Origin of the sequence: Sorangium sp. So ce590 (assembly GCF_051521365.1) — a bacterium.
Lineage (GTDB): Bacteria > Myxococcota_A > Polyangia > Polyangiales > Polyangiaceae > Sorangium.
Map to the genome: position 1 here is coordinate 1,384,118 of NZ_CP150346.1, position 57,671 is coordinate 1,441,788.

The 57,671-nt window shown below is 72.1% G+C and carries 43 protein-coding genes (1 of these 43 cut by a window edge); 18 read left to right on the forward strand and 25 right to left on the reverse strand.

Annotation, left to right across the window (positions count from 1 at the left end; translation table 11 throughout):
• From WMF28_RS05070 to WMF28_RS05090, 5 genes are all read left to right on the forward strand, one after another.
• A protein-coding gene (locus WMF28_RS05070; protein ID WP_437600910.1) for a sodium-translocating pyrophosphatase crosses the window boundary here: on the forward strand, positions 1-2,154 show its 3' portion. Its footprint begins 297 nt before the window's first position; 2,154 of the gene's 2,451 nt are visible here — the last part of the coding sequence; its start codon lies off the left edge, out of view; it ends in the stop codon at positions 2,152-2,154.
• Positions 2,155-2,282: 128 nt separating this feature from the next.
• Positions 2,283-2,489, forward strand: coding sequence for a hypothetical protein (locus tag WMF28_RS05075; RefSeq protein ID WP_437600911.1), 207 nt, complete (start codon positions 2,283-2,285; stop codon positions 2,487-2,489).
• A gap of 219 nt (positions 2,490-2,708) precedes the next feature.
• Positions 2,709-5,033: an alkaline phosphatase PhoX gene (locus WMF28_RS05080; protein WP_437600912.1), complete on the forward strand. Its 2,325-nt coding sequence runs from the start codon at positions 2,709-2,711 to the stop codon at positions 5,031-5,033.
• 5 nt (positions 5,034-5,038) lie between these two features.
• Positions 5,039-6,691, forward strand: coding sequence for a hypothetical protein (locus WMF28_RS05085; RefSeq protein ID WP_437600914.1), 1,653 nt, complete (start codon positions 5,039-5,041; stop codon positions 6,689-6,691).
• 390 nt (positions 6,692-7,081) lie between these two features.
• Complete coding sequence (locus WMF28_RS05090) at positions 7,082-8,476, forward strand: MATE family efflux transporter (protein ID WP_437600915.1); 1,395 nt, start codon at positions 7,082-7,084, stop codon at positions 8,474-8,476.
• A gap of 9 nt (positions 8,477-8,485) precedes the next feature.
• Here the strand turns inward: WMF28_RS05090 and panD are convergent, their stop codons facing one another.
• The 12 genes from panD to WMF28_RS05150 form a co-directional block, all read right to left on the reverse strand.
• Positions 8,486-8,875 carry an aspartate 1-decarboxylase gene (gene panD, locus WMF28_RS05095; RefSeq protein WP_437600916.1) on the reverse strand — a complete coding sequence of 130 codons (390 nt, stop codon included), beginning with the start codon at positions 8,873-8,875 and terminating at the stop codon, positions 8,486-8,488.
• A 116-nt stretch (positions 8,876-8,991) separates the two neighbouring features.
• On the reverse strand, positions 8,992-10,131 hold the full coding sequence (locus WMF28_RS05100; RefSeq protein WP_437600918.1) for a hypothetical protein: 1,140 nt from the start codon (positions 10,129-10,131) through the stop codon (positions 8,992-8,994).
• The gene (locus tag WMF28_RS05105) at positions 10,131-10,307 is read right to left on the reverse strand and encodes a hypothetical protein (RefSeq protein WP_437600919.1); all 177 of its coding nucleotides are present in this window, start codon (positions 10,305-10,307) and stop codon (positions 10,131-10,133) included. The genes WMF28_RS05100 and WMF28_RS05105 overlap by 1 nt, the downstream gene beginning before the upstream one ends.
• A gap of 245 nt (positions 10,308-10,552) precedes the next feature.
• The gene (locus WMF28_RS05110) at positions 10,553-11,593 is read right to left on the reverse strand and encodes a metallophosphoesterase (protein WP_437600920.1); all 1,041 of its coding nucleotides are present in this window, start codon (positions 11,591-11,593) and stop codon (positions 10,553-10,555) included.
• A gap of 96 nt (positions 11,594-11,689) precedes the next feature.
• Entirely contained in the window at positions 11,690-12,235 is a 546-nt protein-coding gene (locus tag WMF28_RS05115) for a DUF1232 domain-containing protein (RefSeq protein ID WP_437600921.1), read from the reverse strand.
• Between the two features lie 389 nt (positions 12,236-12,624).
• Complete coding sequence (locus tag WMF28_RS05120) at positions 12,625-13,725, reverse strand: hypothetical protein (RefSeq protein WP_437600922.1); 1,101 nt, start codon at positions 13,723-13,725, stop codon at positions 12,625-12,627.
• A 69-nt stretch (positions 13,726-13,794) separates the two neighbouring features.
• Complete coding sequence (locus WMF28_RS05125; RefSeq protein WP_437600924.1) at positions 13,795-14,874, reverse strand: dipeptidase; 1,080 nt, start codon at positions 14,872-14,874, stop codon at positions 13,795-13,797.
• Entirely contained in the window at positions 14,871-16,238 is a 1,368-nt protein-coding gene (locus WMF28_RS05130; RefSeq protein WP_437600926.1) for a protein kinase domain-containing protein, read from the reverse strand. The genes WMF28_RS05125 and WMF28_RS05130 overlap by 4 nt, the downstream gene beginning before the upstream one ends.
• Before the next feature lie 98 nt (positions 16,239-16,336).
• Positions 16,337-18,940 carry a transglycosylase SLT domain-containing protein gene (locus tag WMF28_RS05135; protein ID WP_437600927.1) on the reverse strand — a complete coding sequence of 868 codons (2,604 nt, stop codon included), beginning with the start codon at positions 18,938-18,940 and terminating at the stop codon, positions 16,337-16,339.
• 330 nt (positions 18,941-19,270) lie between these two features.
• The gene (locus WMF28_RS05140; RefSeq protein WP_437600928.1) at positions 19,271-19,669 is read right to left on the reverse strand and encodes a c-type cytochrome; all 399 of its coding nucleotides are present in this window, start codon (positions 19,667-19,669) and stop codon (positions 19,271-19,273) included.
• Positions 19,670-20,000: 331 nt separating this feature from the next.
• Positions 20,001-20,465 carry an SRPBCC family protein gene (locus WMF28_RS05145; protein WP_437600929.1) on the reverse strand — a complete coding sequence of 155 codons (465 nt, stop codon included), beginning with the start codon at positions 20,463-20,465 and terminating at the stop codon, positions 20,001-20,003.
• 188 nt (positions 20,466-20,653) lie between these two features.
• Entirely contained in the window at positions 20,654-21,931 is a 1,278-nt protein-coding gene (locus WMF28_RS05150) for a SprT-like domain-containing protein (protein WP_437600930.1), read from the reverse strand.
• A 182-nt stretch (positions 21,932-22,113) separates the two neighbouring features.
• Between WMF28_RS05150 and WMF28_RS05155 the strand changes: the two genes are divergently transcribed.
• Genes WMF28_RS05155 through WMF28_RS05165 form a run of 3 tightly spaced genes read left to right on the forward strand, consistent with a single transcriptional unit; the run spans position 22,114 to position 26,997 of the window.
• Entirely contained in the window at positions 22,114-24,177 is a 2,064-nt protein-coding gene (locus WMF28_RS05155; protein ID WP_437600931.1) for a sulfatase-like hydrolase/transferase, read from the forward strand.
• 5 nt (positions 24,178-24,182) lie between these two features.
• The gene (locus tag WMF28_RS05160) at positions 24,183-26,156 is read left to right on the forward strand and encodes a sulfatase-like hydrolase/transferase (protein WP_437600932.1); all 1,974 of its coding nucleotides are present in this window, start codon (positions 24,183-24,185) and stop codon (positions 26,154-26,156) included.
• A gap of 43 nt (positions 26,157-26,199) precedes the next feature.
• Positions 26,200-26,997, forward strand: a complete 798-nt coding sequence (locus WMF28_RS05165) for a hypothetical protein (protein ID WP_437600933.1) — start codon at positions 26,200-26,202, stop codon at positions 26,995-26,997.
• 133 nt (positions 26,998-27,130) lie between these two features.
• On the opposite strand, the gene WMF28_RS05170 is transcribed toward WMF28_RS05165, so the two are convergent.
• Positions 27,131-27,643, reverse strand: a complete 513-nt coding sequence (locus WMF28_RS05170) for a DUF1993 domain-containing protein (RefSeq protein WP_437600934.1) — start codon at positions 27,641-27,643, stop codon at positions 27,131-27,133.
• 193 nt (positions 27,644-27,836) lie between these two features.
• Between WMF28_RS05170 and WMF28_RS05175 the strand changes: the two genes are divergently transcribed.
• Positions 27,837-28,433 (forward strand): Uma2 family endonuclease, encoded by a 597-nt coding sequence (locus WMF28_RS05175; RefSeq protein WP_437600936.1) that lies wholly within the window; start codon positions 27,837-27,839, stop codon positions 28,431-28,433.
• 66 nt (positions 28,434-28,499) lie between these two features.
• Here the strand turns inward: WMF28_RS05175 and WMF28_RS05180 are convergent, their stop codons facing one another.
• Positions 28,500-31,607, reverse strand: a complete 3,108-nt coding sequence (locus tag WMF28_RS05180) for a PEP/pyruvate-binding domain-containing protein (RefSeq protein WP_437600937.1) — start codon at positions 31,605-31,607, stop codon at positions 28,500-28,502.
• 245 nt (positions 31,608-31,852) lie between these two features.
• On the opposite strand from WMF28_RS05180, the gene WMF28_RS05185 reads away from it, so the two are divergent.
• Complete coding sequence (locus WMF28_RS05185) at positions 31,853-32,833, forward strand: YegS/Rv2252/BmrU family lipid kinase (protein WP_437600938.1); 981 nt, start codon at positions 31,853-31,855, stop codon at positions 32,831-32,833.
• A 125-nt stretch (positions 32,834-32,958) separates the two neighbouring features.
• Positions 32,959-34,092, forward strand: coding sequence for a formimidoylglutamate deiminase (locus WMF28_RS05190; protein ID WP_437600939.1), 1,134 nt, complete (start codon positions 32,959-32,961; stop codon positions 34,090-34,092).
• 160 nt (positions 34,093-34,252) lie between these two features.
• Here the strand turns inward: WMF28_RS05190 and WMF28_RS05195 are convergent, their stop codons facing one another.
• The 4 genes from WMF28_RS05195 to WMF28_RS05210 all read right to left on the reverse strand — a co-directional run bounded on the left by WMF28_RS05195 (position 34,253) and on the right by WMF28_RS05210 (position 41,039).
• On the reverse strand, positions 34,253-35,080 hold the full coding sequence (locus tag WMF28_RS05195; protein WP_437600940.1) for a hypothetical protein: 828 nt from the start codon (positions 35,078-35,080) through the stop codon (positions 34,253-34,255).
• A complete protein-coding gene (locus WMF28_RS05200; RefSeq protein ID WP_437600941.1) occupies positions 35,077-36,561 on the reverse strand; it encodes a DUF5924 family protein in 1,485 nt (494 codons plus the stop codon). Before WMF28_RS05200 ends, WMF28_RS05195 begins: the two co-directional genes overlap by 4 nt.
• A 219-nt stretch (positions 36,562-36,780) precedes the next feature.
• On the reverse strand, positions 36,781-38,115 hold the full coding sequence (locus WMF28_RS05205) for an SMP-30/gluconolactonase/LRE family protein (protein ID WP_437600942.1): 1,335 nt from the start codon (positions 38,113-38,115) through the stop codon (positions 36,781-36,783).
• A 188-nt stretch (positions 38,116-38,303) separates the two neighbouring features.
• Positions 38,304-41,039: an RCC1 domain-containing protein gene (locus WMF28_RS05210; RefSeq protein WP_437600943.1), complete on the reverse strand. Its 2,736-nt coding sequence runs from the start codon at positions 41,037-41,039 to the stop codon at positions 38,304-38,306.
• Positions 41,040-42,177: 1,138 nt separating this feature from the next.
• Between WMF28_RS05210 and WMF28_RS05215 the strand changes: the two genes are divergently transcribed.
• Positions 42,178-42,795, forward strand: coding sequence for a class I SAM-dependent methyltransferase (locus tag WMF28_RS05215; protein WP_437600945.1), 618 nt, complete (start codon positions 42,178-42,180; stop codon positions 42,793-42,795).
• A 269-nt stretch (positions 42,796-43,064) separates the two neighbouring features.
• On the opposite strand, the gene WMF28_RS05220 is transcribed toward WMF28_RS05215, so the two are convergent.
• From WMF28_RS05220 to WMF28_RS05235, 4 genes are all read right to left on the reverse strand, one after another.
• Positions 43,065-46,109, reverse strand: a complete 3,045-nt coding sequence (locus WMF28_RS05220; RefSeq protein ID WP_437600946.1) for an OTU domain-containing protein — start codon at positions 46,107-46,109, stop codon at positions 43,065-43,067.
• Positions 46,110-46,127: 18 nt separating this feature from the next.
• Positions 46,128-46,766: a peptidoglycan-binding domain-containing protein gene (locus WMF28_RS05225; RefSeq protein WP_437600947.1), complete on the reverse strand. Its 639-nt coding sequence runs from the start codon at positions 46,764-46,766 to the stop codon at positions 46,128-46,130.
• A 414-nt stretch (positions 46,767-47,180) separates the two neighbouring features.
• Complete coding sequence (locus tag WMF28_RS05230; protein WP_437600948.1) at positions 47,181-48,095, reverse strand: hypothetical protein; 915 nt, start codon at positions 48,093-48,095, stop codon at positions 47,181-47,183.
• Positions 48,068-48,928: a ferritin-like domain-containing protein gene (locus tag WMF28_RS05235; RefSeq protein WP_437600949.1), complete on the reverse strand. Its 861-nt coding sequence runs from the start codon at positions 48,926-48,928 to the stop codon at positions 48,068-48,070. The genes WMF28_RS05230 and WMF28_RS05235 overlap by 28 nt, the downstream gene beginning before the upstream one ends.
• 361 nt (positions 48,929-49,289) lie before the next feature.
• On the opposite strand from WMF28_RS05235, the gene WMF28_RS05240 reads away from it, so the two are divergent.
• Positions 49,290-49,619, forward strand: a complete 330-nt coding sequence (locus WMF28_RS05240; protein WP_437600951.1) for a DUF2325 domain-containing protein — start codon at positions 49,290-49,292, stop codon at positions 49,617-49,619.
• Positions 49,620-49,659: 40 nt separating this feature from the next.
• Here the strand turns inward: WMF28_RS05240 and WMF28_RS05245 are convergent, their stop codons facing one another.
• Positions 49,660-49,878, reverse strand: a complete 219-nt coding sequence (locus tag WMF28_RS05245; protein ID WP_437600952.1) for a hypothetical protein — start codon at positions 49,876-49,878, stop codon at positions 49,660-49,662.
• A gap of 105 nt (positions 49,879-49,983) precedes the next feature.
• Positions 49,984-50,571 (reverse strand): PH domain-containing protein, encoded by a 588-nt coding sequence (locus WMF28_RS05250; RefSeq protein WP_437600953.1) that lies wholly within the window; start codon positions 50,569-50,571, stop codon positions 49,984-49,986.
• A gap of 171 nt (positions 50,572-50,742) precedes the next feature.
• On the opposite strand from WMF28_RS05250, the gene WMF28_RS05255 reads away from it, so the two are divergent.
• Positions 50,743-51,315 (forward strand): hypothetical protein, encoded by a 573-nt coding sequence (locus WMF28_RS05255; RefSeq protein ID WP_437600954.1) that lies wholly within the window; start codon positions 50,743-50,745, stop codon positions 51,313-51,315.
• A 40-nt stretch (positions 51,316-51,355) separates the two neighbouring features.
• Here the strand turns inward: WMF28_RS05255 and WMF28_RS05260 are convergent, their stop codons facing one another.
• A complete protein-coding gene (locus WMF28_RS05260) occupies positions 51,356-52,861 on the reverse strand; it encodes a phytoene desaturase family protein (RefSeq protein ID WP_437600956.1) in 1,506 nt (501 codons plus the stop codon).
• Between the two features lie 715 nt (positions 52,862-53,576).
• On the opposite strand from WMF28_RS05260, the gene WMF28_RS05265 reads away from it, so the two are divergent.
• The 4 genes from WMF28_RS05265 to WMF28_RS05280 all read left to right on the forward strand — a co-directional run bounded on the left by WMF28_RS05265 (position 53,577) and on the right by WMF28_RS05280 (position 57,439).
• Entirely contained in the window at positions 53,577-54,446 is an 870-nt protein-coding gene (locus WMF28_RS05265; protein ID WP_437600958.1) for a DUF1566 domain-containing protein, read from the forward strand.
• A gap of 196 nt (positions 54,447-54,642) precedes the next feature.
• Entirely contained in the window at positions 54,643-56,136 is a 1,494-nt protein-coding gene (locus WMF28_RS05270) for a serine/threonine-protein kinase (RefSeq protein WP_437600959.1), read from the forward strand.
• Between the two features lie 102 nt (positions 56,137-56,238).
• On the forward strand, positions 56,239-57,201 hold the full coding sequence (locus WMF28_RS05275) for a hypothetical protein (protein ID WP_437600960.1): 963 nt from the start codon (positions 56,239-56,241) through the stop codon (positions 57,199-57,201).
• A 25-nt stretch (positions 57,202-57,226) separates the two neighbouring features.
• Entirely contained in the window at positions 57,227-57,439 is a 213-nt protein-coding gene (locus WMF28_RS05280; protein ID WP_437600961.1) for a DUF2169 domain-containing protein, read from the forward strand.
• Positions 57,440-57,671 lie beyond the last annotated feature (232 nt).

Here is a 57,671-nt window from a genome sequence, read left to right on the forward strand (position 1 = left end):
TACCTCGTCACGCAGTTCAAGTTCATCCTGCTCCTCGAGGTCCTGATCGGCGGGGTCATGGTCCTCTACTTCGGCGTGCTGCGCCACATGGAGGCCACGAAGGTCGTGGTCATCCTGCTGAGCAGCATGGTCGGCATCGCCGGCAGCTGCGGCGTCGCGTGGTTCGGCATGCGCATCAACACGTTCGCGAACTCGCGCGCCGCGTTCGCGAGCCTCAAGGGCAAGCCGTTCCCGACGTACGCCATCCCGCTCAAGGCGGGCATGAGCATCGGCGCGGTCCTCATCAGCACCGAGCTCATGCTCATGCTGATGATCCTGCTCTTCATCCCGGCCGACTACGCCGGCCCGTGCTTCATCGGCTTCGCGATCGGCGAGTCGCTCGGCGCCTCCGCGCTCCGCATCGCGGGCGGCATCTTCACGAAGATCGCCGACATCGGCTCCGATCTCATGAAGATCGTCTTCAACATCAAGGAAGACGACGCGCGCAACCCGGGCGTCATCGCCGACTGCACCGGCGACAACGCCGGCGACTCGGTCGGCCCGAGCGCCGACGGCTTCGAGACGTACGGCGTCACCGGCGTCGCGCTCATCTCGTTCATCCTCCTCGCCGTCCCCGACACGGGCGTCCAGGTCCAGCTCCTCGTCTGGATCTTCGTGATGCGCATCGTGATGGTCCTCGCGAGCATCGGCTCGTACCTGCTCAACGAGGCGATCGCCAAGGCGTCCTACGGCGACGCCGACAAGATGAACTTCGAGGCCCCGCTGACGCGCCTCGTCTGGCTGACCTCGATCGTGTCGGTCGTGCTCACGTACGCCGTCTCGGCGTTCATGATCCCGAACCTCGGCGGCGACCCGACGCTCTGGTGGAAGCTCTCGTCGATCATCACCTGCGGCACCCTGGCGGGCGCCATCATCCCGGAGATGATCAAGATCTTCACCTCGACCGAGTCGCGCCACGTCCGCGAGGTCGTGACGGCGTCGCGCGAGGGCGGCGCCTCGCTGAACGTGCTGGCGGGCCTGACCGCCGGCAACTTCAGCGCGTACTGGATGGGCATCGTCCTCGTCGTGCTGATGGGCATCTCGTACTTCTTCGCCATGATGGGCCTCGGGGCGCTCATGATCGCCGAGAGCGTCTTCGCCTTCGGCCTCGTGGCGTTCGGCTTCCTCGGCATGGGCCCGGTGACGATCGCCGTCGACTCCTACGGCCCGGTGACCGACAACGCGCAGTCGGTGTACGAGCTCTCGCTCATCGAGAGCGTCCCGAACATCGAGGCCGAGCTGAAGAAGGACTTCGGCTTCACCCCGAACTTCGAGAAGGCCAAGCACTTCCTCGAGGAGAACGACGGCGCGGGCAACACGTTCAAGGCGACGGCGAAGCCGGTGCTCATCGGGACGGCGGTCGTCGGCGCGACGACGCTGATCTTCTCGATCATCGTCGTGCTCACGAGCAAGCTGACGATCAACGTGGACAAGCTCTCGCTGCTCCACCCGCCGTTCCTGCTCGGCCTCGTGACGGGCGGCGCGGTCATCTACTGGTTCACCGGCGCGTCGACCCAGGCGGTCTCGACCGGCGCTTACCGCGCGGTCGAGTTCATCAAGGCGAACATCCGCCTCGAGGGCGTGGAGAAGGCCTCGATCGCCGACAGCAAGAAGGTGGTCGAGATCTGCACGCAGTACGCGCAGCGGGGGATGTTCAACATCTTCCTCGGCGTCTTCTTCTCGACGCTCGCCTTCGCCTGCCTCGAGCCGTTCTTCTTCATCGGCTACCTCATCAGCATCGCGCTCTTCGGGCTCTACCAGGCGATCTTCATGGCGAACGCCGGCGGCGCCTGGGACAACGCGAAGAAGCTCGTCGAGGTGGAGCTGAAGGAGAAGGGCACGCCGCTCCACGCGGCGACGGTCGTCGGCGACACCGTGGGCGACCCCTTCAAGGACACCTCGTCCGTCGCGATGAACCCCGTCATCAAGTTCACGACCCTGTTCGGCCTCCTCGCGGTCGAGCTGGCGATCGAGATCGACCGCACGACGAGCCTCGTGCTCGCGGCCATCTTCTTCGTGCTCTCGACGGTGTTCGTGTACCGCTCCTTCTACGGGATGCGCATCCACTCGGGCGACGAGAAGGCCGCCGCCGTCGGCGCCAAAGCCGCGGCCTGAGCCGGGCGACCCCCTCCTTCCGCGCTTCCCCTCCCTCGCGCGCTGACCTCCCCCGCCGCCGCTCGTCCACGGGCGCGCCGCCGGGGGAGGGCCTTGCACCCAGCGCGCCTGCACTCTAGTGACCCTTCATGCGAGCGCTCTGCCCCTCCTGCGGCTTCCATCATGAGGTGGTCCGGGTCCTCGAGGACGGACACGGTGAGGAGCGCAAGGACGTCTATCAGGTCGCGCCGCTCGTCAGCTGCGAGCGCACCTGGATCTCGGACAAGGAGTTGCTCGAGGCGCGCGCGCGCTTCGGTCAAGACGTCGTCGTGCCCGACGACGACGACGATGCGTAGCGCCGCGCCGGCGAGCTCCGCGGCGTCGGCGTGCCATGCGGCGCCTCCGCTGGTGATCTCGCGCGCTCTACCGCCCTGATCTCGCGCTTCAGCGACGAGCGGCGGATCGCGCGCCGCGCGATCCGCGTGGCGTCTGACAAGAATTTGTCGCACTCGTCGCACCGGGGCGTCACCGTCGGCGGGCATCGTCTCCGGCCAATCCCCAGCGAAGAGGATGCGATGATGACGAGGCGGACCCTGAGGACGGCGTTGCTCCTGGTGCTCGCGAGTGGCCTTGCCGCGATCGGGAGCGGTTGTGGCGAGGATGGCGCTCCCGGCGAGGACGGGGCGCCGGGCCGGGACGGGGCGCCGGGCCGGGACGGGGCGCCGGGCCGGGACGGGGCGGACGGCGCCGACGGCGGGCCGGTCCAGGACGGGCAGCCGGGGCCGAAGGGCGATCCCGGCGAGGACGCGCCGCCGCGGACCCACGCCGCGAGCCTCGCGGACTACGTGAAGGAGCGCGTGGAGATGTTCGCCGCCGGCGCCTTGCCCGCGGGCGAGCAGTTCCCGCTCGACGCGGCCGCGACCGACACCCTCCGGACGCTCGCCGGGGTGCGCTCGGACGTCGTGGTGACCTGGCTCGATCCGCTGACCTTCAGCACCGCGCCGGACGCGCCCCGGTTCGGCGCCAACAACGACTACACCGCCTTCTTCGGCCAGGGGTGGTCCGTCACCGCGGACAACGCGCCGCAGTGGAACGGCTCTGGCACCGCGGGCTGGCTCTGGGTCAACCACGAGTACGTCTCTGGAAGGAGCCCGACGGCCACCTCCGCGCCGACCGGGCAGCACCTCACGCTGGCGCGGCACTTGAAGAAGCTCGGCGTCCTCGCGAACGACGTCGAGGCGAGCGTCTGGTCGCAGGAGGACGTCGACACGTACATTCGCTGGGAGAAGAGGGAAGTCGGAGGCTCCTGGCTCCGGACCGTGCAGGATCCGGCGACCGGCGCGTGGTCGGTCGACCGGAGCGCGAAGGCCGTTCGCTACGACGCGACGAGCAAGACGCTGAGCCGGATCGCGGGGCACGAGCTCTCGAGCCCGGGCAAGGACGACACGACGGGCGAGCCGCTCCACGAAGGGATCGTGGCCGGCATCATGGGCGACTGCGCCGGCGGGCAGACGCCCTGGGGCACGGTGATCACCGCCGAGGAGAACGTGCAGGACTACTACGGCGATCTCGAGGCGAGCTGGTCGAGCGATCAGAGGTTCCTCACCGGTCGGGGCTTCGACCCGGGCGCGCGGGTGAGCCCGATCTTCGAGGCGAGCACCAGCGCGGAGTTCGGGCGCATCTCGGATCCGAACGGCCGGCAACCCCGCGACCACTACGGCTATCTCACCGAGATCGACCCCGGAAAGCCCGGTGGCGAGTACGACGGCAAGACGGAGGCAGGCACGGGCCACAAGAAATACGGCTTCATGGGCCGCGCCCGCTGGGAGGCAGCGACGTTCGCCGTCGACGGCGACTGGAAGCTCGTGCCGGGGCAGCCGATCGTGATCTACGGGACCGACGATCGCCGCGGCGGCCGCATCTACAAGTACGTGACGGCCGGCAACTACACGGCCGGGATGGCGCGGGCGGAGATCCGCGGGCTGCTCGACGAGGGCAAGCTCTATGCGGCGCACCTCGCGGGGCTCGACAACAGGACTGGCAACACCCTGCTCGCGACCGGCGCGGCCCCGACCGAGGCGGCCCCCGGCACGGGGCAGTGGATCGAGCTCTCGGTGGACAGCGCCGCCGTCGCGCCGAACGCGGCCGCGCTCGGCGAGGCGACCAGGACCGTCGGCGCCGCGCTGCGCGACGTCAACTGGAACGGGATCGGCGGCTTCGAGACGGACCGCGACGTCGCGCGCGCGCTGTTCACGGCGAGCAACAAGGTCGGGATCATGGAGCTGAACCGGCCCGAGGACATCGAGTGGAACCCGCGCGACCCGAGCGGCACGCCGCGGATCTACGTGGCGTTCACCAACCACACGGGGCAGACGGCGCTCGATCAGGAGGGCAAGCTCCACGATCCGGCGACGCACGCGACAACGTCCCCGAAGCGCGCGGACGCCGTGGGCTGGCTCCTCGCCTTGGAGGAGGCCGATCCGGCGAACCCGGGCGCGTCGATCGCGTTCCGGTACTTCGAGGTGTGGCACGGCTCGAAGGCGCAGGGCGACTTCGACGCCTCCTGCCCGGACAACCTGCTCCTCGACCGCGAGGGCGGCGTGTGGTTCGGCACCGACGGCAACGTCGGAGTCGCCGCGCACGCGGACGCGCTCTACTACCTCGATCTCGATCCCACCCACCGCGAGGGCCAGCCCGGCGTGGTCCAGCCGAGCTTCGGCAAGGCGTTCCGCGTGGTGGCCATGCCGAGCGACGCGGAGGCGACCGGCCCGTCCTTCACGCCCGACATGGGCTCGATCTTCATGTCCGTGCAGCACCCCGGCGAGAACGCCTACAGCACCTGGCCGAAGGGCGACGGCGCCCTTTCGAGCGTGATCGCGCTCACCTTCCTGCCCGAGTGAGCTCCATGCGTAGTCGCCGCGAACGCCTGCTGTCCGCGTCCCTGACCTTCGCGGCGATGTCCGCCGTCCTCGTCGCGGCCGCGCGCTGCGGAGGTGGCGACTACGATCCGCTCGCCACCGCGGTCGCGCGCGCGGGGCACGCGGGCAACCCCGAGGCGTCGATCCCGCCGATGTGTTACGCGGTGACGGCGGGCGGCGCGAACGGCTGCTGGACGTGCCACACGATCGGGATCGGCCCGAACACGCTCGCGGATCACGACCTCCAGCGCGCGTACAGCTTCTCGGACGCGGCGCGGAGGAACCCCTGGACCCACCTGCTCGAGGACCTCTCGGCCGCCGCCGCCCGGACGAGCGACGCCGAGATCCTCGATTACATCCGGGAGGACAACTACGCGCCGCTGCGCAAGGCGCTCGCCGCGCGCCCGGATTACCCGGGCTATGTGCCCGATCTCGACCTCGAGGCCGGCTTCGATGAAGAGGGCTTCGCGCGTGACGGGAGCGGCTTCCGGGCGGTGCGGTACAAACCGTTCCCGGGGAGCTTCTGGCCCACGAACGGCAGCGCCGGCGACGTGTTCGTCCGGCTGCCGGCCGTGTTCCGCGAGGACGCCTCCGGCGCGCCTTCGCGCGAGGTTTACAAGCTGAACCTCGCGCTGCTCGAGGCGGCGATCGCGTCCCCATCGCCCTTGCCCAGGGAGGGCGACGCGCCGCCCGCCGAGGCGGCTGCAGGGCGGGAGGTCGAGCCGGTGAGCGAGCTCCTCGCCGGCTTCGATCTCGACGGCGACGGCGCGATCGAGCCCGCGGTGACGCGCGTCCTTCGCCTGCCCGCGCGGTACGTCGGCGGGGCGGCCGGCGTCCCGGTTCGCGCGTGGATCTACCCGCGCGGGGCGGAGCTCCTTCACTCGGTGAGGTACCTCGATCCGGACCGCCCGACGCTGCTCTCGGCGCGGATGAAGGAGCTGCGTTACGCGCGGAAGGTCGACGAGCCGGACGACTGGGCGATCGCGCGCGCGTACGAGCGCGAGGCCGAGGAGAAGGAGGAGGGGCAGCCGCCGTTCCACCCTGGCGCGCCCGAGGTCGGCCTGCGGAACGCGTTCGGCTGGCAGATCCAGGCGTTCATCGAGGACGAGCGGGGCCGGCTGCGGCTGCAGACCGCGGAGGAGCACCGCGCGTGCATGGGCTGCCACGGCGCCGTGGGCGTCACGGTGGATCACACCTTCTCGCTGGCGCGCAAGGTGCCCGGCGCCGCCGGCTGGCGGCACCAGGACCTGCGCGGCATGCCCGACGTGCCGCAGGCCGGCCACGCGGAGCCGGAGGTCCTGACCTACCTGCGCCGCGCCCGCGCGGCCGACGACTACCGAGGGAACGAGGAGATGCTCGCGCGCTTCTTCCCTGGCGGCGCGCTCGACGAGGCGGAGGTGCGGCGCGGGGCGCGAGGAGGAGATCGCGATCTCGCGTACCTCGTGGCGCCGTCGCGCGAGCGGGCGCTCCTGCTCGACAAGGCTTATCGCGTCCTGGTCCGGGCGCAGCGCTTCGAGGCGGGGAGGGACGTCGCGCTCGGGCCCGTGAAGGGGATCCTGCGCGTGGTGGAGGTCGAGTCGACGGGGCTTGAGGAGGCGAAGCGGGTGTACGTCGACGGGCGGGCTCACCTCGCCTGGTGAGGTCTGGCGGAACGAAGAGACGAGGGCCGCCAAGGCGCCAAGAGAGAAAAAACGCCAAGGCGCCAAGGCGCCAAGGCGCAAGAGAGAGAGAGAGAGAGAGAGAGAGAGAGAGAGAGAGAGAGAGAGAGAGAGAAAATCTCTCGGCCTCCGAGCGTCGTCTTTTTCTTCCGCGACTGACCCTTTTCTTCCTTTTTGCGCCTTTGCGCCTTTGCGCCTTTGCGCCTTTGCGCTGTATTCTCCTCTCGATCTGACCCGTCGAGCTCACAGGAACCCCGGAAGATCGTTGATCTTTCCCCCATGCGCCTCACCTCCGGCGCCACCCCGGCGAGCGCGCTGCCCCCGGTGCGCTAGGGTGGCGCCCTTTCTCGGTTCTGCGATTCCGGTGCCCCTGTGAACCTCGCTTCTTCCCCTCTCGCCGCCGACGGCGCGCGGTCCGAGCTGCGCGCCCTCGCGCGCCTCGCGCTGCCGATCGCGGTGGCGCAGGCGGGGCTCGTCGCGATGGCGCTCGTCGACGTGGCGATCGTGGGGCGCGTCTCGGTCAACGAGCTCGCCTCCTGCGCGATGGGGAGGACGATCGTCCACACGTGCAACGCGCTCGGGATCGGCATCTCGGCCGCGCTCGATCCGCTCGCGTCGCAGGCGATCGGCGCCGGCCGCCCCGGCCAGGCGTGGGCGGCGCTGCGCGCGACCCTGCGCGCGAGCCTGCTCGTCAGCGTCGTTGCGCTCGGCGCCGCCCTCGCGGCGACCTCCGCGCTCGCGCCCATGGGCGTCGACCCGGCGCTCGTCCCCGGCGTCCGCCGGTACATCCTCGGCCACGCGCTGTGGATCTTCCTCTGGCCGGTCTTCCTCGCCGGAAAGAGCTTCCTCCAGGCCCACGGCGCGACGCGGCCCGCGCTCGTCGCCGTGATCGCCGCGAACGCCGTCAACCTCGTCGCCTGCAACCTGATGGTCCGCGGCGACGAGGCGCTGCGCTGGGTGGGCCTGCCGCCGCTCGGCCTGCCGCAGCTCGGCGCGCTCGGCGCAGGGCTCGCCGCGAGCCTCGCCAGCGTGGTACTCTCATCGATCGTGCTCCTCTCGGCGCAGCGCCGGCGCGCGGCGTCGCCCGGGAAGAAGGAGGACGACAGCGCGGTGCCGGTCGCGGTGATCTACCGGCTCGGCGTCCCGATCGGGCTGCAGCTCCTCGCCGAGGTCGGCGTGTTCGGGATGACGGCGCTGCTCGCCGGGCGGCTCGGCGCGACCGTGATCTCGGCGCACCAGATCGCGATCGGGCTCGCCGCCTTCGCGTTCATGGGCGCCATCGGCGTCGGCGGCGCCACCGCCGTCCGCGTGGGGCACGCGATCGGCGCGGGCCGGTCGCCGCTGCGCCCCGGCCTGCTCGGAGTCCTGCTCGGCGCCGGCATCATGTGCGTGAGCGCCTCGACGTACGCCGCGTTCCCCCGCGCCCTGATCGGCGCGTTCACCCCGGACGCCGACGTGCTCGCCATCGGCGTCCCGCTGCTCCGCATCGCCGCGCTCTTCCAGCTGTTCGACGGCGTCCAGGCGGTCGCCGCCGGCGCCCTGCGCGGGGCGGGCGACGTGCGGTTCCCCTTCTGGGCCAGCCTCGGAGCCCACTGGGGCCTCGGCCTGCCGCTGTCGATCGGGCTCGCCTTCGGGCTCGATCTCGGCGTCCGCGGCCTCTGGTTCGGGCTCACCGCCGGGCTCGTCGCCGCCGCGGGGGTCCTCTCGGCGCGCTTCGTCCGGCTCGCCCGCGCGCCGGTGGCGCGGGCGCTGCCGCACGCCGGGTGACGCGCGCGATCAGCTCGGCGCGAGCGGCCCCGGCGCCTCGGGCGGCTGAGCGGCCAGCGGCCGGTTCTGCCCGTCGACGCGGAGCACCCGCGGCTCGTGCCGCCGCGCCTCGGCCTCGTCCATGTCCGCGAACGTCGCGATGATCACGAGGTCGCCGGGCTGATTGAGGTGCGCCGCGGCGCCGTTGATGCAGATGACGCCCGACCCGCGCGCCCCCGCGAGCGCGTAGGTCGTCAGCCGGGAGCCGCGCGTCACGTTCCAGATGTCGACCGCCTCGTAGGGCAGGATGTCGGCGCCCTCCAGGAGGTCGGCGTCGATCGTGACGCTGCCCTCGTAGTGCAGATCCGCGTGGGTCACGGTCGCGCGGTGGATCTTGCTCTTGAACATCCGTCGGTTCATGCGTGCTGACCTCTGCTCCTCCCTGCTCGGGCCGTCGCCGCGCGCCGCCGGCCCGCGAGCGAGGCGCGCGCCGCCCACCGTTGAAGGACAGCCTTTCTCCTTAGTCCAGGTGGCGATCAGTCAAGGAACAATCGCTGCCGGAGGAGCCGGCCGCCCGCGAGCTGGACGGCGCCCTCGGCGGGCAGCGCCTCGGCGTCGATGGACGGCGAGCCGGGCTGGCCGAGCACGAAGACGACCTCGCACGGGCCCGCCGCGACGTCCCTGAAGAGCGCCTCGCGCGTGCCCGAGACGCGCGCGCCGCCGCCGCCGTCGAGCTCGATCTCCACGGGCCACGGGCGCGTGTTCCCGCCCTGCAAAAGGAACGCCCTCACGGCGACCGGCGCGTGCACGCGCGCGCCCGGCGACAGCGCGATCGTGAGCCGGGCGCCCCTGCCGACGTGGGGCGGGGCGCCCGGCTCACGATCGCGCTGCTGCGGGCCGCCGCCGAGGGTCGTCGCGATCGTGTAGTCGGGGAGCGGGGCAGCGCCCGGCGCGAACGGCGCAGGCCGCAGCGCGAGCAGCGACACGAGCGCCGCCGACACGACCCACCCGGCCACGCCCACGGCCGTGCGCACCCGCGCGCGCGCCCGCGGAGCGCTCCGCCGCTCGACGACCAGCTCGGGGCCCACCGGGCCCGGGCGCGGCGCCAGGGCGCCGGCGTCCATCCCGCCCGGCGCGCGCTGGGTCGGCTGCCCCGGGGCCCCGCTCGGGCGCGCCTCGCGGGGCGGCTCCGAGGCCCCGGGCGGCACCGATTCGCCGCCGAGCGCGCGACAGACGGGCGCATCCGTGGTCGACGGCGAGCTCGTCCCGCTGAGCGAGTCGGCGTCGGCGCCCAGCAGCGGCGCGTCGGCGACGTCGCCCGCCTCCTCCGCCTCGCAGTCCCACTCATGGGGGCTCCGGAAGCGGACCCCGGACTTCCGGTCGACCAGCGGCCGCGCCAGCGACGGCGGCGCGGGCGCTTCGCCGGGCGCATCCCGGAGCTGGGCGACCAGCTGGTCGGCGAGCCGCGCGCGGGTCTCGTCGTCGAGGGGCAGCCGCGCCTCGCGCTCCTCCCGTCCTGCGCTCGCGGAGGACGCCGCGGCGTCGCCGGCCTCCCGCGGAGCGCTCCGCGCGTCCTCCGGGCGGGCCTCCTCGGCGAGCCTCCGCCGGCTCGGATCGCCCGGCGGACCCTGCTGCGCGATGCGCGTCAAGGCGCGCAGCAGCTCGTCGTCGTCCATCAGCCGCTCCCCGCGTCGGGCCGCGCTGCAGAGCGCTCGGGCTGCCCGCACCGGCGCAGCAGCGCGGGTGCGACACGAGGAACCAGAAGGGAGAGGCGCTGCTCGCCGGGCGCCAGGGGGGCCTCCCCGTTGCTCCGATCCGCCTCGTGGATCAGCGCGAGCGGAAGCTCAGGCATCTGATTCCCTTCCCCTGGGGCTCGAAGAGCCCCAGTTTGCCATCGACGTTATCCGGTCCGCGCGGGGCCCGTCAATGGAGCAGACGGGCGCCGCTGTGTTGTTAGCGCTGTCCGCGCTGTTTGCGTCTCATCCGTCTCTCACGTCTCTCACGCCTCTCGCGCCTGCCTCGTTTCCGGCTGCGCTCGCTGCAGCTGCAGTGCGAGATCGTTTTGCAAACGGCTCTGATATTTTCTCACGAGGGCGCTTACTTTTTCTCGCGGCTCGCGCTGGTCGCATCGCCCGTCAAGGGCCGCACGGTGTCGCCGACGATCTCCAGCGCCGCCGGCTTTCCGCCGTAGTGCGTGGCCATGCCGACGTCGATCCGCCAGACCTTGTCGCCGCAGGCCGAGGTGATGCCGTTCCTCTGGACCGTGTGGCCCACGACCATGCGCTTCGCGGACATCGCCGCCAGGACCTTGTCGAGCGCCGCGCAGGGGCTCGACCCCGGCGTCGGCGGCGGATCGGTCGAGTAGAGGCGCGCCCACACCGGGCTGTCCTCGGCCGCGATCACGCCCGGCGTGGACGGGCCCTTGCCCTCCATCCACGCGCGCACCTCGCGGTTGATCCGCGCCACGCCGTAGCGCGTGTGCGACGGGAGCACACCGCCGTGCGCGAAGACGGTGTCGCCGACCGTGATGATCACGTCGCGCGCCGCGAGCTTCTTGGCGTAGACACCGCCGGGGACGAACGCGGCGGCGCGGGCGCGCGCGGGGGGCGGCACCGGCGTGAGGCGCGGGGACGAGGCGTCGAGCCCGGGCACGTCCTCGAAGTCCTTGAAGCCGCCCTCGGTGACGTAGCGGAAGTCCAGCTGGACGTTCATGACCTCGTGGTTGCCGTTGAGCGCGTACACGGCGCCGCCGGCCGCGCGCGCCTCGGCGGCGAGGCGATCGAAGAGGTCGACGATCTCCTGCTCGCCGTCGCCGCGGTCGAGCTCGTCGCCCGTCTGGACGAGCACGAGCTTGCCGCCGCTCCAGCGATCCGAGCCGTCGATCGCGCCCGCGAGCCGCAGGGCCGCGCGCGTGGCCGCGAGGTCGCCGTGGACGTCGCCGATGGCCACCACGCGGTCGGCGGCGGGGTAGGCGTAGGAGCGGTCCGCGTCGGGCGGCGGCGCGGGCGCGGCGCCGGCGGGAGCGGCCGAGGTGGCGGCGGGCGCGGGCCTCGGCGCCGTCGAGGCCGGGCGATCGGCGTCGCAGCCCGCGGCGAGCAGCGCGGCGAGCAGCGCGGAGAAGCAGGGAGCGGCTGACATCGGACGCGTTCCTCCGGGGGGATGGGCCTTATGTACTACGCGGCGGGTGGGCGCGCTGCGGCGAGCGGCGCGCGGGCGGCGCGCCGCAGCGCGCGGTCAGGCCGGGAGCTTGGCGGAGAGGAAGGATTTCAGCTTGATCAAGTTCTTCGCGTCGCGGCTGAACGTCGGTGCGGTGTAGCTCGACGCCCAGCCGGTGATCTCGTGCATGAACGAGGCGCGGACCTGCTCGTCGCCGAGGATGTCGTCGACCGTGCGGCCGCGCGCGGCGCCCCTCTCCAGCGAGCGCACGTAGCCCTTGAGCCGCGCGTGGTCGCCGCCGAGCAGCTCCGCGATGAGCTCCGCGTCGCGCGCGAGCCGCGCGAGGGCCGGCACCTGGTCGCGCAGCTCCGGGCTCTCCGCCGCGGCGAAGGACGCGGCGACGCGCAGGACGAAGGCGTCGTCGAGGAAGCCGAGATCCTCGATGCCGTCCGGGATGAGATCGAGCGACTTGAAGAGGTAGTTGAGGCCGGCCGCGAGCGAGCGGCGCGCGGGCTCCGGGCTGTCCGGCGAGGCGAGCAGGCCGGCCAGGTCGGTCGCGTCCGAGGCGAGGCTGCGCAGCCACTCGGGGAACGTGTCGAGACAGCGGTCGTCGAGATCGGTCATGGGATCCTCCCGGCGGGGAGCGGGAGGGTAGTCCGACCGGCGCGGCGCCGTCCACGCCGTCGATGCAAACGACGGCGCGCCGGCGGGCGGCGGGCGCGTGCGGCGGCGCCGGACCAGCGATGCGCGCCGCGCGCCTGGTCATGCTTGAGCCCCCCGCGCGTGCCGCAAGCTGGGCGGCGACGACCAGATCGAGCGCGGTGCCCTCCGGCAGGTCGGTGGGTTCGTTCACGACGATGCGACCGTTCTGAACGCGGGCCTTGAGCGCTTGGACGGAGAGAACTCTACCGCCGTCACGCTGCGCCGCACTCGCCGTGCTCCGCGGCGCCGTCGGTGTCCCTCGCACGTCCCGCTCGCCTGCGCCCCCGCCCCTCGCCGTTCCTGCCCCGCCGCTACCCGCCCGTCGCGCCGACGCGCCCGGTGACGCTCGCGCTGGCGCGGACGCTCACCTGGATCCGCACCGACGCGCTCGTCGACGCCTCGGCCGCCCCGGCGACGCACGCGAGCGCGCGCGTGCCCGCGCCGCCCACGATCCGCGGCAGCGCGGCGCCGACCTGGACCACCGTCTGGGCGTCGCCGAGGAGCCGGCGCCCGAGGGCCACCTCGGCGTGCAGCAGCGCCGGCAGGTTGACCTGCAGCGTCGCCGCGAGCCGCGCGGCCATCTCGGCGCCGTGCGACGCGCGCACCTGGACGAGCGCCGGCGTGCAGGCGGCGTGGACGTCGGCGTGCGCGCGGCAGCTCGCCTCGCACTCCGCGTCGGCGCTCGGGGGGCGCACCATCCCGGCGCACTGCGGCGCCTGCCAGGTGCCCTCGCAGCGCGCGTGGCACGTGGCGTCGCAGCCGCCGTCGCACTCGCCATGGCACTGGCCCACGCAGCGCCCCTGCGCGTCGTAGGCGGAGCACTGCCCCCGGCACTGCCCGGTGCAGCGCCCGTCGCACTGCCCCGTGCAGCGGCCCTGGCAATAGCCGGAGAGCCGCGCGGGCTCGCACTGCGCCACGATCTGCCCCGGATCGAGCTGCACGTCGCACGCGCCGCTGCAGCGCGCCCCGGCCTGGGCGTTCGCCTGGCACATCGGCGGCGTCACCGCGACCTGCACCGCGGCGCCCTGGCGCAGGATGGCGTCGATCGCCGCCGAGACCGGGCCGCAGGCGCCGCTCGCCTGGCCCCCCGCCTCGTCGCGCGGCGCCATCTGCGCGGGCGGGATCCCGAGGTCCGCGCCGATCCGGCGGCAGGCGTCGGCCACCTGCGCCTCGATCGCCGCGGACACGGCGGCCATGTCCTTGGCCGCTTGCACGAACGTCCGCACCTTGGCGTTGGCCCGCGCGTCGGCGGAGAACTGGGCGCCGAGGACGTCGCCCGGCCCGCGCAGCTCGGGGCAGACGGCTTCGCCCACGCCCTCCAGGTGACCGAGCTCCGCGCAGCTCAGGCCGGCGGACGACGCGACGACCGCGAGGGCAAGCAGCCCCCGGACTGACGACTGGGCAACGGCCATCGGCGTGCTCTTACCACAGCTGCCGAAGGTCGGAGACGAGGCAGGCGTCGCGCTCGTCCCGCGCGCCGGCTACCCGTGCGGCTGACCCCCGCTCCAGCCGCCCGCCGGCCGCCAGCCGAGGACGCGCAGCGCGTTCTGCGAGAAGATCTTCACCGCGTCCTCGCGCGACATCCCGCGCTGCCGGAGCCGCGCGGCGAGCGCCGGCAGCGCCGACGCGTCGCCGAGCCCCCTCGGCGTGACGATGCCGCCGTCGAAATCCGACCCGATCGCGACGTGATCGACGCCGGCCACGCGGACCATGTGGTCGAGCTGCGCGAGCACGTCGTCGAGGTCCGCCTCGTTCGCGCCGCTCACGAACGTCGCGTGGAAGTTGAGCCCCGCGACCCCGCCGCTCCGCCCGATGAGCCGCAGCTGCTCGTCGGTCAGGTTGCGCGGCTGGTTCGCCACCGCGCGCGCGTTCGAGTGGGTCGCGACGATCGGCGCGCCGTGCGCGGCCGCGATCGGGACGAGATCCGCGAACGCGGCGTCCGAGATGTGCGAGACGTCGATGAGCGCGCCCTGCGCGTAGACGCGCTCGCAGAACCGCTTGCCGAGCTCCGTCAGCCCGAACGCCACGCGCTCGCCGGTCGCCGACGACGAGAGCCGCGTGTTCTTCGCGTGGTTCGGGCTGATGAGCCGCACGCCGCGCGCGATGAAGCGGTCGATCTGCGCGATGTCCTCGGCGAACGCGCCGGCCCCCTCGATCGAGAGGAAGGTGCTGATCTTCCCCGGCTCGGCCCGCGCCGAGCCGAGCGGGAGGAGCACCGGGCTCGCGGCGATGATCGCCTCGATCGTCGCGAGGACCGCGCTGGCGTCCTCGATGCGCGGGCCCTCGGGCCGCACCCGGTCGGGCAGGTAGATCGGCAGCACGATGCCGAGATAGCTGCCGGCGACGAGCGCCTCGCTGCGGGCGTGGCCCTCGTCGAGGCGGGGGTCGCGCCCCTTGAAGTGGACCTGCCAGGGCACGTCGACGTGCAGGTCGACGACCTGCACGGGCGGCTCGCGCGCGCCGCCTCCGGGCGGGTCGCCGCGCGTGGGCCGCGGCGCGCCGAGGACGAAGGCGGCGCACGCGACGGCGAGCAGGGCGCGGAGGCGGCCTCCGGCGCTCATCCGCTCACCAGCACGCCCAGCGCGAAGCCGACGCCGAGGCACACGAGGCCGATGACCCCCACGAGCCACCACGCCGCGCCCCCCGGGGCCGCGCTCGCGGTGGCGAGGGGGACCTCGACGACCCGCACGTCGTAGTGGCCGCCCGTGAGCGTCGGCGTGCCCGTCGGCCGCTGCGCGCTGATGTGGGTCGGCCCGGGGGCCGCCGGGAAGCTCGCCGTGGGCGCCACCGACGGGTTCTTCTGGGGCGGCGGCGTGGTCAGGTGCCGGGGCGGTATCGTCTCTGGCCTCGGCCCGACCGGCGGTAGGCTCGGCGCCGGCTGCGGCGCGTACAGCTGCGACGTCGGCTGCGCCTGCGGCGCGTACGGCTGCGGCTGCGGCGCGTACAGCTGCGACTGCGGCGTGTGCAGCTGCGGGGGCGGCGGCAGCGACGGCAGGTGGTGCGGCGGCGGGAGCGACGCCTGCGGCTCGGACCAGGGCGTCGCGATGCCCGTGCGGTGCGCGACGGCGCTCAGCGTCTGCGCCATCTCCTCGGCGGTCTGGAAGCGCCCGGTCAGGTCCTTGGAGAGGGCGCGCTGGAAGAAGAGGCCCCAGGCGAAGAGGTGCGGCGCGACCTGCTCGAGCGGGCGCACCTCCTTGGCGAGCACGGCGGTGAGCCGCGCGAACTCGTTCTCGGCGGGGAACGGCTGCGTCGCCGTGAGCATCTCGTAGAAGATCACGCCGACGCTCCAGAGGTCGGTGCGCGCGTCGACGCCCTGCGCGTTCCTGATCTGCTCGGGGCTCATGTAGCCGGGGGTCCCGAGGAGCGTGCCGGCGCGCGTCTTGAGGCCCATGCCGCCGGCCGCGTCCATCACCTTCGCGATGCCGAAGTCGAGCACCTTCACGCGGAAGCCGCCGCGCGGGTCCCGCACGAGGAACAGGTTCTCCGGCTTCAGATCGCGGTGGACGACCTTGTGGCTGTGCGCCGCCATGAGCGCCTGGAGCACCTCGTGGATGATCGGCACGGCCTGCTGCGGCGGGATCGGGTTGCCCGTGTCGATGTACGCGGCGAGCGGGACGCCCTGCAGGAGCTCCATGACGAGGTAGGGCGTGCCGTCCTCGGAGCGGGCCGCCTCGTAGACCGAGGCGATGTTCTGGTGGACGAACCCCTTCGTCGCCTCCGCCTCGGCGAAGAAGCGGTGGAGGACCTGCTCGTCCTCCGTGAACTCGGGGTGCAGCACCTTGATCGCGCGCTTGCCCTCGCCGCGCAGCCCATCGGCCTCGTAGACGGCGCCCATGCCCCCCTCGCCGAGGAGACGCACGAGCCGGAAGCGCCCGTTCAACACGGCGCCCACGAGCTGATGGGAAGGGCTCGAGGGGTCGACCACGCGCGGACTCTACCAAAGCTTCCGCGCTGCCCGCTCGCCGAAACCTCGGCGCGGAGCGGCTGAGCAGGCCGCCGACGCGCGATCGACGCCGGCGCGCGTCAGGGCGCGGCGTTCGCCACGGCCGAGCGCGCCGCCGGGCTCGCGGGCAGCGGCGTCCGCAGGGCCTCGCTCGGCTGATCGCCGGTGTAGAGGTGCTCGTAGACGGCGAAGCTCGCGAGCACGCGCTTCGTGTAGAGCCGCGTCTCCTCGTAGGGGATGCGCTCGACCCACAGGTCGAAGCTCTGCGAGGGGCGCTCGGCGATCCACCGCTTCGGCGCGCCGCCGCCCGCGTTGTAGGCGGGGATCGCGAGCAGGGGGTTGTCCGAGAACTGGCCGCGCAGCACCGACAGGTAACGGCAGCCGAGCGCGACGTTGACCTCGGGCCGCTTCAGCGCCTCGACGCTCGACGGCAGCCCGAGCGGCTTGGCCATGCGCTTCGCGGTCGGCACGATGAGCTGCATCAGCCCGTACGCCTGTGCGTGCGAGGCCACCCTCGGGTCGAAGGCCGACTCCTCGCGCATGATGGCATAGGCGAGGGCCTCGGGGATCGCGCTTCGCTTCGTCTCCGCGGCGACGACGGCGGCGAACGGGCGCGGGTAAGCGAGCTCCCAGGCGCCGCGCCAGCGCCCGACCGGGTAGTGATCGACCCACTCGCCCGCGAGCTCGACGCGGCTGTCGCCCGCCGCCGGCGCCGCCATCGCCGTGCGCAGGATGCTGTACGACTGCGGCAGCGCGCCCGCGCGCGCGAGCAGGAACGCCGAGGCCCACATCACCTCGCGCGGCGCCGTGCGGCTCCCGACGCCGAGCGCGTCGAGCTCGAGGCGCGCGAGCTTCGCCTCACCCTGGCGCGCGAGCTCGACCGCGCGGGTGAACGCGGGGTGCGCGAACTGGACGCTCCTGAGCTCGGTGTACGGCGCGCTCGCGTCGCGCTCGAGGGCCGCGGACAGGGCGCGCTGGGCGGCCGCGGCATCGACGTCGGCGAGCCGGGCGTGGGAGAGCGCCATGTAGAACGAGAGCGGGTAGTCGCGGATCACCTGCTCGAGCAGCGCCTTTCCCTTGTCGGGCGAGCCCGTCTCGATGTGGGCGCGCGCGAGGTAGTAGGGGAACCTGCCGGCGGCGTGGTACGCGCGCTCGTGGGGGAACCGCGCGAGCCCGAGCTCGAGCGGCCTGACCGCGCCCGCCCAGCTGTCGCGCTCCATCTCGAAGAGCGCGAGCTCGAACAGGCCGTCGGCGACCATGTCGCCCGACGGGTAGTCGTCGGGCATGGCGGTGAGCATCTGGACGAACTGCGCCTGGTCGCCGAGCGCGAGCAGCGCGCGCGCCCCGAGGTAGCGCGCGTCGTCCGCGAGCCGGTGATCCGGGTACTCCTTCTCGAGCAGCGCGAAGCGCGCCGCCGACTCGGCGTGCCGATCGACGCGGAACGACGCGCGCGCGGCGTTGTAGAGCGTCTCGGGCCGCCTGGGGGCGGGCGCGCCTGCCCCTGCGGCCACGGCGGGGGCGCCTGCCCCTGCGGCCACCGCGGGGGCGCCTGCCCCTGCGGCCACGGCGGGGACGCTCGCCCCTGCGGCGGGCGCGGCCGGCCCGCAGCGCTCGATCGCCGTGCCGTAGATGTCGGCGGCCTCGGCCCGCCGCCGGAGGCGCCCGAGCGCCTCGCCGCGCGCGGCGAACGCGTCGCAGGCGAAGGCCGAGGGGGCCTGCGCCTCGGGCAGGGCGATCAGCGCGTCGGTGACGGCGAGCGCTTCCTTGTCCTGGCGCGAGGTGAGCAGGGCGCGCGCGCGGGCGAGCAGGTCGGCGGGGCCCGGGTCGAGGAGCGGCTTGCGCCGCGCGAACGGCAGCGTCGACAGGGCCTGGTCCAGGATCTCCTTCGCCTCCCCCGCGCCCGCGCCGCCCGGCGCCTGGTCGAGGATGCGCCGGGCGAGCCGGATCGCCTCCTCGGCGCGGTCCTGTCCAGGATGGCGGAGCAGCGCGCGGGCGAAGCGGAGCGCCTCGGGCACCCACGTCGACGCTGGCCAGCTCCGGGCGAGGTACGCTTGCCAGCGCGCGGACGCGCCCCCGATGTCGCCCTTCTCGGCGAGCGCGCCGGCGACGATGCGATCGATCTCGTCGGCGATCGCGACGTCCGAGGCGACGGCGCGCGCGCGCTCGATCGCCGCGTCGGGCTGTCCCGCCCTGGCGAGGAGATCGGCCGCCGCGAACCGCGCGTAGTCGGCGAGCGGTCCGCCGGCTGCCGCCGCCGCGTCGTACTCCTTCGCGGCGCCCAGGGGGTCGCCCGCGAGCGCGCGCAGCCGCCCGAGCTGGTAGCGAAACGCCGCTGCGTCCCCGGGCGACAGGGGCGCGGAGAGCGCCTGGACCAACGCGGCGACCGCGCTTCCGTACGCCTCCTGCCCGACGAGCTTCTGCACCGGCGCGAGCCGCGGGTCGTCCAGCACGAGGGTGAGGCGTTCGGGGTCGAACACCGGGGCCTCGCCCGGCGTGCCCGGGACGACGGGCCCCGGCGGCGCCGCGGGCGGCGGGGGCGCCTGCTGCGGGCAGAGCGGCGGGCAGGCCGTCGTCCCCCGCTGCGCGGGGGGCGCCCCGGCGCAGGAGGCGCCGAGCGCGGCGGTCAGCGCGAGCGCGGAGGCCAGCGCGAGCGCGGCCCCGGAGCGGGCATCCAGCCTGAACATGCCCGCACCATACCCCGGATCGCGCGGTCGCACAGCGATCGAGGGGAGCGGGCGCCGGAGGCGGCGTCGGGCGGGAGCGTGAGCGGCGTGTACAGGAGCCCGTCGGGAGGTGCGTTGACGAGATCTCGATCGGCCCGTCGAAGCCGTTGAATCGACGGATCGAGATCTCGACGGACGTCAGCCCCTCCTACGGGATGTCGACGGTGGTGGGGGCGATGAAGAGCGCGAAGTCCGGCGCCGCGTCCGTGCCCCCGCCGCCGGCGCGCCATCTTGTGAGATGGCGCACTGGCGTTTGGACGTGGTGTGAACGGTGTCGGGCAGGAATGCGGCTTACTGTGCCGCGTCGCAGGCGAGGTAGACCCGGATGGACTCGATCGTATCGTCGGGGAGCCTCACGCCGACCGGCATTCCCTCCGCCGTCCCGCCCGCCTCGATCGCATCGAGGATCTTCTCCGCCCCGGCGCTGACGCTGGCGGGGTCGTCGACGTTGATCTCAGGGGGAGCGCCGCCGCGGCTCGGGCCCGACACCGTCGTCCCATGACAGGCCACGCAGTTGACCTGGAGCGCCTCGAGGCCCGCTGCCTGCTGCGCGGCGGAGTCGGGCGGACATTCGCCGAGCGCTCCCGTGGACGGCTGGTCCTCGGGGCCGCCGTCATCACCGCCGCAACCTGGGAGAACGCCAATGGCGAAGGGCGCAAGGCAGAAGAAGAGAATCGTACGAACGCGCATCAAAGCACCTCAGCAGCTTGTTAGGGGAAGGCGGGCGAGCCGGGGTCGAGCTTCCAGCCATGCAGGCCGGCCTGGCGCCGCGCGGGAATGGTGCCTGGCGCCGCGCACCGGGTCAACTAAGACGGGCGGGTTTGATGCGAGAAAGAGGTGATTCCAGTCGGTGCGCGGCGCGATGCGGCGCTCGCCGCGTCGTCCGGGTGGCGACGCCCACCCTCCCCGGGGCGGGGGCGCTCGGCACTCTCCCCGAAGCACACCCGCCGCGCCCGCGCGGAGCCGCCGCGACGCAGCGCAAAAATCCGGCCCTCTCTGGCCGGACTCCCGGCGGGCGGCGCTAGCTCGCCGGCCGCCGCTCCAGGTGCGTCTTCATCGCCTTGAGATCCCCGTGCACGGCCTTCTTGAAGCTGCCGATGAACAGCCGCCCGAGCGTCTCCATGAACCACCCCATCCCGGCGATCTCGCCATCCATCCGGAGCAGCGTGCCGGCGCCCTGGGGCTCGAAGACGTAGCGAAAGCGGTATTCCCCGCGTCCCGTCGTCCCCTTCTGCCCGTCGACGAAGAGATCCAGGCTCTTGCCGGGATCAGCCGCCGTGACCTCGAACAGCTCGGTGGACTCCTTGCCGAACATCTTGCGTGTCTCACGCCACATCGCGCCCTCGCCGACGATGCCGACCGTGAGCTTCTCCACCCGCACGAAGTTGGGCATCCAGTCGCCGAAGGAGTCGATGTCGGTCGCGAGCCGGAAGACGTCCTCGGGCGACGCATCGAATCGCTCTTCAATGGTGAACCGGAGCGGCATCTCGTTCTTCTCCTACGTTACCCCGCACACCGGGCCATCGTGCCGGAACCGCTCCATTCCCGTCAACGAGCCCGTCGAGCGCGCACCGCGGCCCGGACGCCGGCAGCGCGCCGTCGTCCGCCGTCCGTCCGGGCGTCCTCTGGCGGCCAGGACGACGGCGCGCTGCCGGCGTCCGGGCCGCGGCGGCTTCAGCCCTTCTTGCCCGGCGGCAGCAGCCTGCCCCGCTCGCCGGTCGCCGCCTGCATCGGGCGGTGCAGCACGATCTTCCGTCCCGCCTCGCGCCCGTGCGCGTGCGCCGCCGTCCGCTGGTTGCCCGCGTGACGCAGGTGCTGCACGTGCGGATGGCGCGTCCGGTAGTAGCCGTCCAGGTCGGCGTCCCTCACCCAGACGAGCCCCTGCTCCGCGGACACCTTCCGCTCCGTGTTCAGCTTCTCGAGGAACCCGAGCATCACGCCGGCCTGGTAGGTCCGCCGGTCCTTGTTGCCCTTCACGCCCTGGGTCCGCTTGTGCTCTTTCCACAGCTGCTCGGCCGTGTGGTGCAGGAACGCGTGCACGTAGGCCGCCATCTCCAGGTTCGCCGGCGTCCCGCAGATCTCGAGGATGCTGCCCCGCTTGCCCTCGAGCGGCGCGTAGACAGGCACCCAGATCGCCTCGACGAAGAAGTGCTTTCCAAGGATGCCCCCGACGATGCGCTCGCTCTCGCCCACGCGCCCGCTCGGCGCGCCCAGGTGGCGGAAGCCGTAGAGCCGCGCGGCGCGCGCCTTCGCGACGTCGAGGTTGTACTTCAGCATCAGCCGCTGCGCGGCGCTCATCGCCGCCTGCGCCTCGTTCGCGTTCGGGCTGTCGGCGAGCGCGAGCAGCCGCGCGATGCGGTCGAGGATCCGGGCGTCCGCGCTCGCGCCCTCCGCGCTCGCGTCGCCGCGCGGCGCCCCGCCGGGCTCCGCCGGCGACGGCCCGACCGACGGCATCCCGGCCGCCATCGCGTCGATGCCGAGGCGCTCGCACACCTCGCGGAACGCCGGCCCGTGCGCCGCCTCGTCCGTGACGCCCAGCACCTCGTGCACGTACTGGTGCGCCATCTCGTGCTTGAGCACCTCGATCACGACGCCCCACGGCTGCGTCAGGACGAGCGGCCGCGAGATCTCGATCGCGCGCGCCTCCGAGATCCAGCGCCCGAGCCGGCTCGCGGCGTCGGAGAGCTCGATGGACGCCGAGCGCAGCTTCCGCCGGAAATGCGTGTAGTTGAGGCTCTGGTAGGCCGCCATCAGCTCGCGCACGAGCGCCGCCTCCAGCTCGGCGCTGAGCCTCGCCGCCGTCTCGCGCGGCGGCTCGGGCGCCGGCGCGCCGGGGGACGGCAGCGGCTCGGGCTGCGCGGCGGCTGCGGCGGAGGATTCGTCCGGCGGCGCGCCGGCCCCTGGGGCCTGTTGAGCGCCGCGCAACCCGTTCAGGAAGAGCTGCTCCGCCATGTCGGACGCCACTCATGGCACGCCTCGGGCGGCTGTCGAAGGGTTTTCTCCGCCCGGGCGCCCCTCCGTTCGGGCGGCCCCTCCGGCCGGCCGGACCGGCCATCGCGTCGTTGGCGAGTTACCGACCCGCCTCAGAAACGTTCCAGATACGTCACGTCCTCGCTACACTCGCGCCCCTTCCCGTGCTCCGTTTCAAGGCGTTGAACGATCCCCGGGCGGCCGACGCCGACGCCGGCAGCCGCTCGTCCCGCGGTCTCGCCCGCGATCTCGGCCCGGACCGCGCCGCGGCGCGCGCGCGGCTGCGCGCGCTCGCCCGCGTCCGGCGCCGCTACGGTCGCCTGTTCCTCGCGCTCCCGTTGCTCCTCGTGGTGCTCGCGGACCTCCACATCCGCGGAGATCGCCTGCTCGATCTGAGCGGCAAGCACGTCGCGAGCTACCTCGGCGCGATGGTCGAGAGCGCCGCGCTCTGGGGGCTCCTGCTCTTCGCGGCCTCGTCGCGGCGGGGCGCGTCGCGGTGGATCGCGGCGCTGCTCTTCGTGACGCTCGCGACGCTCTCGCTCGGCGGCCAGCTCTACTTCCACCGCCAGTACGCCACGTACCTCAACCTCGACGCCACGCTCTTCGGGACCTCGCTCTCGTCGAGCCTCTTCGGCCAGCTCCGGGCCGACGGGGAGAACTTCCTCCACTCGGTCCTCCCGCCGCTCGTGCTCGCCATCGCGCTCGTCTGGCTCGGCCGGCGGATCGTGCGCCCCGGCCGCACGGCGGGGGCCCGCGCCGCCCGCCTCGCCGCGCCGGCGGCCGTGGTGGCGGCGTTCGTGCTGCCGTGCTCCTACCGCACGGTGCAGGCGTCCACGCCCGACGTCATCTACTTCCACGCGATCGGCGGCCTCCTCAAGGAGCTCGCCGGCGTCCAGACCACGGCGCAGGTGCGCCCCGGGCTCCGCACGCCGCCCGCGCTGCCGCGGCTGACCCCGGAGCCCGGCCCGCGGCGCAACGTGCTCTTCATCCTGACCGAGAGCGTGCGCGCCGACGCCACCTGCTCGGCGCCCGCCGGCGACGGCGCGGCGCCTGCCGACGACGGCGGAGGGGCCGCCGCGTGCCCCGGCACGCCGCGCATCGACGCGGCGGCGCCCGGCCGGCTGCCGCTCCTGCAGATGCGCTCGAACGCCTCGACGACGGCGATCGGGCTCGCGGTGCTCTGGTCCGGCCTCCAGCCGATCGCGACGCGCGAGGAGCTCCACACGGCGCCGCTCGTCTTCGACTACGCGGACGCCGCCGGCTTCGACAGCGCCTACTGGACGAGCCACCACATGATGTTCGCCAACTCGCGCCTCTACGTGCAGGACCTGCCGGTCTCGCACCAGTGCGGCGCGACCGAGCTCGATCCGCTGGCCGACATCGATCTCGGGGCCGACGATCGGCTGCTCTCGGCGCACGTCCGGTCCGAGGTGCTCTCGCTGCGCGAGCCGTTCCTCGCGGTCGCCCACTTCGGGAACACCCACGTCCCCTACCTGGTCGACCCGGAGGACGCGCCGTTCCAGCCTGCCCTCGAGAGCAAGGCGCCGGACGACAACGAGGCGTACCGCAACTTCTACAGGAACGCGGTCTACCGGCAGGACGCGGCGATCGCCGATCTCATCCGCTTCGTCCGGAGCTCTCCGGTCGGCGAGCGCACGGTGATCGTCTTCACCTCGGACCACGGCGAGGCGTTCCGCGAGCACGGCCAGCTCGGCCACACGGGCTCCATCCTCGAGGAGGAGATCCGGGTGCCCGGCTGGATCGACGCGCCGCCGGGCACCCTGACGGCCGCGGAGGAGGCCGGGCTGCGCGCGGCCCGGGACGAGCCCGTCTTCCACACGGACGTGGCGCCGACGCTGCTCGACCTGATGGGCCTGTGGGAGGAGCCTGCGCTCGCGGCGTACCGGGCGGCGATGGTCGGGCACAGCCTGCTCCGGCCGTCGCCGGGGCCGGCTGCGCTGGCGCTCACGAACTGCACAGGGATCTGGGGCTGCGCGTTCAAGAACTGGGGGATGATGCGCGGCAACATGAAGCTCGAATCCCGCGCCTGGGACACCGCCTGGCATTGCTACGACGTGCTCGCCGACCCCCGCGAGCAGCACGACCTCGGGCCCGCCGCCTGCGGCGACCTGCCCCGGCTCGCCGACGCGATCTACGGCGGTCCTGCCGGCAGCGTCGACGTCCCGGTCCACCTCCGCGACCTCGCGGCGGGGCCTCGCCGCGACTGATCCGGATGGCGCCGGACCTCGATCGAGAGGGCGCCGCGCCCGGCGCGCCGCCCGCGTCCCCCGCCGGCCGCCCGCGCGCCGCGCGCCGGGCAGCGCGCCGCCGGCGCCGCTGGATCGGCCTCGCCCTCCTCGCGTCGCCGGCGCTCTGGTTCCTCGTCGCGGACGTGCTGCGGCGGGGTCGTCACATGACCACGTTCGACCGGCTGCACGCGGCGGGATACGCCGCGACCGTGGTCGTGTCGCTGGGGTTCTGGGGCGTCCTGCTCTACGTCGCCTCGGGCCGCCGCGGCGCGATGCGCGGCGCGACGGGCGCCCTGTTCGTGGCGCTCTTCACGCTTGCCTGCGGCGTGCAGGGCGGCTTTCACGCCCTCTACAATATCTACTGCTCGATCGACTCGCAGATCCACTCGCAGTCGATCCCCTGGTCGATCGTGGGCACGCTCCCGCTCGGGCACCCTCGCGTGCTCGCCCACGTCGCCGTCGCGTTCGGGCTCGCCCTTGGGGCGCTCTGGCTTGCCCGCCGGTTCGTGCGCCCGCGGCGGCTCCGGCGGCGCGTCGCCGCGGTGCTCGTGCCGCTCGCGCTGGCCGGCGTGACGAGGATCCCGGTGAGCTACCGGGTGATCCAGTCGTCGTCGGCCGACATGATCTACTTCCACGGCGTCACCGCCGTGGTCAAAGAGCACCTCGGCATCACCGACGACTCGTCGGATCTGCGGGTGCAGCGCCGCGACCCGGAGCGCGTGCCGCGGCTCGCCGCGCGGCCCGCGCGGCCGCGGAACGTCGTGCTCATTCTACAGGAGAGCCAGCGGGCGGACGTGACGTGCGTCGAGCACGACCCGGACTGCGCGCTCGCGACGCCGTTCTCCAACGCCGCCGCGCCGGGCCGCATGCCGCTCTTGCAGATGCGGGCCCACGACTCGACGACGGCCATCTCCATCTCGAACCTCTGGTCCGGCGTCTCGCCGACGGAGAGCCACGCGGTGCTCAGCTCCGCCCCGCTGCTCTGGGACTACGCCCACGCGGCCGGGTGGGACACGGCGTACTGGACGAGCCAGAACCTCATGTTCGGGAACGCCCGGCTCTACGTGCAGGACATCCCGGTCTCGCGCCGGGTTGTCGCGACCCAGCTCGATCCGGGCGCCGACCTCGATTACGGCGCTTACGACCGGCAGCTCACGGATCGCGTGATCGCGGAGTGGGGCGAGCTCGTCGAGCCGTTCTTCGCGGTCGTGCATTACTCGAACATCCATTTCCCGTACGTGAGCGATCCGCTCCATTCGCCGTTCCAGCCCAGCGAGCTGAGCAAGGCGCCGGACAAGAACGAGCATTTCAAGAACTTCTATCGCAACGTCGTTTACCTGTCGGACATGGCGGTCGGCCGGCTCATCGAGCACATCCGCGGGACGCCGAGCGGCGAGCGCACGGTCCTCGTGTACACGTCGGATCATGGCGAGTCGTTCCGGGAGCACTGGCAGCTTGGCCACACGAGCTCGCTGTGGGACGAGGAGATCCTCGTCCCCACGTGGATCGACGCCCCGGAGGGGACCCTCTCCCCGGAGGAGCGGGCGAGCATCGCGGGCGCGAGGGACGAGTTCGTGTGGCACCTCGATCTGGCGCCGACGTTCCTCGATCTGATGGGCCTCTGGGACGAGCCGCGGCTCGCGCCGTTCCGCGGCCGGATGATGGGGCACCCGCTGACGCGGCCGGAGCGCACGGTGGCGCCGGTGCCGCTCACGAACTGCACGTGGGTGTGGGGGTGTTCCTTCCGCAACTGGGGGATGATGCAGGGGCCGCTGAAGATCGAGGCGCGCGAGTGGGACGGCGAGTTCCACTGCTTCAACGTGCTGGAGGATCCGCTGGAGCTGACCAACCTGGGAGAGCAGGCGTGCGCGCCGCTGCCCGACCTCGCGCGCGCGCTCTTTCACGAGATGCCGAACGTGACGCCGCCGGGGAGGCCGAAGGTCGACTGGGGCGGGTGAGTTGTCCGGGTCGACCCTGGATCGAGTAGCCTTCCGTTTCACCGTGATGCTCCGCTCCCTCGGTCTCTCCGCGCAGCTCTCCGTGCTCGTTCTCGCTGGATGCAACGCGATCTCGGGCGTCGACAGCCTCACCTTCGACGGCGGAGGCGCGGGGGGGCGAGGCGGCGGCGCATCCGGCGGTGGTGGCGGCGGCGCCTCCGGCGGCGGCGGCGCGGCCGGCGGCGGCGACGCGTCCGGCGGCGGTGGGGGCGCGGCGTGCGAGGGGGAGGCCTGCCCGGCGCCGACGGGGGTCGTCCTCGCGGATCAGACCTTCACCGAGGTGCGCGGCGATGTGACGATGGGCAACGTGTTCATGGACGCGTGCCCGGAGGGACAGGTGATCGTCGGCGCTCAGGGGCAGATCGACGATGATGGTGATGCGTCCATCCATGGCCAGATCCAGGCGCAGTGTGGTTATTTGAACCTCGCCGGGACCGGCCCAACCACCCTCACCACGACACCCGGCGACCTCACCCCGAACCGGGGGGACTATGGCTCGGTCCCCTGGACGAGGATGTGCCCGGAGAACCAGGTGGTGGTGGGCTTCAGCGGCCGGGTGGGCGATTTCGTGGACCGCCTCGTCCTCGATTGCGCGCCGCTCCTCGTGGAGGGGGAGCCTTCCGCTCTCCGCGTCGAGGTGGGACCCGTCTCCTCGTCCGAGGGGGTCGGCGGCCTCGGCGGCGACGCCTTCCCGGACACCCGCTGCGGTGAGCGCGAGGTCGCGAACCTGGTTCATGTCATGGAGGACGGAGCCATCAACGCCTTCGGCCTCGGCTGCAAGACGGTCTCGCTCGCGTACTGACCCGCTCCCCGGAGGCGAAGCGGCGGCTCGCGCCGGGCGCCTTCTGGCTCTCGTGGGCGCTCGAGTCGCTCCACCGCCGGTCCGAGGGGAGGGCGGTGGCCCCGCTCCGGCGGGGCGGGGGAGGCCGCCGCGGTCACATGTCGCGGAGATCGAGCGATCCGATGTAGTCGGCCTTGCCGACGTCGAGCCCGTTGTGCCGCAGGATCGAGTACGCGGTGGTGGCGTGGAAGTAGAAGTTGGGGAGCGCGAACTGGAACACGAAGTCCGCGGCCTTCATGCCCTTGCCCGGCAGGAAGAAGAGGGGGATGGTGCGGTCCTCCGCGCCCTGGAGCTGCTCCGGCTTCAGCGCCTTCACCTGCTCGATCGCCTTGCCGATGCGCGCGCGCAGCGCGGCGATCGTCTCGTCGCCCGTCTCGGGCTTCGGCGGCTCCCCGCCGGTGAGGAGCGCGCTCAGCCTCGGGGGCCAGGCGATGACGTTCTGGATCTGACGCCTGAAGTCCCACTGATCGGGCGCGAGGCGCGCGGTGAGGAGCACCTCCGGATCGAACTTCTTCTGCTGCGCGCAGGCCTCTACCTTGTCGAGCCAGACCAGCACCTGGCCGAGCATGCGAGCCATCTGGGGGAACGAGCTGTCGTAAAGGCTCATGATCTTCTCCTCGTCGGCGGTAACAGCCGGCGCTGCTCGTCCACCCGCAGCCTCAGCGCGTCAACCCCGCGCGCCGGCCCCCGTCCACGGCGCGATGACCTGGATCGGCTGTCGACGTTGGGTATAAGATATTGAAATTATTTATAAAATTACATCGACGCGACCTCCTGCCCGGAGGCGCTATGCTCGATGCGTGCCCACCGCTGCGCAGAAGCCACACCCCGCCACCGTGCCGGATCTCCTGGCGATCCCCGAGGAGCAGCGCTTCCACGAGATCGTCGACGGCGAGCTCATGCAGAAGGCCGTGCCCTCGTTCGAGCACGGCGATGCGCAGTCCGCCATCGTCGCGCACGTGAAGATCCCCTTCCAGCGGCGCCCCGGCGGCCGCTGGCCCGGAGGATGGTGGTTCGCCACCGAGGTGGAGGTCGAGCTCGCACCGGACCAGGTATACCGGCCTGACGTCGTCGGCTGGCGTCGCGAGCGCGCGCCGGAGCGCCCCAGCGGGAGCCCCGTCCGGATCCGGCCCGACTGGGTCTGCGAGGTGCTCTCCCCGGACAACGCGCGAAACGACACGGTCAAGAAGATGCGTGTCTACCAGCGCTGTCAGCTGCCTCATTACTGGATCGTCGATCCCAGGGAGGAGACGATGACCGTGTACCGGTGGACCCCCGAGGGATACCTCGTGGCGCTCCGCGCGGAGCGGGGCGAGCGCGTCCGGGCCGAGCCGTTCGATGCGATCGAGCTCCAGGTCGGGGTGCTGTTCGGGGACGAGCGCGAGGAGGACGAGTGACGACCCCGGCGGAGCCCCGGGCGGCCGCGCGGCACGCCGGGGCTCCGCGGAGCGCCCGGGAGGGGCTCAGTCGATCCGCTTGAACTCGCCCGCCGCGCCGGCGGTCCACATCTGCGGAAGCATCTCCGGGATATCGGAGGTGCGGATGTAGATCAGCCGGATGTCCTTCCCCTCCAGCTCGGCGAGGAGCGCCGGGTCCAGGCCGGGCTCGAGGCGGGGCTCGAAGACGAAATCCTCCGAGAAGTTGTGGTGCGCCGGGTGGTACGTCTGCGCGTGATAGCCCTTCAGCACGATCGGGCTGCTCGTCAGCCCCTCGATGCGCGTCTCCACCCACTTGTGGAGCGGCGCTGTGTATCCCGCCGTCGGGCCCGTGGGGGAAGGCGGCCAGTAGAACGACGTCTCCACCACGAGTCCGGACTCCGACGACAGCGAGCGCTCCTGGAGCAGCGCGCCCTCGACGGGGGGACCTTCCGGGGGGCAGGCGTCGAGGTGCACCGTCTCCGACGAGACGCTGAGCGGCGTGCCGTCCCAGTCGAGCGACGGCAAGGGCGTGGCGTAGTCGGCGCGGAACATGAGCTGGAAATCGCGCAACGCGACGAGCGGCCCCACCGACGGCGGCAGCAGCTCGGACACGGGCGAGGCGGCGAGCGCGTAGGTGACCGCCGAGGCCCCGGCGCCGTCCACGAACGCGTCCGTGACCGTCTGGTCGGCGTACGCGTGCGACGCGGCCGGCCACGCCGCGGGGCTCCCGGACAGCGTCGCCACCGATCCGCCGGAGAGGTAGTCGAGGGTCGCGTCCTCGAAGAGGGTGCCGGCGAGGGCCTCCGGCGTGAGGAACGCGCCCTTCGCCGAGAGGCGCGCGCGCACCTTGAGCCGGTGGTTCGCGAACACGTTGCCGACCTCGCCCTGGAAGGTGCAGAGCTCCCGCGGCTCGGCGAGCAGGAACGGCGTGAGGCTCGGCGTCGTGTTCGGGAGCGAGACCTCGCGCACCTGCTTCACGACGAGCTCCCCGGGCTTCATCTTCTTGAACTCGTAATCGAGCAGGAACGTCGTCTTGCTCGGGTGCACCTCCCGGAACCTCTCCTCGACGCGGCCGAGCAGCGCGGTGAGCGCGCGGTAGTCGTCCTCCCACTGCATCACGTGGCCGCCGAGCGGGACGAGCGTCGAGCCGGAGCGGAGCTGGACGTAGGTGTCGCCATCGAGGCCGCTCACGGTGACGACCTCCGGCAGCGCTCCCCCTTCCGGGTTGGTGACGGACGTCGCCCCGAGCTGGGTCACGATCTTGATCTCGTCCGAGGGCGGGACGCCCCGCGACAGCGTGGCCACGCCGTTCGCCATCTCGTTCTCGTCAGGATAGGAGTAATGGACGAGGACGCCCATTCCGACCTGGTCCTCGTTCACGCCATAGAGGAGCCGGGCGAGGAAGGCGTTGTCGTTGTAGAAGCTCGCGTACACCTTGCGGATCGCGCGGAACACGCCCCGCTCCGCGTCCTCGCCGGCGTCGCAGAGGCTCGGCCCCGCGTCGTCGGCGTCCTGGTCGTCGGCCAGGCAGCCGCTGTAGCTGTCGTAGAGGCCCGCGCCCGTGAAGACGGCGCTGTCCTCCACGTTGGTCGAGCTGCGGAACCGGATCTTCCTCGTGGGCGTGAAGTCCGCGATCGCCGCCTCGACCGCCTGCCGCTGCCCCGCGGAGAAGGCGGTCTCCTTGGTGATCCGCTCGCGGATCGCCGCGAGATCGGCCTTGAGCGCCCGCATGTCGGGCGGGTAGCTGTAGCCTCCGAGGCGCTCCGCGATCTCGGCGCGCAGCGTGCTGCCGCCGGGCATGACCTGGTCGAGGAAATCGTCCCAGAGATCGAACGACAGCGCGACCGCGACATCGGAGCTCTCCGGGATGGCGTCCCGCAGCAGGCCGTAGTTCGCGGCCTTGCCCCCGAAGTGGACGACCTCCGCGGGGCCGAGATCCTCGGTGGAGCCGGAATAGGCGCCGAGCGGCTCCTTGGGCTGGATCCCGAGATCGCCGGGCCGCTTCAGCGAGAGGAGCTGCTCTCTGTCGGCCGGCGCCATCCCTTCGGCGTCGAAGAGCGCGGCGCGGCACACGACCCCCCACTCCAGCGAGGCCCGCAGCGCGACCTCCTTGCCGTCGAGCGCCTTCGCCTGCTCCGCGGTGGCCGGGTCGCCGACGTACACGAACGGGATGCCGAAGGACGTCGCCAGGAGGGCGGTGTGCGCGTTCGGGGTCGAGGGCGACAGCGAGATGATGCCCGCCACATAAGGCACCTCCGCCGGGATGGAGTCGGTGAGGAGGATGTCCTCGGGCCGGAGATCGCCGCTCGCGTAGGCGGCGTCGATCCTGTCCGGGGGGACATAGCGGAGCCGGCCCACGGCCCAGCCCGTCGAGTAGCACGCGTCGCCGCTCAGCCACCGTTCGACCGAGCTCACGGGGAACCCGCGCTCGGCGAAGAACGCGCTGTTCGCCGCGGCCGCCCCGGCCTGCTCGTGGGTCGGGAAATAGAAGGAGACGGGCGGCGCTCCGTCGGGGGCGACGATGCTGTCCTTCACGAGCTGGAGGACGATGCGCGCCATCTCGGGATCGTAGGCGTCCTGCCGGACCAGCTGGATGCCGTACTCCGGCTCGGTGACCGCATTCGGGGAGATGAGCACCGCGCCGAGGATCGCCTGCTGTCCCTCCTCGTGGAGCGAGACCTTGTCGTACTCGTCCTGCGACATGCCGAAGAACGGGTCGAGCCGCGCGGTGGCGAACTCGCCGTGGAACGGGAACTCGTTGCTGTTCTGGTAATAGACCTTGGTGGGGTCGTGCATCAGCACGGTGAACTTCACCCACGACGGCCCGTCGTACGTCGAGTACGCCGCGAAGAGATCGAAGGGGAATTCGAGCTGATTCTTCCAGTCCGCGGACGGGGTGATCTCGATCGGGTAGGTGTCGACGGGCCATTCGTAGCCGCCGCCACCTCCGCCTCCTCCTCCGCCTCCTCCTTCGCCGCCGTCCCCCCCACCCTCGCCGCCCGTACCCCCGGCTCCGCCGGTGGCGCCCTCGCCGCCCGCGGCGCCGCTGCCCCCGGAGCCACCCGCCGAGCCGTCGCCGCACGCGGTGAGCATCCCTGCGCCCAGGAGCGCGAGCGCAAGGCAAGCCAGTCGACCGATTCGTTGAAACCTCATGGGTACTACGGATCTACAATTGCCGTGCCATCGCCTCTCCAAAAGCGCTCGAGCGCCGCGAGGCGGGGCATTCGTGTCACGACAATGGCGCACGCAGGCACAACCCCCCGGGAAGCGCCGGGCGAGCGAGCGGCAGGGCGCGACGAGGGTCGAGCTCGGTCACGCCGGCTCCGGCGCGGCGACCCGCGGCCTACCTGTCGAACTTTCTTGGGGTTTCGACCGGTGCGGCGGTCTAGGATACGGCGATGACAGAGCGGAGAGCGGCGCTGATCTTCAACCCTGCTGCTGGCCATGCAGGCGATGCGGTCGAGTCGCTTCCTGCGCGGCTCGAGCGCGAGTTCGCGCTGAGCGTCTACGAGACGAGCGCGGACCGCAGCGCCGCCGCGTGCGCCGAGGCGGCGCGCCGCGAGGGCGCCTCCCTGGTCATCGCGGCGGGCGGCGACGGGACGATCTCGAGCGTGGCGTCCGCGCTCCTCGGGACCGACACCTGCCTGGGCATCCTGCCGCTCGGAACGGCGAACTCGATCGCGGTTACGCTGGGCATTCCGGACGACCTGGAGGGGGCGATCGAGGTCCTCGTCCACGGCGCGCCGACGCGCATCGACGCCGCCCGCGCGAACGGGAGGACCATGATCCTGCTGTCGGCGGTCGGGCTCCACGCCGATACCGTCGGCGAGACCCCGCAGGACGCCAAGCAGCGCTGGGGGGTGCTCGCGTACATCAGCACCGGTCTGAAGAAGCTGATGAGCCTGGAGCCGTTCGGGGTCGAGATCGAGACCGACGAGCAGCGGATCCACTGCCGCGCGGTGGCGGTGACGGTCGCGAACATGGCGCCTGCGCGCACGGTGCTGGCGCAGGGGCCGCCGGTGGTGTCCCCCGACGACGGGCTGCTCGACATCACCATCGTGTCGGCCACGACGCTTGTCGAGGCGGTCGCGACCGGCCTGCACCTCCTGAGGACCGCGATCGACGGCGAGGCGGCCGAGCGCGACAACATCGGGTTCCTCGCCGCCCGGAGGGTCCGCATCACCACCGATCCCCCCCAGGACGTGCTCATCGACGGCGAGGAGGTCGGGACAACGCCCCTCGTTGTCGAGTGCCTCCCGGGCGCGCTGACGGTCATGGCGGCCCGCCGCGAGGAGGTCGACGCCCCCCCGCCGCCCGCCCCGGAGGCCGAGGTGAAGCTGGAAGGGCTGCCCGAGCTCGAGGTCGAGCTGAAGGCGTGACGCCAGCTGCCTGCCGCTCGCCCTCCGCGTGGCTGCCGGCGCCCTCGCCGAGCCGCCTCGATGCGCCCTCGTGAGGGCGGCCGGCGCCTTTCTCCTGCCTCCCCGGCGTGGTAGGGCGAGCGGCCATGAGGCTGACCGCGCGGGCCATCGAGCTCCCGGCGCTCGTGAGCGCCCATTCCCACGCGTTCCAGCGCGGGATGCGCGGAGAGGCGCAGCGGCCGGGGCCGACGGGGGCGGACGACTTCTGGTCGTGGCGCAGCGCGATGTATGCGCTCGCCGGGTCGCTCACGCCGGAGTCCATTCATGCCATCTCGAAGGTGGCCTATCGCGAGCTCCGCGCCGCGGGCGTCCGCACCGTGGGCGAGTTCCACTATGTGCACCACCAGCCCGACGGCGCGCCTTACGCGGATCGCACGGTCCTCGCGGACGCGGTGATCGAGGCGGCGCGCGCGGCGGGCCTCCGGATCGCGCTCCTCCGGGTCGTCTACGCGCGCGCGGGCGCGGGCCGGGCGCCCGAGGGGGCGCAGCGGCGGTTCTCGGACGGCTCGCTCGACGCGGCGCTCGCGGACATCGAGGCGCTCCGGGCGCGCTACGCGGGCTGCGAGGACGTGCGCGTCGGGGTGGCGCCGCACAGCGTCCGCGCGGTGCCCCCGGCGTGGCTCGGGGAGATCGCGCGGTACGCCGAGGAGCGCGGGCTCATGGTGCACATGCACGTGGCCGAGCAGCCGGCCGAGATCGAGGCGTGCCTCGCCGAGACGGGCCGGCGCCCGGTGGAGCTCCTGGCCGAGCGCGGGGTCCTGAGCGAGCGCTTCGTGGCGGTGCACGCGACGCACCTCGCGCCGCACGAGCCGGCGCTCCTCGGCGCGGCGCGGGCGTTCGCGTGCCTGTGCCCGACGACCGAGCGCGACCTCGGCGACGGGCTGCCCGACGTGGGGGCGCTGCGCGGGGCGGGCGTGCGGCTGTGCGTGGGGATCGACAGCCACGTGATCACCGATCCGTTCGAGGACCTGCGGGGCGTCGAGCTGGGCGAGCGGCTGCGGACGGGCAAGCGCGTGACGCTGCGGCCGGAGGACGGGGGGACGCCGGCCGAGGCGCTCTGGGAGATCGGCTCGCTGCGGGGGGCGGAGGCGTGCGGGTTCGCGGATCCGGGCGGCAGCATCTCGCTACGCCGGGAGGCGCCGGCGCTCGCGCTGGTGCGGGAGGAGCGGCTGCTCGACGCGGTGGTGTACAGCGGGAGCCCGGCGCTCGTGGAGGGGTGAGCCGAGGAAATCAGGGTAGAGGTGTGGGAGCGGTGGTCGTGGTCCTATTTGAACATGAAGGTGGGAAGAAAAGCTCAGTAATCATCCCGCCTTCCCGCCTTCATGTGAGCTCTCTTCGGGCAAGTGCGACCCCTACCACGTGGCACGGTGAGCTCGCCGCTCACCCCATCGCGCCCGCCACGAGCTGGGCCGCCCTCAGCACCACCGCCACCACCACCCCCACGTCCCACGCGCGCGAAAGCCACCACTGCGTCTCGCCGCCGTTGATCCACGGCGCCACCCACGCCGGCGGCTCCACGAGATCCGCGACGGTGAGGACCCGCTCGCGCTGCTGCGCCTCGCGGTAGCCGCCCTCGCCGCCGCGGACGTGCTCCTCCGCCCGCACGTACGCGAACAGCCGCGCTCCCCGGCCCTCCGGGAGCAGCGCCCCGCTCGCGCCGAGCGCCTCCGGCGTCGCCGGCAGCTCGATCCGCGCGCCGCCCTGCGTGAGCCGGAGCGCGCCGCCGCCCGCGCGCTCGACGCGCGCGCGGACCCAGCCCTCGGGGCGGTCGCCGCGGAGCAGCGCGCGGAGCGGCGTCAGCTCGGGGCTCGGGCCCAGGCGGGGCGCGCGCCGCCCCGGGAAGAGGCGCGCGGCGAGGAACCAGAGGCAGATCGGGAACACCGACAGGACCAGGTGCAGATCGAGCGCGCTGGCCACGCCCGCCGTCCCGTCGAGCACCGGGAAGGAGAGCACGCCCGCGGCGGCGAAGGCGCCGACCGCGATCGTCGCGCCGAACCCGCCGACGACGCCGAACGCGACGTTGCCGATCGCGATGACGCCGACGGCGACATTGCCGATCGCGATGAACCCGCGCGCGACGTTGCCGATCGCGATGAAGCCCGTGACGACGTTGCCGAACACGAGGAATCCGTTCGCCATGTTGCCGACGTCGACCCAGCGCGCCCGCTGCGCGGCGCCGGCCCCGTCGCCCTGGAGCGGCGCCTTCACTCGGTCACCTCGAACGCGGTGCGGCCGACGAGCTGGCCGTCCTGGGTCTCGACATCCACGGTCCAGTGCCCGGCCAGGCGGCGCGGCAGGCTCCCGCCCACGAGCTGCGACTTGAGCCGCACCGCGCCCTCCGGCCCGGGGACCCGCAGCGTCTCCTCCGGCGCGCGGAGGATCTCGCGCCCCTCGTGCCGCCAGACATGGAGCAGGCGATCGCCGTCGCCGCCCGGCACCACCACGTCGGTCACGGCGCGGAGCTCCCGGATCACAGAAAAATGCAATGATTTCACGTACATGTCAAGGCGGCCGTCCGGGAGCACCGCGGGGCCCACGGCCGCGGAGGACAGGTGCATCGGCACCGGAGGGATGATCGCCCGCGTGCCGTAGGCGAGCCCGACCCCGGCGGCCGCCGCGATGACGAGGAACACCGCGCCCATCCGGCTCCAGAGCGCGCCGAACGGCAGGTGCAGCGTGCAGAAGCCGAGCACGGACACGAGGGCGGCGGAGAGCAGCGTGTAGAGCGTCCGGGTGTCCGGGAGGAGCGCGGGGATGACGAGGTTCAGGCAGGCGAACAGCGTCACCCCGTAGAAGACCGAGGCGAGCGTCTTCCAGCGCATGAGCACGCGGTCGAAGACGAGATCGAGCGTCGAGAGCACGGCGCAGGCGCCGAGGAGGAGGACGAACCACCGGTTCGGCGCGTCGAGGCTGGCGCTCTTCCAGTAGAACGGGAGGAGGAAGAAGAGCATGCCCTGATAGAGGTTCTTCAGGACATAGGTCATCACGAGGAAGCGCAGCCGGGCGCCGCGCCACGCCGTCGCGAAGTCCTGGCGAGCGCCGGTGCCGAAGAGCCGGAAGAACAGGATCACGAGCAGCCAGGCGACGCTGACCGAGACCGCGAGGAAGCGGGCGTGCTGGAACCCCTTCTGCGCGAAGGTCACAACGAAGGCGCCGAGGCTGAGCGCGTAGGCGGTGTGCAGCCACCAGAGCTTCTTGTGGTGGCGCTTGAAGAAGGCGCGGGCGGCCGACTTGAAGTCCTGAGGCTGGCCCTCCTGCGCCTCGGCGTCCAGCTCGGCGTAGGACGCCTTGGGCTCGGCCTTGACGGTCGGAGAGTCGTCCTCTTCGGCGGCCCGCGAAGGCCGCGCGGGCATCTTGAGCGTGCGGTCGTCGTGCTCCCCGCCCGCGGCGCCGGCCCGGGGCGGCATGCGCAGGGTGACATCGTCGATGACGCTGCGCTCCCGGTCGCCGGGCGCTGCGGCGCCTCCGCGCGGCGCGCCGGGGGCGCGGGGCGAGGCAGCGCCCGGGGTGGGGCCGGGCTCGCCGCTCGGCACGTACAGGATGGTCGGCGCCTCCCCGAAGGCGTCGGGCAAGCGCGGCTTCTGGACCTGGGTCGGGGCGCTGGAGGACGGCGGCGACGGCCGCGAGGGCGCGTTCGCGTGGGCCTCGGGGGCGGAGGCTTCAGGGGAGCGCGGCGCGGGCTGTTTCATGTCGTTTCATGTCCGGCGCGCAGCGTACCCGACCGGCGGCCCGCCTTCGAGCGCCGGGCGAGGGGGCGCCGGCGCCGGGCGGCGCGCGGCGTCCCGCAGCGCCGGGGCGGCGAGCGCCCGGGCCGGGGCGCGGAGGGGCGCTGGGCCGCGGAGGCGCGCCCGGCTGGACCGGCTCAGGGGCCGGGCGGGGCCGGCCCTGCGTCGCCGGGCCGGGCAGGCCTACTCCACGGTGATGAACGCGACGCTGGTGCTCAGATCGGGGACGCAGAGGATGCGGCGCTCCGGATCGAAGCCGATGTCCGCGGCCGAGGTGATGGCGTGATCCGCGGCCAGGTCGTACGCGATCGTCCAGGTGCCGTCGGCCGAGACCCGGAAGACCTTGCCCGAGGTCCACTCCGACGCCCACAAGGCGTCTCCGTCCCTCTCGACCCCGTCGAGCTTGCCGGCGAGATCGCCGATGCGCGTGATGGTCCTGTCGGTGAGATCGATGGAGAGGAGCTCCCCGGGCTCATCGTCCGTGCTGCCCCCCGAGCCCGCCACGAGGAGCGACCCGCCGTCGACGAGCACGCCGTTCGGGCCGACAACGTCGTCGAACGCCAGGAAGAGCTCGGCGCTCGTGGGGGCACCGACGTCGAGTCGATAGATGACGTTTCCGGCCGTGTCGGAGGCGTAGAGCTGACCTGTGCCCTCGTCGACGGCGACGTCGTTGACGAACAGGCCCTCCGGGATGGGGTACACGGTGACGCTGCTGTCCGCGACCGAGATGCCGAGGACGCGGTTGACGTCGGTGACGTAGAGGACGCCTTCGAAGACCCGGATCCCCTTGGGATCGTCGAGCCCCTCGATCCACCTCGCGTCGAGCACCGTGCCGTTCTCGTCGAGGCGGCTGATCCAGCCCGCCTCGCCCTCTCCACCGATGTTCGATACGTACCAGAGCCGGTCTTCCGGATCCCAGTAGCAGCTCTCCGGCGTGGAGAATCCGTCCACCTGCTGGAATGCGTAGGCCGGTCCGCCGCCAGCGCCGCCGGCGCCGTCGCTGCCGCCAGTGCCGCCAGTGCCGCCAGCACCGCCGGCGCCGCCGGTTCCGACGGCGCCGCCAGCACCGCCGGCGCCGCCAGCACCGCCGGTTCCGACGGCGCCGCCGGAACCGCCGGCGCCGCCAGCACCGCCGGCGCCGCCGGTTCCGACGGCGGAGGTAGCGCCCTCACCGCCGGTGCCACCGCCTGTGCCGCCGGTCTCACCGCCTGTGCCGCCGGTCCCACCGGTGCCGCCGGTGCCGCCTGTGCCACCGGTCCCACCGCCTGTGCCGCCGGTGCCACCGCCTGTGCCGCCGGTGCCGCCGGTCCCATCGGTCCCGCCGTCACCGCCCTCGCCCCCCGTGCCCGAGGAGGTGGACGACGTGGCCCCGCCCTCACCCCCCGTGCCCGATGACGTGCTCGTACCGCTGGAGGTGGTGCCGGGACCGGAATCGCCGACATCGTCATCCCCGCACGCTCCGAGCATCGACGTGAGGCAGATGGAGGCCAGCGCAACATAGCGTCGATTCAGGATCATGATTTTTCGTCGTCCTCCGTTCAGATGTGACCGTATCTACAAGCGCTCGCGCGCCAGCGTCAACCGCCCAGCACCATTCGGTCCGCGAAAGCCGCAGCATCCCTTGCTCGTCCGGACGCGGGCCGCGCCGCCGGAGGAGGGGTCAGCGGCTCGAGCCGCTCAGCGCTTCGTCGTAAATGCGCTATAAGCTAGTACAAATAGGAGCGGCCCAGGTTGATGATCGGGAGCGCGTCGCCCATCTCACCGGCCGCGTCGCCGCAATGCTGGGTACCGCCGGTGCAGCCCGGGCCGCCGAGGTTGCCGCCCACGCTCTCCCCCCAGCATTTGATGTGGCTCGTGTCGAGCAGGGCGCACGTCGAGTGGCCGTTGGTCGAGGTGACGACCGCCTTGGCCCGGCGGCCGAAGCCCAGGTCGACCGTGGGAAGGCTGTCCCCCATCTCGCCGGCGCTGTCCCCGCTCGTCGCGCTGTTGCCGAGGCCGAGCTGGCCTCTGTGGTTTCTTCCCCAGCACTTGATCGTGTTGTCGTCAAGCAGGGCGCAGGTGTGATTCCTGCCCGCAGAGACGGCCTTGGCGGTGCGACCGGAGCCCAGACTGACCGCCGGGAGGACGGCCATCTCACCGGCCGCGTCGCCCCGGTTCGAGCTGCTCTCGAGGCCGAGCTGGCCGTAGCCGTTGTGGCCCCAGCACTTGACCGTGTCGTCGTCGAGCAGCGCGCAGCTGTGCTCAGCGCCCGCCGAGATCGCCTTGGCCGTACGGTTAGCCCCGAGGTAGACCGCCTGGAGATTCTGCATCTCGTTCGCCTGGTCGCCCTGGTCGATCGTATCATCGCGGCCGAGCTGCCCGCTGCCGTTCTCTCCCCAGCACTTGACCGTGTTGTTGTCGAGCAGCACACAGGTGTGATTGGCCCCGGTCGCCACGGCTCTGGCCGTGCGGCTGGCACCCAGGTAGACCGTGGAGAGCAAATTTCCCATGTCGCTGGAGGAGACGCCTCGGTTGGTGGTGTCGTCGAGCCCGAGCTGGCCGCTGCTGTTGGACCCCCAGCACTTGAGCGTGTCGTCGTCGAGCACGGCGCAGACATGACTGTTGCCAGCGGACGCAGACTTGACCGTACGGTTGGTACCGAGGTTGATGAAGTCGAGGCTCGACATCTCGGCAACGCTGTCACCCTGGTTGCTCGTCGCGCCGTTGCCGAGCTTCCCGCCAAAGGAGCTGCCCCAGCACTTGATGCCCGTGAGGGACGAGGAGGGGAGCTCCTGCAATGCGCAGGTGAACGACTCGCCCGCGATGATCGACTCCACGACACCGATCAGGCTCTCGTCGAGACTCACCCCCATCTCGCCGTTCACGTCGCCCCGGGCATCCGCGTCGCCGAGCCCGAGCTGGCCGGCGCCGTTGTAACCCCAGCACTTGACGCCGCCCCCGTTCAGGTGGGCGCAGACATGATTGTAGCCGACGGCGACCTGGTGCACTGTCTGGCTGCCCGTGGAGGCGAAGGGGAGCGAGCTGCCCATCTCCCCAGGTTCATCGCCGCGGGCGGGCGGGGGCCCGGGGGCCATCATGCCGACGCCGAGCTGGCCGTAAACGTCGGAGCCCCAGCACTTGATCTGCGAATGGGTGGACTCGATGATGCACGTATGGTCCCCGCCGGCGACGATCGTTGTCGGCACGAGAGGCGTCGCGCCTACGATCTCCGTGCCGATGTCGACGAACGGCAGCGCGTCGCCCATGCTCCCGGTCGGATCATTACCTCGCGCGGTCGTGTCTCCGAGTCCGAGCGCGCCGTACCAGTTGAGCCCCCAGCACTTGATCCCATCGTTGGTGAGCAGGACGCAGGTGCGGCTACCGTTCGCGGTGATGGCCTTGGCGGCGAGGTTGGTGCCGAGGTCGACCGGCGGGAGATTGTCGCCCATCTCGTTCGGGTCATCGCCGCGCCTGATGGTGTTGTCGTCGTCGTAGCCGAGCTCGCCGATCTCATTGGCGCCCCAGCACTTGACCTGACCGTTGTCGAGGACGGCGCAGACGTGGTTCTCCCCGGCGGCAATGGCCTGGACCGTGCGACCGGTGCCGAAATCGATGGGCTGGATGCCGCTCATCTCCCCCGCTTGGTCGCCCAGGTCCGTGGATCGATCGGGCCCCGTGCCTCCCGGGAGACCGAGGCCTCCAAAGCTGTTGTTGCCCCAGCACTTGACCGTGTCGTTGTCGAGCAACGCGCAAGTGAAATGCTCGAGCGCCAAAGCGAGGCTCTTGACGGTGCGCCCGGCGCCGAGCTCGATGGGCGGGAGATTGTCGCCCATGTCGGCCGCGTTGTCCCCCACGTAGGTGTCTGCGGTCGTGTCCTGGCCGAGCGAGCCGTAGATGTTCGCGCCCCAGCACTTGGCCCGATCGTTGTCGAGGATGACGCACGTGCGGTAACTATTGGCATAGATCGCCTTGGCCGTGCGGCCAGTGCCGAGATTGACGGTCGGGAGGCTGTTGCCCATCTCGCTCGGGCTATCGCCGATCGTATCGAATATGGTCACCCCGATGCCGAGCACACTGTTGCTGCCTGTGCCCCAGCACTTGACGGTGTCGTCGTCGAGGATGGCGCAGGTATGGCCGCCGCCGGCCGCGATCGCCTTCGCCGTGTGGGGCTGTCCGGAGCTGTTCGTCCCGAGATTGACGAACGGGATGCTATCGTTTGTCGTGCTCATGCCACGATTGGCCGTATCGCCGAGGCCGAGCTGCGCGCTGTCGTTCTTCCCCCAGCACTTGACGAAGCCGGCTTCGAAGATCGCGCATGTGTGGTTTGACCCGGCGGCGATGGCGCTGGGCCCCAGGACGCGGAGCTCGCCTGATGCAGCGAGCACGGGCTCCTCCAGATCGCCCGTCTCCGCGCCGCCGCCGGCGCACGCCGACGCGAGGAGGCTCGCCGCGAGCGCGGCCAAGGGAACCCGATGAGCTGACAGGCGGCCTGCGCGGGTCGTGACGTCCGTCGTCCGCCGGCGCGCAGCGCGGGCCGTCGGATCGGGGAGAGCGTCTCGCTGAGAGTCGCGTGGGGCGTTCGTCGATAGGGAATATGCATGGAGAGGCATTATTGAACAGTCCTCTTGTCGAACAGATGAAAGGCGCATGAGCTGCCACGCGCCCGGCCAGGAACGAGGAAGGCAAGCCCGCGAGCGGCTGAAACAGCGGGCCTCCCTGGAGCCAGCCTGAACGTCGGCCCGCGGGCCTGAGCAAGATGGGTGCCAGGCGACGCCGCTCCCAACCTGGCCGTGCATCGCTTCCATGTCCGGCGCCTCGGGCACACCCGCCGAACATCCCGCGGAGGCGCGCTCTCGGCCGGTTGCGCACCGCGCCCGCGCGCCCGCGGCACGACGGGTTGCGCATACGACATGTCACGGCTTCAGAGCGTGACATGTCACGGCTGGGGCGTGACATGTCACGGCTGGGGCGTGACATGTCACGCTCCAGCCGGCCCGGCGGACGGACTCATCCTGGACATGCGGGGCTTTCCGGGCATCAACCTCGCCGAGGTGGCGCAGCGGGTGATCCCGGGGCCGTGGTCGGGCGCGATCTTCCGCGTTGCCATGCACACCGGGCCGGATGACGTGTCCATCGACGAGCTCGTCGATACGTTCGGCCCGCTGGATTCGCCCGCGTACGGGGGCCCCTCGTGCTGCTCGTCGGCAACGGGACGCTGTCGGCGGCCGAGCATTTCAGCCTCGCCCGCCGTCGTGCCCCGTCCACCGGATTCGAATGCACGAGCCGCGCGCGCAGCCTGTGCGGCGCCCGCCGCTGCACAGCCGAGGTCGAGCGGATGCAACCGGAAGCCCGCCGGCGTCGGTGCGGGCGGCGGCGTCATCGATACGCGCAGATGCGCCCCGCGCGTGAGCCTGAGCCTGCGCGGTGACGGATCGACCCCCCGCTGTCACGAGGCAGATCCGAAGAAGTTGGCTGCGCTCCCGGAGACCGCGGCGCGCGCCGACGCTCCGCGGTAGGATCCGAAACCACGCCGATCGGAGCGAAAGCCACGCCCTCGCGCGGGGCGGCGCGCTGCGCTACGCATGGGAAGAGGTGCCGAGGATGACCGAGCTCTGGGAGACCGTGTTCGCGGACAAGCAGATGATGTGGGGGCCCGAGCCGAGCCGATCGGCGGTCTTCGCGCGGGACTGCTTCGCGCGTACGGGCGCGAAGGAGATCCTCGTTCCGGGCATCGGCTACGGCCGGAACGCCAAGCCATTCCTCGAACACGGGATGTCCGTGACGGGGATCGAGATCTCCGGGACGGCGATCGGTCTCGCGCGAACGCAGATGGGTCTCGAACTCCAGATTCACCACGGGTCCGTGGCCGACATGCCGTTCGACGCTCGCCTGTACGACGGCGTCTTCTCGTACGGGCTCCTCTATCTCCTCGCCCCTCCCGCGCGGGCGAAGTTCCTCCAGGACTGTCATCGCCAGCTGCGGAAGGGCGGAGCGATGATCTTCACCGTCATATCGAAGCAGGCTCCGATGTTCGGTCGGGGGCCAAAGCTCGGAGACGACTGGTACGAGGTCCACCCGGGCGTGCAGATGTTCTTCTACGACGCCGAGTCGATCCGGCGGGAGCTCGGTCCGCACGGCGAGATCGAGCTCTCCGAGATCGACGAAGCGGCGGGGGGCGGCACGCTCCCGTTCATCAACGTGGTGTGCAGGACGGCGTGAGCACCTCGCGGTCGCTCGCGGCGGGCTACCACGGCCGAGCTCGTTCATCCGTGCTCGGTGCTCGCCTCGAGCGCGTCGAACCGCGCCCTCGCCGGTCTACCCGTGGAAGCGCTGGCAAATGACCACGTGCGCAAGGGCATGACCGTCGCGGAGGTCGAGCGCTGGCTCGGCCCGCATCTCAACTACGACGCTTCAAACGAGTACCTCGTCGCCCAGGTTCGTCCCTGGTTTCGTGGGGGGTATCGAAGGGGCCGCCTTCACGCCACAACCTACCGGGACCCCGGCGCCCAACGGCTCTTCAGGATCTCCTCCACCTGGTCGAGCGCCAGCTCCTGATCCCCCTTCTCCGCGGCGAGCTGCCGCCGCAGCTCCAGCAGCGGGAGCGCATGCTTCGCGACCGCGTCAATGACCCCCGCGCTCACCTGCGGCACGCGGCAGCTCTTGTTGCTGTTCACCCGCTTGTGGCGCTTGATCGCGGCCTGATCGAGCACGACCTCCGTCGACACCCGACCGATGTACTGGGCCATCTCCGCCGGCGTCTTCGGATCGGCGTCCTCGTAGCGGTACGTGCCGAGGAGGTTGTCCCGGAAGTATGTGAGCACCACGGGAGCGTCCTCGCTGGCCTCGACGACGTGGCGCCACATGCCCAGCGCCTCGGTCCGTTTGTCGATGTCGTACGTGAACACCAGGTCGAGCTGACCCTTCGTCCGGAGGTCGAGGCCAAAGAGATCACAGCCCGCCACGACCGGCTGCTTACCATACCAATGGGGACCGCGACCGAGGAACACGGTCCCGGAATCGCCGACGACCTTCGCCGGATACAGGTTGTCGGGCCGGTATTTGTTCAGCTCCCAGAGCGACGGGGTGACGAGCGCGAGCGTGCGCATCGCGGGCGCCTTGTCCCCCTTGGGCCAGAGGCGCTCCATCTCGGCGAGCAGCGGGATCGATAACGAAGCGTCCAGGTGCCACATGAAGACGTGGGCCGGCGCGCCCTTCTCGGACGACACCGTCACGCCTCCGGCGCAGCTGCTGATCCCGGCGGTCACCGCGCAAGTGAGCTTGAGCGGCGGGTCGAATACGTGCCGCTTCCAGTCGGCGCCCTTCGCCAGGCGCTTGCCGCCCTCGAGCTCAAAATCTTTGATGCCCTCGACCTCCTCGAAATCGAGCACGAGCCCCTTCTGGAGCAGGTCCGCCTTGCGTCTGAAAATCGCGGCGTACATCGCGTCGCATTGCCTGACGCAGGCCTGGACGTCGAGCATCTGCACGATCGGCTGCACGGCGTCGTCGAAGGCGGGGAGCGCGAGGCCTGTCGTGTCATGGCCTAGCTTGAGGAGTATCTGCCGCGCTTCCACGTCCGCCTTGAGCGCGCCGACCCTCTGGAGCGCGACCGCGTGCCGATCCCGGAACGTGCTCAGGAGCGCGAACTCCGCCCGCTCCTGGCCGTTGAACACCCATATGGCGGTATAGAAGCTGCGTGCCCGCAGCGTCGGGAACATCCGCGAAGCCTCCAGGCCCGCCGTCACGCTCGCCGCCGCCGAGAGGGCGCTCCGAGCAGCCGAGACGAGCCCGAGCACCCGCTCCACCGCGAGCACCTCGACGCCCTGCGCCCGCTGGTTGCGGGCGGCGAGGTCCGCGGCGCTCGCCTGGTATGCGGCCCGCGCGTCACCCGACCAGTAGAGCGCGTGCAGGTAATACCGGCCCTCTTTCTCGTTGAGCTGGAGCGACGCCATGCTCGCCCACGAGGTCGACGCGTACCACTCGCCCTCCGCGACCTCGACCAGGTAATTGTGCGCGTTCGCGTCGAGCCGGCCCAGCCCCGCGACCCCGGCCAGCTGCTCGAGGGCCTGCCGTTTGTCGAGCGGCATCGCGAACGTCTCGCGGCCCTTCGGCTGTTCGCCCTCGATGGCGGGGTTCGCGAGGTCGTTCATCGACGCGTCCACGCCCAGAGCGCCGAGCGCCGCGGGGCTGTCGTCGAGCATGAGCACCAGGACACGGGCCAGGTACTCGGCGTGGAGGATATCGATCTCGCTCGGGACGTGCGCGTGCGTCCACGCGCTCGCGGCAGGATCGAACCCCCTGTCGCTGCTCGCCACGACCTGGAACGGCGAAGCCTGCCATTCCATCATTCGCACGAGGTGGTCGGACAGCGCCGACGCGTCGAGCGTGAAGCGCGTTCTGTCAGGCTTGTCGAGGTCCTCGGATTTGGCCTTCAGCTTGGCGAGGTTCAGCTCGATCTCGTCGAGCAGACCCCCGTTGGGCACCCCCCTGCCCAGGCGGCCGAACGCGCGGCGGCAAAGGCGGAGATAGACGACGGCCGGCGCCGCCGCCTTGCCGCGCTCGACGTCGATCAAGAGGTCCGTCGAGGAGAGATCGAGCAGGTTGACGCAGGCCTTCTCCACCCGGACGAGCGGCAACACCAGGGGCTCCTGGACCGCCTTCACGAGCTCGCCCGGGTCCGTCGCCGCCGAGAACGATTGCGATGCGAGCTGTGCCTTGTCCTTGCGATTACGAAATGACACCGCCACGACCGGCGCAGGGCGCTCCACCACGTTGAGCTCCCTGCCCAGCGCCACCGCCACGGGCTTCACCACCAGCCTGGATTTGCCCAGCGCATCCAGCACCGCCCGGCTGTACGTCATCTGGCGCGGGCCGATCGCCGGGCAGAAGAGCTTCAGCCCGTCGGGGTTCATGTGGTAGGCCCACGGCTCCTTGGCCGATTGCGACACCTCGTCGCCCTTCTTGACCACCTCCACGACGGCGTTGCCCCCGTCGCGCTCCGCGTCGTAATCGGTCAAAAAAACGTCGTAATGGACCGGGATGTGGCCCACGAGGCGAATGCACAGGCGAAGCTTGGCGTCCTTCGCGTGCGACGCGGTATAATAGGGAATGCCCAGCGCCTGGTCGCCGCCCTGGTCGTCGAACACCAGGACCTCCACGTCATAGAGCCGCTCGATCGCGGTGATGCACGCCTCGTCCCCCCAGCTCCTGGCCCCGCGCAGGTACTCCACCCGCCGATCGATCGCGGCCCTCTGCGCGTCGCTCACCGCGTCTTGCTGGTTGCCGGTGATGCCCATCCCGTCCCGCAGCTTGAAGCCGAGGGCGTTCGTCTCCTTGGCGTGATCGGCCACGTACTGGACCACGTGCGCCCGGAAGCGCATGTGATCGGCGAACTCCGCCCCATGGCGTCCGGCGGTCACGAGCCCGTGGCCGGCCGCGTGGAACAGGCAGTTTCCGTCCTTGCGGGCCCGGATGAGCTCGTAATCGGCGTCACGGATGCGGACCGTATTCTCTCGCCCTCGGACGTCGAAAGGCACGGTCGTCCTCCAGCCCGATCAGCAGCCGTGCGCCGAGAGCAGCGCGGCGCGCGTGGCGTCGTCCGGCGCGTCCGTCCTGGGCAGGCCGCTCCGCGCCTGGAAATCGTGCATCGCCCCGATCGTCGCCGGATCGAGATCGTCGCCCGTGGACCCGCCGAGATACCCGAGGTTGCGCAGCCGGTGCTTGAGCCCGCGCACGGTGTCAATGGGGTCCAGCTCGCGCAAGCCAACGGCGTAATGCTCCTCGGGCGCGTCTTCCGGCCGGAGCACGAGCTCGGCGTCGCGCGCGTTCGGTCGGAGGAAACACACGAGTTCTCCGTTCGCGTCGGTCTTGCCCGGCAGCGGGTCCCCGTCGATGGTCAGCACGTACGGGACCCCTGCCCGCGGAAACTCCGGGGTACCGAACCGGATCCGGAGCTGCTCCGGCACACCTTTACGGCGGAAGGTGTGGCGCTTCCCGGTGGCGGCCTCCTCCTCTTTGGGCCGCCGCTCGGGCACGACCACCCGATCCCCCTGGCGGAGCACGTGCGCGCTCGTGCGCGCCGCGCGCAAGGCCGCGTTGTCCGGGTGGTCCCACAAAGTGCGCCAGGAATGCCCGTGCTCGAAGGCGATGCTCGACAGGCAATCCCGAGCCCCGACTACGACGGTGATGGGCATGCCAAGCCACGATATCGAATTGCGTCGATCCTGTCAAGCACCCTCATCCAGGGCGATGGCGACGGCGTCCCGCATGACCAACCCGCGAGTGTGGCGCCCCGCGAACGATCGCGGATACAATGAATGAATGTGCGTTGTCGCTCATTGAGTGAGTCGCAGTGAGTCGCAGTGAGTCGCAGCGAGCCGCAGCGAGCCGCGCCGACCGATGGCCACGGCGGGGCGCTGGCCATGTTTGCGGGCCTGCTCCTCGCCGCGCGCAGGCGTCGAATCCATACATGGCTTGTTCGTCGGCGGCTGCTCGGATAACAATCCTGGCCATGAAGCACCACCGCGTCGCTGCAGGGGAGTGCATATCGAGCATCGCGTTCAGCTACGGCTTTGCGCCCGACACGCTGCATGTCCGTCGCGCGCCGGTCACTCGAGGTCGGGCCGCGCGCTGTCCATGCCGATCGCCCACGCCATCGTGTACCGCGCGTTGATCTCGCACCGGGGATTCCAGCGCAGGCTCCCGCGCTCGTCCTCCCAGCGGAAGGCGTCGATCCCGAAGGGCCCGAAATAGCCCGCGCCGGCGAGCGCAGCTCCCGTCTCGAGCGCGGCCTCGACGAGCCGCCGGCGCTCGCCGCCGTCGAGGTCGCCCTCACCGGCGAGCGCGGCGCCGAGGTAGGCCCCGTTCGCGTCACAACGCTGGACGCAGGGGGCGCCGAGGCGCACCGCGCCGCCGCGGGCGACGTGCCCGTGCAGCGAGAAGTCGCCGCGGCGCTCGACCCAGGGCTCGACCTGCAGGCCGCTGTCCGGGGAGGCGGGGTCGAGCGACGCGACGGCCCAGGGCCGCGCGTCGGGCGGCAGGGCGCCGCGGGCGACCCGGCGCCGGCCGCGCCCCGCGAAGCCGAACGGCCGCTTGAGCAGCCAGTGACCGGTCGGCGTGGGCCCGGCGATCGCGGCCTCGAGCTCGGCCAGGGTGACAACGTGGCGCGCGCCGGGGAGCGTCTGGCCGAGGTCCGCGCAGAACCGCCGGTGGTTGACGCGACGCAGCACGTCGAGCGGCGGCGCCTCCGCGGGGGTGACGCCGGCGCGGGCGAGGAGGCGCCTGGCGCGGGGCGTGGGGCACCACGCGCGCCCGACGAGCGCGGCGCCGGGGGGCGCCGGCGGCACGAGCGGCGAGGGGAGGTCGGGGCTGAGCACGACGTCGCCGGGGCGCAGCAGGGCCGCGATCCGGCCGGCGAGCTCCGGGGCCCGGCCGGCGACCGCGGCGCGAGGGGTGTACCCAGCGGGGCGGGCCAGCTCCTCGTCGGCGTCGAAGTTCAGGACCCAGGCGCTCGCTCGGTCCATGAGGCCAGCGCGTCGAGGAACGGCTCGGAGAGGCCGGAGCGGCTGCGGTCGCGGCGGTTCATCGGATCGCCCCGCATGAGCAGCGGCGAGAGGGGCGGCGGGATGTGGCGGACCCACGTCTCGAAGTCGCCCGCCGCCTGCGGCGAGGCGGCGCCCGGCGCCTGCGTGAAGCGGCGGAACCAGCGGACCCCGAAGCGCACGTGCGGGATCTCCTCGGCGCGGACCCGCTCGGTGAGCGCGGCGCCCTCCACGTCGCCGATGGCGCGGAAGCGCTCGGCGAAGCGCGCCGTATGGTCGAGGTTGCCCCCCTCGAGGCCCATCCCCATCACCGCCACGAACTGCGCGGGCGACGCGGCGGCGGGCACCCGCGACCAGAACCAGTCGCGCACCGGGAAATCGCCGAAGCGGTGGCCGATCGCGGCGAGGTAGGCGGCGTAGAGCCGCATGTGGCGCGCCTCGTCGAGGGCGATCCGGACGAGGCCGCCGCGGAACGCGCGCGGCGTCTCCGGGAAGGCGAGCAGCGCCCAGGCCATGAGCTCCGCGGCCTGGAGCTCGTGGTGCAGGAACGCGTGGAAGAGCTGCGCGCGGCGCGCCGGGTTGCGCAGCGCCTCGGGCCCCGGGCTCTTCAACGCGCGCTCGGAGATGCGCAGCTCGGCGGGCCGGCCCGGCCGCGCGAGGCGGCGCGGGGGCGCGGGGGCGGGCTCCCAGACCGACGGCACGGGCGGCGGCTCGAGCTTGTGCGCCAGGTCGGTCGAGAGGACGTAATCCCAGGCCCAGCGCTCGACGGTGCCCGGCGGAGGCGGGTCGCTGGGCGGCGAGGAGAGAGACATCATGGCACGGCAGGGCAGGGCAGGGGGGACGCTGCTCCCTACCACAGCTCCAGGTCGCCGGCGGGTCGCCGTCGCGCCGGCGCGACGGGAGCTCGCAGGATGGCGGTAACTGTGGAAGATGATTGATTTTTTATTCTTGCATTCCCGCCTTTCTCGTCGAGCCCGACCACCTCCCGCGCGCACCCCCTCCCCGGCGGCGGGCGGCGACTGCCGGGCAGCGCCGGGCCCTCGCGCTTGCCATGTCACGATGACAGAGGCCTCCGCATCTCGACGACAATTTGCCGGGGAATAGACCAGGATCGCGAGATTTGCGCGGGAATGGCCGGTCGAGGAGCGTGGCTTACGCCTTGCTCTGAGACTCGGCATGAAGGCGGAGCGGCGTTCCCAGGCGGTCGACAGGAAGCGCGAGGACCAGACGGTGCTTGTCATCGGGGGCAGCGGCGGCATGTCCAGCCGCTACCGCGATGTGGTCGAGGAGCACGGCTTGTCGCTGCGCCATTACGAGAACCGCGTGCCGCCGGGGGCGCGCCGCGGCGTGGGGAGGATCGCGCTCATCGTGATCATGGTGACGATGGTCTCGCACGCGCTGCGCGATCAGATGCAGAGCCTCGCGGCGGACGGCGCGCCCGTCGTGTACCTGCGCAGCGCCTCGGTCTCCGCGCTGCGGGCCGCCATCGAGCAGCGCGCCGCTTGACGAGGGGCGCCGCGCCGGAGCGCGCCGCGCCGGGGCGCCGTCAGCGCACGCCGACGAGGCGCTGCATGAGGCGCTGGAACTCGGGGACCGAGAGGTCGATGTGCTCGACGACGCGCCCGTAGAGCGTGGCCGTGGGTACGTTGCGGCCGCCGAACTCCCGCTCGAGCTCGGAGAGCTTCCAGAGGATGATGCGCTCGGCGCGCGTCAGGCCGTCGCGCACATCCGGAAGATCATCGAAGGGGGATCGCCTCGTGGACATGGTCGGGCTCCGATCAGGCCTGCGCCGCCGCGCGCCGGGCGTTGCGCCCGCCCCGGCGGCCCAGGGGATCCGCTGCCTGGGCGATACCCACGCGCGTGGCCGCGCTCACTGCACGACCCCGAGCACCCGCTGCTGGCGCGCGAGCTCCGCCGCGTTCTTGATCGCCTCGAACAGCTCGCGCGACGCCGGCAGGCCCCGGATCACGAGCTCGGGGTCGCTCGCGTCCCGCGTGAACACGCGGATCTCGGCGATGTCGAGCAGCCGCTCCATGAACGTCTGGCGGAGGTCGATGTCGTGCACGCGCCAGAGCTGGAGGGTCTCGACCCGCCGCGTGAGCAGGCCGGCCTCGTAGTCGATCGTGCGGTCGGTGATCTTGTAGCGGAGGCTCCTGCGCTTCCAGTGCAGGATGCCGAGCCACACGAGGCCCACCAGCACGAGCGAGAGCACGCTCGCCGCGACGTAGGACCAGAACCACGCCTTCCAGCTCGGCGTCCCCTCGAAGAGGACGCGCGCCGCGCCCGGCGAGGCGGCGAGCGCGCCGGGAGCGGGGGCGAGCGCGCCGGGAGCGGGGGCGAGCGGCGCGGCCAGGGCCGCGGCGGCCACGGGCGCCCCCTCATCGAGCATGCTGCCGCAGAAGCGGCACTTGATCGCGGCGTCCTGGATCTGCTCCGCGCAGAAGGGGCACGGTTTCACGCCGGCGAGTGTAGTACGGCGCGCGCCGGCGGGAAGCGCGCTCGCCACGACGCCCGCCGATCCTGCGGAGCATCCGGTCGGCGCGATTGCATCTGCGCGGGACCCTCGTCAGGATCCCCCCCGCCCGGCACCCGACGGGCCTGGCGACGGCCGCCCGGTGGAGCGATCTCGATGAGCAACGTCAAGGGCAACGCGCTGGGGGGGTTCAAGAACTTCGTGGCCGCGCAGCACGGCGCCGCCGGCGTGGCGCGGTGGCTGGAGGGCCTCGGCCCGCAGGACGCCGCGCAGGTCGGCGGCATCGTCCTGCCGCACGGCTGGTACCCGGTGAGCCTGTGGAACCGCCTCGTCGACCGCTACGTGGTGCTGTTCGGAGAGGGCCACCCGCAGTGCTTCCGGCCCGTGGCCAGCGCCATCGCCGAGGCGGACCTGCAACGCTTCTTCACGGTGCTGCTCAAGGCCGCGTCCCCCGCCACGGTGCTGCGCCGGTCCGCCTCGCTGTGGGAGCGCTACTTCGACGACGGCACGATGGAGGCGAACGAGGTCGCCGAGAAGCGCTTCACGGTCCGCCTCACCGCCTCGCGGCTCCCCGACCGCGGCCCCGGGCCGGTCACCTGCGCGGTGGGCATCCCGGTATGGCAGGAGCGAATCATGTCCCACCTGGGCGCCCGGGAGGGCCGCTGCCTGCACACCCGTTGCCGCTTCCGCGGCGCCAAGGCCTGCGAGTTCGAGGTGTCGTGGTCGTGACCGGGCCACGAGGGCACGTTCCACAGGACCGGCGGAGGCCTCAGCTGCCGTGCGGCGGCAGCTGGGCGCGGGGCGCCGGCATGGCGAGGGCGGGCGCCGGCCGCTGGAACACGCGCCGGAGGGCGGCCGCGGCGGCGTGGTAGCCGCACATGCCGTGGACGCCGCCGCCGGGCGGCGTCGAGCTGGAGCAGAGATAGATCGCGGGGTTGGGCGTCGCGTAGGGGCTGAGGCTCGCGACGGGGCGCGCGAAGATCTGGATCCAGTCGTTGGCGCCGCCGGCGATGTCGCCGCCGACGTAGTTCTCGTTGTACCGCTGAAAGGCGGCGGGGGTGTGGACGGCGCGCGCGCGCACGAGATCGCGGAAGCCGGGGGCGAAGCGCTCCATCTGGGCCTCGATGCGCGCCGTCATGTCGACGGTGCAGCCGGGCGGCACGTGGCAGTAGACCCAGGCGGTGTGCTTGCCGGCGGGGGCGCGCGTGCCGTCGAACAGGCTCTGCTGCGCCACGAGGCAGAAGGGGCGCTCCGCGGGCGCGTCGCCGGCGAGCGCCCGCTCGGAGGCCGCCACCTCGTCGAGCGTGCCGCCCACGTGCACCGTCGCCGCGCGCGCGGCCGCGGGCGCCTTCCACGGGATGGGGCCGTCGAGGGCGTAGTCGACCTTGAACGCGCCGGGGCCGTGGCGGAAGCGCTCGAGGCGGCGCCGGAAGCCCGGCGGGAGCCTGTCGCCCGCGATGCGCGCCATGGCCGCCGGCGTCGTGTCGAAGAGGTAGGCGCGCGCCTCGGGGAGCTCGTCGAGCGACGAGACCGTGCGGCCGGTCTCGATCTCGCCGCCGCGCGCGCGCAGGATGGCCGCGAGCGCGTCCATGAGCGCCTGCGAGCCGGTGCGCACCATCGGCCAGCCCGCCGCGTGCGCCGCGAGCGCGAGCACGAGGCCGAAGGACGCCGAGAACAGCGTCTCGAGCGGCAGGAACGCGTGCGCCGCGCAGCCGCCGAAGAGCCCGCGCGCGGCGTCGCCGCGGAAGGTGTCGCGCGCGAGCCCCTGCGCCGAGCGGATGCCGGAGAGGCCGAACCGCGCGAGCAGGAGCGGGTGGCGCGGCGGGAGGCGCAGCGGGCCGAGCAGCTCGGTGAACAGCGCGCCGTCGTGCGCGAGGAGCGGCGCGAACAGGTCGCGCCAGGAGGCCGCGTCCTCCTCGTCCAGCGTCTCCGCCATGCGGCCGAGATCGGGGTAGAGCAGGGCGGCCCTGCCGTCGGGCAGCGGGTGGGCGAGCGCCGCGTCGGCGTGGATCCAGGCGACGCCGTGCTCCGTGAGCGGCAGCGTCCGGAGGAACGGCGAGAGCACCGCGGTGGGGTGGATGGCGGAGCAGACGTCGTGACGGAAGCCGGGGCCGGTGAGCTCGGCCGTGCGCGCGCCGCCGCCGACGGTGTCGCGCGCCTCGATGACGCGCACCGAGAGGCCGGCCCCGGCCAGCGCGATGGCTGCTGCGAGCCCGTTCGGGCCCGCGCCGATCACCACGACATCCATGGCGAGAGGCCCACGGGCAGCCGGCATGAGAGGAGGGGGTACCCGATCGCCGGTTGGACGGGAATGGAATAGCGCGGCTGGGCTCGGCGGCCGAGCGCGTGGACGGCCCCGAGGATCGCCGCGACCGACAGCACGTACAGGGGGGACCGGAGGAGCGCTCCAGCGGAGCGATCTCGGCGGATCGCCCTCGCACCCATGGTGGCCTTTGGCGGCGCGCCTGAGCGCCCATGCACAGGTCCTGGTTCGCTGGTAGGATGAAACGGACTGCGCAGGCGCCGTCAGGTCGTCAGAGCGTGCTCAGAAGGACATGGGAATGGTCTCAGAGGGAAACCCCGCTCGTGCGGATACGGGGAAAGCAATAGATATATCCATCAGTATGGGTGGAGCGGCCTTCTTGATGGGCATGTGCCTCGGGTGCAATGGGATGCTCGACATCGATCCGGGCGTGCCTCGAGAGGTCGGAGCGACGGGCGGAGGGGGATCCACGAGTGCGGCAAGCTCGGCGGGCGGCATGGGCGGAGGGGGATCCACGAGTGCGGCAAGCTCGGCGGGCGGCATGGGCGGAGGGGGATCCACGAGTGCGGCAAGCTCGGCGGGCGGCATGGGCGGTACGGGCGGTACGGGCGGCGGTTACGAGGCGGGAACAGCAGGGGCCGGAGGCGCACAGGTCTGCGGTGACGCCACCTGGGCGCACTGGAGTCCCGGAGACCTCCTCCTCCCCGGTCGGTACAAGGACCGGCCGATGGGCACGGTGTTCGATCCGACGACGGCGTCGGATACGGTGTTCGATTCGGTGACGGAGCTTCAGTGGCAGCGCGGCGTGGCACCGGATCCGGAAACCGGGAAACCGGGGGAGTTCACCTGGGAGGAAGCGAAAAAGGCATGCGAGCGTCTCGGTCTGGAAGGATATGAAGGATATGATGATTGGCGGATGCCGTCACGCATCGAGCTGGTCTCGATCGTGGATTATGAAAGCGCTTATCCGGCCATACCGGACTCACCGTTCAATGGACCGGCTGGTGACTATTATCTCTGGTCGTTGCGCTTCGCGAACCCCTCACCTCCAGAAGCGTGGTGCGTCCACGTTGAGGATGGCAACGTTGGGAGCTGCGGGATCGACGAACCCCATCGCGTCCGTTGCGTTCGAACGGGGAGACCCGCGAGCGGAGAGCGCTGCGAGTACGCCTTCGACATGGATCGGCTGACCGTGATAGACGAAAAAACGCGCCTGGTCTGGCAGCGTGACGGGAAAGGCGATTGCTCTGACGATGATATTGAGGGCAATTGCTCCCAAAGCATGGCGGATACTCACTGCAAAAATCTTGATTTCGCCGGGTCCACATCATGGCGGCTCCCGACCGTTCAAGAGCTGCAAACGATCGTGGACCATTCCAGGCACCATCCAGCGATTGACCGAATGTGGTTCCCCGAGCCAGAACCGTCCCGCGATGTGGATGTACCAGGATACTGGTCGTCGACCGTCTACTTCCCGAGGCGAAACTCCGCGCCAGCTGACCGCGCAGCGTGGTCGGTGAGCTTCCGGGTCGGTTACGCCACCAACAAGTCGATCGAGAGCGACGGCCGTGTTCGCTGTGTTCACGATTGGCCTTGAACCTGCCCCGTGACTCGGCCCCCTCCGCCGGACGCGGGTCCTCGGACGGGCGACCAGATGGAACGCCAGGGGCCGCCTCGCCCGACCCTGGCTCTTTTGTCAACCTGGCCCCTTGCTGTCAGGGCGAGGATGCTGTCCCCTGGCAGGGACTCTCTTCTGGGTCTCGCGTTTGCCCTCCCCGACCCGCGCCTGCTCGATGGACACTCTCGTCAAGACCGGTGACGTCCTCCTCGGCAAGTACAGGGTCGAGCGCGTGCTCGGAAAAGGCGGCATGGGCCTAGTCGTCGCGGCCCGCCACCTCCAGCTCGGCGAGCTGTTCGCCATCAAGTTCCTCCTGCCTTCCACGCCCGAGCAGCCCGAGCTGTTCGAGCGTTTCGTGCGCGAGGCGCGCGCCGCGGCTCGTCTCCGGAGCGACCACGTGGCCCGGGTCCACGACGTCGGCCGCACGGAGGCGGGCGCGCCGTACATGGTCCTGGAGTACCTCCAGGGCAGCGACCTGCGGGACCTCGTCCGCAAGCAGGGCCCGCTGCCGGTCGACGACGCCGTGCTGTTCGTCCTGCAAGCCTGCGATGGGATCGCCGAGGCGCACGCGGCCGGGATCGTGCATCGCGACCTCAAGCCGGCCAATCTCTTCCTGATCCGCCGCCCGAACGGCAGCCCGAGCGTCAAGGTCCTCGATTTCGGCGTCTCCAAGCAAACAGGCATCGACGAGGTGGAACTGACCACCACGGGCGCCATGCTGGGGTCACCGATGTACATGGCGCCCGAGCAGGTCGCATGCTCGAAGTCGGTCGACGCGCGGGCCGACATCTGGGCGATGGGGGCTGTGCTGTATGAGCTCGTGACGGGCCGAAGGCCGTTCGACGCCGAGACCGTTCTCAAGCTGGTCGCGCTGGTGGTGCAGGCGGAGCCGGCGCTGCCGTCCGAGCTGCGGCCGGACCTGCCGCGGGCCGTCGAGGCGGTGATCCTGCGCTGTATGCGCAAGCGGCCCGAGGAGCGATTCCAGAGCATCGGCGAGCTCGCGGCCACGCTGCGCGAGGCCCTGGCTCCGGCCGCCCTGGCGGCGTTTGACGGCGCGACGATCGCACATCCTGTGCGGTCGAGCGTGGCCTCGGCGCCGGCCCTGCGGCCGCCGAGCGTGCCTTCGCCGGCGCTGGAGCGAGCGTCCGCAGCGCCCCTGGGCCCTTCGCTGATATCGACCATCCAGGTGGAGGCGCCTGCCGCGCCCCTCGCGGCCACGCCGGAGGGGGCGAGTACGACCGTCGATCCGAGGACGACCGCCAGCGAGCCCGCGCCGGCGCTCCACGAGCTCGGCGCGCGGAGAGCGACCGGCGGCGCGCCGGCCCCGCGCCGGAAGACGGCGGGCATGGCCGTCGGCGCAGCGGTGGGGCTCGCAATCCTGGGCGGCGGGGCATGGTTCGTCCTCGGTCGCTCCTCCGGGACTGCTGCGGCGCCTGCGTCGGGGGCGCCGGTTGCCGCGGCGCCCGTCGAAGCTGCGGCGCCTGCCGGTGCCGCGGCGCCTGCGCCGCCGCCGAGCAGCACGGCGGCGATCGTCGCGGGCGAGGCATCGCAGCAAGGCCCCGCTCCTTCGAGCACGCCCTCCGCGCCAGCTGCCCCCGCCGCTCCGAGCCCGCCGCCCGCGCGGCCGTGGGCGCCGGGCCCGACGACCCAGCGTCCCACCCTCTGGTAACCTGGCGCCATGCCAGGTCTCCCGTTACGCCCCTGCACGCTCGCCTTGACGCTGCTGCTCGTCCCCGCAGCTGCGCGTGCGCAGGCAGCCGATTCAAGGGCCATGGCGGCGGCCCAATCCCTCTTCGAGCAGGCCGTCGAGGAGATGGACAAGAAACAGTACGCGAGCGCCTGCCCCAAGCTCGAGCAGACGACGCAGATGCTCCCCGAGGCGCTCGGGGCGAAGGAGACGCTGGCGAGGTGCTACGAGGCCCAGGGCCGGCTCGCGAGCGCGTGGGCGCAGCACGGGCTCGTGGAGGCGCTGGCGAGCCGCGCCGGTCAGACCCAGCGCGCCGCCGCGGCGGGCAGGAAGGCGGCGGCCTTGAAGCCGAAGCTCGCGACCTTGACGGTGGAGCTGCCGGACGCCGTTCGTGGCCTGTCAGGGCTCTCGATTGCAAGCGACGGGCTCGCGCTCGGCGCCGCCGTCTGGGGGACGGCGCTGGCGGTCGACAAGGGCGAGCACGTGATCGAGGCCAAGGCGCCCGGGTATCGCCCCTGGTCGAACAAGGTCGTGATCGGCGAGGATGGCGCACACGCGCGCGTGGAGGTGCCCATGCTCGAGACGCTCGAGGAGGAGGAGGAAGCAGCTCCGCCGCCCGCGCCTGCGCCCGTGACCTCCGTCTCCGTGCCCCCGCCGGCGCTGGCGCCTGCGCCTGCGCCCGCACCGGCGGCGCGCCCCTGGCAGCGACCTGTAGGCATCGCGGCGATCGTCGCCGGAGGCGCGGGGCTCGGGGCGACCGGGGTGCTCGCGGCGCTCGCCGTCGGAAAGAAGAACGCGAGCAACCAGGACGGTCATTGCGACGCGCTGAACACGTGCGACGAGACCGGGCTCGACCTGCGCGCTCAGGCGAGGCGGTTCGGAAACGGGGCGACGGCAGCGCTCGTGGTCGGCAGCGTGCTGGCGGCGGGCGGCGTGGTGCTGCTCGTCACCGCACCTTCGGGGAAGGACAGGCCAGAAACGACGGGCGCCATCCGCTGGGGAATCGACGTCTCGCCGGCGCGCGTCGGGGTGCAAGGAGCGTGGTGAAGGCTGGATCGACGAGCTTGCCCAGGTGCACGGGCAAACGTCGGTCCTCGCCTCGCAGCAGGAGCCGCTCCACGCAGGCGTCCCCCGGGGCGACGCCCCCGGATCGAGCCTGCACACGCCCGGCGATCACGCGCCGACCAGGCCCCGGTTCGACATCCTGCTGAGCGGGCATGTCTCCGCGCCTGCCCGCCGGCCGACCTGCGGCCTCCTGATCGGTCGTAGGGGTCCACCGGGATAGAGGACGTCCGGGCGTCCAGTGCAGCCGGAGTGCCACGTCGCCTCTTCGCGGCGTCAAGCCCTCCCGGCGACGAAGTAGGCAAATTTTGCGTACTTGGGCCGCGAGCACGAAAGCAAGCTTTGCCGAGTCGGCAAGAGCTGCTCGGCCACGGGCGCATTCACGCTCGCGGCCCGGTCGAGGACAAGCGCTTTCGGTCGGAAGCGCGCCTGTTGAACAGCATGGCACGAGCCCT

Bases quoted from the DNA above. Each gene is read 5' to 3' on its own strand.
- WMF28_RS05185 (WP_437600938.1), top strand. From the start codon at position 31,853: ATGACAGAGCGGAGAGCGGCGCTGATCTTCAACCCTGCTGCTGGCCAT.
- WMF28_RS05075 (WP_437600911.1), top strand. From the start codon at position 2,283: ATGCGAGCGCTCTGCCCCTCCTGCGGCTTCCATCATGAGGTGGTCCGG.
- WMF28_RS05240 (WP_437600951.1), top strand. From the start codon at position 49,290: ATGAAGGCGGAGCGGCGTTCCCAGGCGGTCGACAGGAAGCGCGAGGAC.
- WMF28_RS05265 (WP_437600958.1), top strand. From the start codon at position 53,577: ATGGGCACGGTGTTCGATCCGACGACGGCGTCGGATACGGTGTTCGAT.
- WMF28_RS05215 (WP_437600945.1), top strand. From the start codon at position 42,178: ATGACCGAGCTCTGGGAGACCGTGTTCGCGGACAAGCAGATGATGTGG.
- WMF28_RS05115 (WP_437600921.1), bottom strand. From the start codon at position 12,235: ATGACCGATCTCGACGACCGCTGTCTCGACACGTTCCCCGAGTGGCTG.
- WMF28_RS05100 (WP_437600918.1), bottom strand. From the start codon at position 10,131: ATGGACGACGACGAGCTGCTGCGCGCCTTGACGCGCATCGCGCAGCAG.
- WMF28_RS05125 (WP_437600924.1), bottom strand. From the start codon at position 14,874: ATGAGCGCCGGAGGCCGCCTCCGCGCCCTGCTCGCCGTCGCGTGCGCC.
- WMF28_RS05180 (WP_437600937.1), bottom strand. From the start codon at position 31,607: ATGAGGTTTCAACGAATCGGTCGACTGGCTTGCCTTGCGCTCGCGCTC.
- WMF28_RS05080 (WP_437600912.1), top strand. From the start codon at position 2,709: ATGATGACGAGGCGGACCCTGAGGACGGCGTTGCTCCTGGTGCTCGCG.
- WMF28_RS05260 (WP_437600956.1), bottom strand. From the start codon at position 52,861: ATGCCGGCTGCCCGTGGGCCTCTCGCCATGGATGTCGTGGTGATCGGC.
- WMF28_RS05230 (WP_437600948.1), bottom strand. From the start codon at position 48,095: ATGGACCGAGCGAGCGCCTGGGTCCTGAACTTCGACGCCGACGAGGAG.
- WMF28_RS05120 (WP_437600922.1), bottom strand. From the start codon at position 13,725: ATGGCCGTTGCCCAGTCGTCAGTCCGGGGGCTGCTTGCCCTCGCGGTC.
- panD (WP_437600916.1), bottom strand. From the start codon at position 8,875: ATGAACCGACGGATGTTCAAGAGCAAGATCCACCGCGCGACCGTGACC.
- WMF28_RS05225 (WP_437600947.1), bottom strand. From the start codon at position 46,766: ATGCCCATCACCGTCGTAGTCGGGGCTCGGGATTGCCTGTCGAGCATC.
- WMF28_RS05105 (WP_437600919.1), bottom strand. From the start codon at position 10,307: ATGCCTGAGCTTCCGCTCGCGCTGATCCACGAGGCGGATCGGAGCAAC.
- WMF28_RS05245 (WP_437600952.1), bottom strand. From the start codon at position 49,878: ATGTCCACGAGGCGATCCCCCTTCGATGATCTTCCGGATGTGCGCGAC.
- WMF28_RS05205 (WP_437600942.1), bottom strand. From the start codon at position 38,115: ATGATCCTGAATCGACGCTATGTTGCGCTGGCCTCCATCTGCCTCACG.
- WMF28_RS05255 (WP_437600954.1), top strand. From the start codon at position 50,743: ATGAGCAACGTCAAGGGCAACGCGCTGGGGGGGTTCAAGAACTTCGTG.
- WMF28_RS05235 (WP_437600949.1), bottom strand. From the start codon at position 48,928: ATGATGTCTCTCTCCTCGCCGCCCAGCGACCCGCCTCCGCCGGGCACC.
- WMF28_RS05145 (WP_437600929.1), bottom strand. From the start codon at position 20,465: ATGCCGCTCCGGTTCACCATTGAAGAGCGATTCGATGCGTCGCCCGAG.
- WMF28_RS05110 (WP_437600920.1), bottom strand. From the start codon at position 11,593: ATGTCAGCCGCTCCCTGCTTCTCCGCGCTGCTCGCCGCGCTGCTCGCC.
- WMF28_RS05170 (WP_437600934.1), bottom strand. From the start codon at position 27,643: ATGAGCCTTTACGACAGCTCGTTCCCCCAGATGGCTCGCATGCTCGGC.
- WMF28_RS05150 (WP_437600930.1), bottom strand. From the start codon at position 21,931: ATGGCGGAGCAGCTCTTCCTGAACGGGTTGCGCGGCGCTCAACAGGCC.
- WMF28_RS05085 (WP_437600914.1), top strand. From the start codon at position 5,039: ATGCGTAGTCGCCGCGAACGCCTGCTGTCCGCGTCCCTGACCTTCGCG.
- WMF28_RS05200 (WP_437600941.1), bottom strand. From the start codon at position 36,561: ATGAAACAGCCCGCGCCGCGCTCCCCTGAAGCCTCCGCCCCCGAGGCC.
- WMF28_RS05160 (WP_437600932.1), top strand. From the start codon at position 24,183: ATGGCGCCGGACCTCGATCGAGAGGGCGCCGCGCCCGGCGCGCCGCCC.
- WMF28_RS05275 (WP_437600960.1), top strand. From the start codon at position 56,239: ATGGCGGCGGCCCAATCCCTCTTCGAGCAGGCCGTCGAGGAGATGGAC.
- WMF28_RS05135 (WP_437600927.1), bottom strand. From the start codon at position 18,940: ATGTTCAGGCTGGATGCCCGCTCCGGGGCCGCGCTCGCGCTGGCCTCC.
- WMF28_RS05270 (WP_437600959.1), top strand. From the start codon at position 54,643: ATGGACACTCTCGTCAAGACCGGTGACGTCCTCCTCGGCAAGTACAGG.
- WMF28_RS05140 (WP_437600928.1), bottom strand. From the start codon at position 19,669: ATGCGCGTTCGTACGATTCTCTTCTTCTGCCTTGCGCCCTTCGCCATT.
- WMF28_RS05190 (WP_437600939.1), top strand. From the start codon at position 32,959: ATGAGGCTGACCGCGCGGGCCATCGAGCTCCCGGCGCTCGTGAGCGCC.